The sequence below is a fragment of the Anaeroplasma sp. genome, from assembly GCF_034179385.1.
In the GTDB taxonomy this organism is placed as follows: domain Bacteria; phylum Bacillota_I; class Bacilli_A; order Acholeplasmatales; family Anaeroplasmataceae; genus Anaeroplasma.
Window position 1 is genome coordinate 1 of record NZ_JAXFPY010000075.1, and the last position, 47,896, is coordinate 47,896.

The following is a 47,896-nucleotide window of genomic DNA, read 5'->3' on the forward strand; positions in this document are numbered from 1 at the left end:
AAATACAACCCAAATAATAGAAAAATTACATCCAAAAAGAAAGCCTCGAAGAAGGGATTTATTTACTGTAATGCATGTTCCCTTTAGAATGGCATAATTTTGGCATTTTTTGACATGAATTAAAAAATGGGGAAACACAAATATTAAGTAATATGTGGTTGACAATATAATAAATGTTGTGTACAATATAATTGTAAACAATGAAAGAGGGGGTTCGCATGGCAAAATTATATGATCAAGAATACAAGGTAGTAAAAAGAGATGGAAGTGAAGTATCCTTAAATGATTTTCGTGGTAAGGTATTATTAATTGTGAATACAGCTACAGGCTGTGGATTTACACCACAGTATGAGGCTTTAGAGAATTTATATAAGGCATATCATGAAAAGGGATTAGAGATTTTCGATTTCCCATGTGACCAGTTTGGTCACCAAGCACCTGGGTCGGATGATGAGATTCATGAATTCTGTATAGCAAAATATAAAACAAGTTTCGATCAATTTAAGAAGATTGAGGTAAATGGAGAAAATGAGATCCCCTTATTTACCTTCCTAAAGAGCGAGGTAAAAGAGGATGAAATCCATGGCATGGGTAATAAAATGAAGATGGGTATGGTAAAGGGATTATCTAAGACCTATAAAAAGAAGGAAGATATCAAGTGGAACTTCACCAAATTCTTAGTAAATAAGGAAGGAGTAGTCATCGCAAGATTATCTCCAACTATAGATCCAATGAAGCTTGAAGATAGAATTAAAGAAGCGCTAGGTGAGTAATATGTTTGATGCGGTTATTATTGGGGCAGGCCCTGCAGGCATATCTGCAGGATTATATCTAAAGAGAGCGAATAAGAATGTACTTATCCTATATCATGGTGACTCCCAGCTCGAAAAAGCACATAAGATTGATAATTTCTATGGATTTCCTTTAGGAATTACAGGTAAGGATTTATATATAAATGGTATCCATCAGGCGATTAATTTAGGTATTCAGGTAAAAGATTTAGAGGTATTGTCCATTCAAATGAATGAAAAAATGGAGTATACTATAAGAACAAGTGAAGAGGAATTTCATAGTAAGGTTGTTATACTTGCAACAGGAAATAAGAAGCTAAGACCAAATATTAAGGGTATAGCTGAATTTGAGGGCTCTGGAGTTTCTTATTGTGCAATTTGTGATGGCTTCTTCTATAGAAAGAAGAATGTCGTTGTCATTGGTAGTGGCACATATGCAATAAGTGAAGCAACGGAGCTTAAAAATGTTACGCCAAATGTTACTATTTTAACCAATGGCAAAGAATTGAATGGTACAACAGATATTCCTATAATCACTAAGGAAATCAAAGAAATTGTTGGAGAAGGAAAAGTATCTGGCGTAAAATTTATGGATGATACAGCTTTAGATGTAAATGGAGTGTTCATTGCCTTAGGTGAGGCAGGTGGTGTAGACTTTGCAAAGAAGCTTGGTATCTATATGGAAAAGGATAATATTGTAGTCGATGAAAACATGAGGACAAATATTCCAGGAATATATGCTTGTGGAAATGTTGTTGGTGGACTATTACAAATTAATAAGGCAGCCTATGAAGGCGCAAAGGCTGGCCTTGATGCAGTAAAATATATTAATGAAAAGAGGTAAATGGTATGGTATATGTAATTCATAGCGCAAAGGAATTTGATGAATTAGTAGAAAGCGGAAAGAATGTATTAGTAGACTTCTATGCAGATTGGTGTGGCCCATGCAAGATGCAAGCTCCAATCGTTGATGCAATTGCAGAGGAAAATAGTGATGTAGTTGTTGCAAAATTAAATGTAGATGATGTGGATGATGTTGCAGAAAGATTCAATATAGTATCTATCCCAACCCTATTAATCTTTAAGGGCGGAAAGCTTGTAAAGAATTTTGTAGGAGTAACAATGAAGGCTAACATTTTAGCTGCATTAAAGTAAAATCATGGATAAATATGATTGCTTAAAGCTTAACAATCAGCTATGCTTTCCACTTTATGCTGCCGCAAAGGAGGTAGTAAGAAAGTATAAGCCATTTTTAGACAAGCTAGATTTAACCTATACCCAATATATTGCTATGATGGTAATTTGGGAGCGTAAAATTCTTCATGTAACTGAGCTTGGTAAAAAGCTATATCTAGATACAGGTACAATCTCTCCTTTAATTCGAAAATTAAAACAAAAAAATTACATTACTCTATCTAGAGATAGTGCTGATGAGAGAGTTCAGATTATTGAAATAACCAAAGAGGGCGAAGCCTTAAGGGAGGAAGCACTTTCTGTCCCTAAGGGAATGGCCCAAAGTAGATGTATTAATTTAACCCTAGAGGAAGCATGTACTTTAAAGAGTATATTAGAAAAAATTTTGGGGATTGAATAATACCTATTTAAAAGAAATAGATGAATAAGTCTATTTCTTTTCTTTTTGTGCAAAATAACACGAAATATCTTTTGTTACAGAAAAATTTTTGTTATACTATTTTTATACGAGGAGGACGATTTTATGGAACTATCATCAATTATTCATAGTGCGAATAAAAGATACGCCTATGCCTTAGATAAGGACACATTTTTAATAAGAATAAGAACAAAAAAGGATGATTTAACTAAGGTAATATTACATTACCAGGATAAATATCTTACTACATTAAAAATAGATACGAGAAAAGAAATTGAAATGGTAAAATATGCAAGCGATGGCATATCAGATTATTATGAAATTACATTGAATTTTCATTTGGTTTGCTTAAGATATTTCTTTGAGCTTGTTGCAAGCGATGAAACCTATTATTTTGGAAATGAACGATTCTTTAAGAATCCTATTGAAGATATAGATTATATGTTTGATTTACCACAAACCCTAAGAGAAGAGGAAATGTATATTGTACCATCCTGGGCAAAGAATAAAATTATATATCAAATCTTCCCATCAAGATTTTCATCGAGCGAGGATGTTTCTGAGGAAATATGGTATAAGGCTCCTATAGGACATATGGATAATATTGGTGGCAATTTAAGAGGTATTATCGATAGGCTAGATCATATGAAGGAATTAAATATTGATGTCATTTATATGACCCCTATATTTAAAAGCCCATCGAGCCATAAATACGATATCGTAGATTACTATACCATTGATCCCTCCTTTGGCTCAAAGGAGGATTTAATTGAGCTTGTGGATAAGGCTCATAAGCTTGGAATCAAGATTGTACTTGATGGTGTATTCAATCATACCTCAAGGGATTTCTTTGCGTTTAAGGATATAAGAGAAAACGAGGAAAAATCAAAGTATCTGGATTGGTATTATATTGATTCCTTCCCTTTAATTATGGAATGGGGTAAAAAACCAAATTTTAAATGCTTTTCTTATTTTTGTGGTATGCCAAAATTGAAAGAGGATAATCCAAGTGTAAGAAGATATTTCATTGATGTTGCAAAATATTGGATTAAGGAAGCTAAAATTGATGGATGGAGGCTTGATGTTGCAGATGAGATTGCACATTCCTTCTGGAGGGAATTTAGAAGTGAAATAAAAAAAGAATTCCCAGATACCTTAATCATTGGTGAGGTATGGCATTATGCGGATGATTTTTTAGATGGCGATGAATGGGATACAGTAATGAATTATGATTTCTTCTTTGCGGTAAGAGGACTATTAAAGGAAGAAAGAAGTACAGTTACAGAATTCTATCAGGAATTATCTAGGATAAAGGGTAAGGTACATTATAGGGTCTATCCTCTACTTTGGAATTTATTAGATTCCCATGATACGGAAAGATTCTATAATGGAATCAATTACGATAAGAGAAAGATGAAGCTTGCAGCTGCATTCCAATTGCTAAGTCCAGGTATGCCACTGATTTATTATGGTGATGAATATGGTATGCATGGAGGTAAAGACCCAGACTCAAGAAGAGGAATGTATTGGGATAAGAAATACCAGGATTTAGAATTATATGATTGGTATAGGAATTTAATTTCTGTAAGAAAGACGCATGAAGGTATTTTAGATTATACAGATCTAGATGTTCAAACAGATGATGTAACGGGCTTACTTCGAATTGAAAAGAAGGATTATGTAATTCTATATAATACAAAGGATAGTGAAATTTTTATCGATGAGCTAAAGCTTAAAATGGAATTAATTACAGGTGCTATTTCTGATGGATATATGGAAGGATATAGCGTATTTGTATATAAAAAATAAGCAAAAAAAAGACATGAAACTAAACGAATCATGTCTTTTTGCTTTTTAGAATGCTGCCTTAAAATTTGACCACATTTGATTTAGAGCTTGTGTTTGACTACCAAAATCCTTCATGATACAGCAACGAACTAATGTTTCCTCATCGGGATATTGGGCATCAAATTGTCTACCACGCTCTTCTTTATCTATATAGATTTGTGCCTCTGGGTTACCAAAGTAGAAGGATAAGTCCACTAAGTCACAATCCGATTCTTCTGGGAGAGCCTCATACCAATCTAATACCAAATCCCATATGGCATCACCAACAATTGGGGATGTATAGCCTGTATATTCCATGCATTCTTTGGCAATTTCAGGGTCACAAATGAAATTGACAAATTCCTGTGCTAAATGAACGTTCGCACCCTTTGGCATACACCATCCATCAAACCATACATTTGATCCTTCCATGGGAATGATATAGGCTAAGGTTTTACCTAGCTCATCGGCTTGATCCATTGCATATACAGCGTCTCCACTCCATGCGGTATTGATCCAATAGGTTCCCTTTACCATTTCATTTTTACCATCATCGGTTTCAAGTCCATAGATATTCTTCTTTAATCCAATTAGGGCATCCTCAGCCTTATATAAGGTTTCATTATCGCACCTATTAAAGATTTTGGATAATTGCTCATTATAATCCATATCCGATAATATTCCATTATCATAATCTTCCTTTAGCTTATTTACCTCATCTTGGTATACATGAAGAATTACAGTTGCGTAGGTATCTCGAATAGAATCCTTAAGGGCTATTTTTCCTTTATATTTTGGATTAAATTGAGCTTCCCAGGTAGTGACATCTAAAATATCTACCTCCTCAGGGTTATATAAATATCCCATTGTACCCCAAAAGTAAGGTACAGCATAGGTAGAGAATCCCTCTTCCTTAAATAATTTCTTAATATATGGAGATCCATAATCTCTAAAATTGGATAGCTTATCTCCATATTCACCTAATACCTCATCAAAATCAAAGGATTCAAGCATGCCCTCCCTTTGCATCTTTTGAATCATATAATCGGATGGACAAATTAAATCAGGGCTAATGGAGCCTGCCTTCATTTGGTTATACATATCCTCAGGTGTAGAGAAGGTTTCATAGGAAACATAAACCGTCTTACCATAGGTTTCAAAATAATAATCCTGAAATTTTTCTACTGTGGATTTCGCCTCGATATTTCCATATTCATCCGTACCCTCAAAGATATAATCCTCCCAGTTATAAACCACTAGGGTATAATCATAATGCATACAAGAGGAAAGGGTTAATCCTAAAAGTATAGAAGAGGTAGTAGCGCTAAATGCTTTAATTAATTTTCTTTTCATTAGCGTTCACTCCTTTTTTTTAGCTTCATAGATATAATAAACATGACTCCCATAACGATAATGAATAATACGGTAGTAAACGCTCTAAGCTGAATAGGTAGAGATTCTTTTTTCGTTACAGCCTCAACATAGGTTGAAATGGTATCAAAGCCCTGACCAGGCTTAGTAAACGCAGTAATAATATAATCATCTAGTGATAATGTTACAGAAAGTAAGAATCCAGATATAATACCAGGTAAAATATCGGGAATCATTACCTTAAATATAGCCTCAGACTCTGTTGCGCCTAAGTCTAGGGCTGCCTCAAATAAGGAATTATCCATTTGCTCAAGCTTAGGCTCAACACTTAATACAACAAATGGTAATGTCAATACCATATGACCAATAATAAGTGTAATAAAGGTTCTAGGCCAATGCATAGAAACAAATAAAATACATAAGGAAATTGCCATGACAATTTCAGCATTAACTACTGGAATTTGGTTTACAAAGCTAAATGTGCTCTTAATCCATTTTCTTTTCATATAGTGTGTACCAATTGCCCCAGCGGTACCTACTACAGTTGCAAGCGCACCAGCTACTAGGGCAACTAAAATGGTATTGCCACAGGCATTCCAAATCTTTTGTGCATATTTATTTCCAGCGTAGTTAAATAGTGTTTGATATGGAATCATAGAAAATCCATTCCATGTTCCTGTAATTCTTGCAGTAGTAAATGAATTTACAATTAAATAGAAGATAGGTAAATCCATTAGAATTAAAACAAAGAAGATGAATATTTTAACAAAAATCTTTTGAACCTTTTCATTCGTTCTTTTTCTTTTTAATAGCTCATCTGTTGATAGAGTACGTCTTATTTCCATTAGAATAATCCTCCTCTCTTAACAGGCTTTTTATCATTTGCAATCGTAGATATTAATGTTGTAATACCAATCATTAATAGCATAATAATGGCTAAAACGGAGCCCACATTATAGGAATTTTGAGCAGTAGAGGAGAATTGATTTGCAATTAGATTACCAATTAATGTAACCTTACCTCCACCTAGCTTATCCGCAATGACATAGCTTGACATCGTTGGCATAAATGTCATTAGGATTGCAGAAATGATACCAGGAACAGTCATAGGTAGTATAGTTTTAAAGAATACCTGAGGAGTATTTGCACCTAAATCCCTTGCTGCCTCAATTTGGCTTTGGTCTAGCTTTAGCATTTGGTTATATAAGGGTAAGATTGCAAAGGGTAGGTAATTATATACCATACCAATAACTGTGGATAATAGTGCATGATTTTCACTAGATATACCAATCCAGGATAGCATATCTCTTGTTGCGATTGTCCGGATTACAAAGTTAATCCACATTGGAATTAAGAATAAATAAACTAATATTTTATTTTTATTATATTTGCTTGATGCTAAGAAATAAGCAATTGGATAGCCTATAAGTAAGCATACTATAGTATTTAATATACCAACAATAATGGACATTCCAATAACCTTAAAATTTGAGGAATTCGAAAATATGGTTTGGAAATTTTCAAATGTGAATTGACCATTTTGATTGGTAAATGCGTAGAATAAGATAAGAAGAATAGGTGCTAAAATGAATAAAATCATAAATAATGCATAAGGAATACAAAGGCTAGCCTTAAAATTCATATGTCTTATTCCGTATCCGATTTTTTTCAAAAAGCCCATTATTTGCTTCCTCCCTTAAGAGATACCTTAATCAAAGACTTATCGATGATAACAGCAACCTGATCCTCTTCATTCCATAGCCATTCACTATTTAGCATGAAATCCTCTTCCTCATCGGTTCTAACGATAATTTCATAGTGATCTCCTAAATAAATCATAGAAATGATATTACCGATGATTTCACTTTTGTCTCTATCATCTGATATTTGAATGGCTTCAAATGGAACCTCAACATGAATAGGCATATTCTCATAATGAATGATTCTACCATTTTCATCTACTAGCTCATCATCATCATTGAAGGATGCATTAGGGAATAGGGATAATATATCAAAATCAAAGGTTGCGTTTGCAAACTCGATTTGATGATTCTTGGTAATGAATCCATCATAGAAATTCGATGTATAGGGCTTTTTCATAATTTGAATATTTACTGGGTCAACAGATAAGCCTATTGTAATACCCTCATCTAGATATTTTGTAGATTGTACCATAAGCTCATTTTTACCAATCATTACAATGTATTCATAATGCATCCCCTTAAAAATTCTAGATGCAATGACGCCATCAATGGTGCCCTTACCAGCAGAAGATACAATAACATCCTCAGGGCGGATGACAACATCTACCTTTTCATTCACTAAGAATTTACCAAAGTCTTGTGGGTCAGCATCAAAATAAGTACCTAAGAATCGAACCTTATTATCCTTTGCCATAGTACCTGTATAAATAGAGGATTCACCAATGAAGTCTGCAACAAAGGAATTGATAGGCTCATCATATATTCCTTTTGGATCACCAATTTGCTGGATATTACCATCGTTCATTACGACAATGGTATCGCTCATGGTTAAGGCTTCTTCCTGGTCGTGGGTTACATAGATGAAGGTAATGCCTAATTGCTTATGCATAGATTTTAGCTCAAGCTGCATTTCCTTTCTCATTTTTAAATCCAGAGCGCCAAGTGGCTCATCAAGAAGAAGAATTTCAGGCTCATTGACGATAGCACGCGCAATGGCAATTCTTTGTTGCTGTCCACCAGATAGGGTGGATATTCCTCTTTCCTCAAAGCCCTCAAGATCTACGATTTTAAGTGCATTCGACACCTTCTCATGAATCACCTTTTTATCTAGGCGCTTATATTTTATTTTTGGATTGCCTTTTTTATCTAGTACGGGATTACCATTTTTATCCTTGACCTCGTATGGAATTTTCTTTAATTTTAATCCAAATGCGATATTATCATACACATTTAAATGCTGGAATAATGCATATCTTTGAAATACGGTATTAATTGGTCTTTTATTTGGTGGAAGAAGAGAAATATCCTTTCCATTTAATAAAATTTCACCACTTGTAGGTAATTCAAATCCAGCAATCATTCTAAGTGTTGTGGTTTTACCACATCCTGAAGGTCCAAGAAAAGTAACAAATTCTCCCTTCTTGACCTTTAGGTTAAAATTTTCAACAGCGTAAAATTCGCTGTTGTCGTACATCTTAAAGACGTTATTTAGTTCAATTATGTAATCTGTTTCCTTTTCCATGCTTACCTCCTTGTAAAAAAGAAAATCTTAACCCTAAAGATTTTGCATCCCTCATGTTAAGACAATCCGTTTTGCCAGTTTATTAAATATAATTTAATACATAATTAAGTCTATTTTACCAAATTCGAATTTATTTTCAATCAAAAACATAAAATATTTCAAATTAATAATATTTTAAAAATTGGTGTTATTTTTACATTCTATTTGGTACCTTTTAGGTAAAATCCTTTATTAATGACATTCTATTTGATTGTTTTTGTACAATTCATGTGTTATTATATATATGGCGTATACCAAAATTAAAAATCAGGAGAAAAAATTATGAAGAAAAACTTATTAAAGGCTAGTGCCTTCTTAGGCTTAGCAATTTCTGCTTTCGTATTAGCTTCCTGTGGTGAGAGTGCTGAGGAATCAACAGAAGTAGTGAATCCTACAACTACAGAGACTTTACCTACAACAACTGAAGAGATGTCTGAAACTGTAGAAATTACGGATTTAGATGGTAAGGTATTTACTGTTTCTGAAACTAAGGATGCAAATGTTGTTACAAAGGCATTATTATTATCTGCACTTAATGGTGTAAAGTCTGAGAAGAACCCATACGCTATTGCGTTTGATGCTGCCTTACTTGGAAGCATTACTGCAAAGAGAAGTGCAATTACTGGAACACTTGATGCAAATGTAAAAGCAAGCGTTGCTGCATCTATTGGTGATAAGCCATATACTGGCTTTGATGTTACAAAGGAGTTAACTGAGGAAGAAATTAATAAAGCTATTCTAGAAGTAAATAATATTGCTGCAGTTGCATCTTTAAAGGGTGAAGTTCTATTCAGTGATTTTGTAATTGATGAAAAGGATCCGATCTTCACTGAGGATCCAACTCTTCTTGATCAGGTTAAGAAACAAGCTTTAGCTTTAGCTAAGGACAAGATTGATGCAGATATTCGTGTATTCATTAAGGAAAATACTGCATACGGTGAATTCTTTGCACATATTCCTGATGCAATAAGTTCAAAAGACGAAAGTGATATTCATTATACACCTAAGACTGAGGGTATATTTAATGATATTGCTCCAATGGTTACAACAGCACTTAGTGATTATCAGAATTCATCTTTAATTAATTTCTATAATAAGTATGTAGAAATGATGGAATTTGATGAGAATGCTAAGGTTAAATTAGAACCTATTGATTTATCTATGGTAAATGCTGAATTCTTTGAATCCGAAGAATACCAAAGGATTGTTTCCTTTGTTGAAACATTAGGAATTGAAATTAGTGAGATTAAGGATGGCGTTGCTACAGTGTCATTAGATATTACTGGTGCTAAGGTAAAGAACTTCTTAAAGCTAATTGGTCAGGATAGTATTGCTACAGTAGTTAATCCATTACTTCCTAAGGATGAATCCTTAGCAAAGATTGCATTAACTGTTGATTTAGCAAAGGCAAGATTAAATCATTTTGAAATCTCTATAGATGAAATTGAGACCATTGGTAGCGTTGCATTAGTAGTAGCTGCATTATATATGCCTGAGGATGCAGTATTACCTGTAGATAGCGTTAAGGGTTCAATTTCATTAACAATTGATGTAAAATATGACGCTGATATAAACGCAGTTGCAGAGCCTAAAGAAGGCATTGAATATGAGGTTAAAGAATATCTATAACAAAAGTATAATCCGTTATATTTAAAAAATTGGATGCTATGATAAAATATGTTCATAGCATCTTTTTTTCAGACATTTTTTGTTGTATACAAAAAGAAGCTATTCATATACTTTATTTTGTTTCAAAATGGTGTATAATAAACATGCAATATAGCAAAAATTAAAAAGGAGGACAAAAAAAGTATGAAAAAAATATTTTTTAGAACTGGAGCTCTTGCTGGCTTAGCAGTATCTGTATTAGCATTAGCATCCTGTGGTTCTAGTGAGGTTGATGTTAAAGATTTAGATGGTAATTCTTATAAGATTGCTGCAACTGAGGATTCTGAGGCTGTATCTAAGGCTATCGTATTAGCTGCAAACAGTAGCACTCAGGAAACTGAAGGTAAGCTTTATGCAGTTGGTGTTGATGCTAAGGTTAATGGAAATGTATCTGTTGAAGCTAATGGTGTTACTGGTACTATTGTTGCAAATGCGAATGCGAGTGCAGGTGCAAGTATTGGTACTGCAACTTACGCTGCTTATACTCCAAATGAGGATGGCTCTTATGCTTCTGCTGATGTTAAGGCTGCAACAGATTTATTAAAGCAGAACCTAGGCGCATTAGTAACTGCACATGGTGATGTTCAATTTAAGAATTTCGGTGTAGATACAACCAATAAGGCATTTGCTGACCTTACAGATGAGGAAATAAAAGCAATACAAGATAGTGTTAAGGCAGTTGATGGTAAGGCTGTTTCTGCTGATGTTAAGGCATTCTTATATAATGATGGATATGCTTATGGTGAGGTTAATGCAAAAATACCTGAAGAGATTGCACAATTAATAAGTTCAGATACACAAACAAATATAGAGAAATATATCAAGAGTGCAATTCCTTATGATGATATGGCTCCTGTTATTTCAACTGCATTAAATGCATATCAAACAAAGTCTTTAGCTGATTTCGTTACTTATGCTAAGGAAAATATTCCTGGCTTTGAGGATTTCAATTTACCTGAAATGCCAAAATTTGATGCATCATTCTATGAGTCTGATGAATATAAGACATTAGTTGATGTTGTTAAGGCATTAGGCGTTAAGGTTTCTAATGTTTCTAATAGTAATGTGACATTTGAGGTTGAGGTTACTGAACCTGAAGTTAAGGAGGTTGCTAAAAAGCTTGCTCCTGAATTCAGTGCTGCAATTGGATTAGTATTCTCTGGTGATAAGACATTATTTAAGGCATCTGTTACAGTAGATGTAGTTCATGGTAGATTCGTATCTGTTCATGTTTCAACGGATGCATTAGATAAGATTTATACTCTTGTTTCAGTCGTATCATCTGGTTTAGGTTCTGGTATTATCGGTGGCTATGCTACTGCCCCAGAAATTCCAACATTACCATTTGAAGAAGTAGAGGGTGCATTATCCTTTGAATTAAACTTCAAGTATGATGGCGATGTTAATGTTTCTGCAACTCCAGATTCTTCTAAGACTTACGTTGAACAGGGTGCTGTAATAGAATAATGAACATGCTTGAGAGGTTGTCATAGGCAACCTCTTTTCATTTTTCTTTTTATTACCTAAAAAAATTGGTATACTTTAATTAGAAAGTGAGGCTCGATTATGAAATCAAAGGTATATTTTACTAAGGATATAACTCCAAATGCTGTTTTAAAGCTTTATAAATATTTAGGATTTGAATTAAAGGGTAACGTAGCCATTAAGCTTCATTCAGGAGAAGTAGGTAACCAAAACTTTTTAAGACCATTATTTTGGAAGCCAATCATAGATTATATTCAAGGTACAGTAGTTGAATGTAATACGGCTTATGATGGAATGAGAAATACAACCCCTAAGCATTTAATTACGATTCATGAGCATGGATGGGATAAATATTTTAAATTTGATTTAATGGATCAAGAAGGACCAGATTTAGAAATAGATATTCCTAAGGGTAAGGTTATAAAGAAGAATTGGTTTGGAAAGAATTTTAAGAATTATGATTCTATGATCGTTCTTTCCCATTTTAAAGGACACCCTATGGGTGGATATGGTGGTGCATTAAAGCAATTATCTATTGGCTGTGCATCAAGCTATGGTAAGGCATATATCCATGGTGCAGGCAATGTGGATGAAATATGGACATCTGACCACAATTCCTTCTTAGAATCCATGGCAGACGCTGCAATGAGCGTTGTAGACTTTTTTAAAGGTAATATTGTATATATTAATGTAATGAAAAATATGAGTGTCGATTGTGATTGCTGTAGTGTTGCAGAGGACCCTTGCCTTAAGGATATGGGAATCATGATTTCCCTTGATCCTGTTGCAATCGATCAGGCTTGTATCGATATGGTGAAGAATTCATCCGATCCGGGAGTTGCCCATTTCTTAGAGAGAGTAAATTCTAGAAATGGTGAGCATACGATAGAGGCTTCTATGGCCTTAGGTATTGGCTCTAGAGATTACGAATTAATAGATGTTACAGATTTAATTTAAAGAATACGGCTAGGCCGTATTTTTCGGGAGGGCTTATATGGATTCTTTATTAGAATTAAAGGAAAAAATTAATAAATTTACAAAGGATAGAGATTGGGAGCAATTCCATACGCCATCGAATCTGGCTAAAAGTATTTCTATAGAGGCCTCTGAGCTTTTAGAATGCTTCCAATGGAGTGATACTGACTATGATTTAGATAAAGTAAAAGAAGAACTTGCCGATGTATTTAATTATGCAATACAGCTTGCCTCTGTATTAGATTTAGATATTAAGGATATTATCTTAAAGAAAATGGAGAAGAATGCATTGAAATACCCTATATCTAAGGCAAAGGGATCAAGCAAAAAATATAATGAGCTATGATTAAGGAAATCAATAAGAATAAAATATATTATCTATATAATTCTAAAAATAGTGATACGTTAATTGTTATGCTTCATGGACTTACGATGTCTTCTGAAATATATCCTATAAGTGATTTGGCAGAGTATTTATATAGCTTAAATTATGACATTTTAAGATTTGATTTTATAGGGCATGGAAAATCCTATGGGAAACCTTTAGATATGACCTTAGAAATTGAAATGAATGATGCTAAAGCTATGATAGACTCCTATAAGGATAAATATAAAAAATTAATATTCATAGGGCATTCCCAAGGTGGTGTTATTGCATCCTATCTTGCCGGGATATATAATCCATATAAGGTAATCTTATTAGCTCCTGCCTTTAATTTGATGGATTGCTTTAAAAATGGTGATTTCTTTGGCAAAAAAATCAAAGAGAATCAGCCTGTTCACATATGGGGTATGAGATTATCCTATGATTATTTAAAGGATACTAGAAGGGAAGATTATTATCTTCTTAAATATCATAATGAAGTAACTATAATTCATGGCGATAAAGATCGATTATGTCCTCTATCCTATAGTATTCAATTTAAAGAAAAATATAAAAATGTTCATCTTGATGTTATACATGATGCAGATCATGAATTTTATGACTTTTTTGATGAATTAAAAGTAAAGGTAGGTGAGTCATTAAATGAATAAGAAAATTTGTATTGCACCATTCCTTCTATTCTTCACTCTAAGTTCGTGTGGACCTTTGATGAAGGATATTACGGTTGAAAGTGGAAGTGAACCTTTAGTAGATACTATAACTGAGCCACAAGAAACTGAAACAGAAACAATAGCTCCAACAACCATTTTTCCAGAAAATAAGGAGTATACCTTTAGTGAATTTATAGATGTCGCATTTGGTAGTGGAGAAGTCATTTATAATGCAGGAGATTCTAACCCTTATGGAATTGATTTGACAAAATATGGAAATGATATTTCTGCAATTTTTTATGAACCTAAGGAGATAGATGATCCTTATATAGATGTAGATTATTCTGAATTTTATAGAAATTTTAATGTAGCTATTACCTATGAGGATGCCTATTATAGAGCACTTCATGGATTTATTGCAGGAGATATAACACCCGAGGATTATATGCCTAAGAATTTAGGCATTATGGAGGATGATAAATATGTGAGGTCATCTAGTGGCACTTATATATTAGATACAGAGGGAAATTATATAGGCTATATGCCAAACACAAGAGGCTCTGCAAGATGTATTTATTATGGATGTGGCTATGTTTCCTTAAATGATGTTTCTGCATACCTTTTAGCTTTTGGTTCATTACCAGCGAATAGTAATTATGGTACATCAAGTGTAAACCGGAGTGAAGCTCTTGCAAAGTGGGGAGAATATGCAAGAGTAAATAAGCAAAATTTTTCAGGGGATACAACAAAATATCCTTATGAACCACTACTTCCTAATATTATGGGAAGAGGAAGTATTCAATATACAGAAACAGATTTTGGAACAAAGGGAAATTACAAATATCAATTCTATAATAGAAGTGAACAAACCCTAGACAAATACAACGATGGAGAATATATTAATAGAGGAATTTGTAGGTTTGTCTTTGTAAGTGATCCTAAGGTAACTAAAATGGATAATAGATATGTATTCTATACCTACAATCACTACAATGATTTTCAAGAGTATTTAAACTATGATGATGGGTTTGGAATCCGTTTTGGCTGTGAGTCTGCAGGTAACCTTCCATGCTCTTCTAGGAATGATTATGATGAAAGTTTTAAGGAGTCAACACAGTATCAAGCTCCCGTCGTTAGACAATTTTCATCTTTTGCCTAAAAGTAATCGTTTTCGAAAAAAATGATTGTTTAAATTCGTTATTTTGTTATATACTATAAGTGCTTATGAAATTGGTTGTCATATATACTCCCTAGAATATGATGACTGTCATAAGCAAACTATAACTCTCCCAATTTAAGGAATAAGGAACGGCTCCCACTGTTCCTTATTTCTTTTTTTAAAGAATTTTAGTATAATACGGATTGAGGCGATAGTATGCATTTAAGAGAAGATATACATGATTTTTTAAATACAATACCAGAATATGTTACCGTTGTTGCCGCAACAAAGTATGTTGGGGCAGTTCTAATGAGAGAATTATATCAAAATGGTGTTACAAATTTTGGTGAAAATAGAGTAGAGGCCTTCTTGGAAAAATATGAGAATCTTAAGGATATAAATCCAACCTGGCATTTCATTGGGCATCTACAAAGAAATAAAGCGAAAAAAGTAATCGATAAAATCGATTATTTACATTCGCTAGATTCCATTGAGCTTGCGAAAATTATCGAAAAAGAAAGAAATACACCTCTAAATTGCTTTATTGAAGTATCAATTAACCTTGAGGAGTCTAAGAATGGAGTTCCTTATATGGATATTGATTCCTTCATAGAGGAGGTATTCTTATACCCAAAGGTAAAAATTGTTGGTCTTATGATGATGGCGATTAAAGGAGATACATCTCTTGATATCAAAAATCAATTTGAAAGATTAAGAGATTTAAGAAATCGATTAGAGGATAAATATAAAATTGAAATTCCATATTTATCCATGGGTATGAGTGATGATTATAAAGAAGCATTAGAGGCTTCTGCAACTCATATAAGATTAGGTAGAATTCTATGGAAGGATTAGATAGCTTTAAAAGAAGAATTGATTCTTCTATAAGTAGAGTATATGAGGGTGGAGTTGTTTTACTTCCCTTTTTAGACGATAGTGAAATAGGTGTAATCGAGGCTAAAGTAAAATATTTAAGTGATATACAGGTCTCCTTTTATGGTGGTATTATAGATGCAGATAGAAAAAGATGCATCTTATCCTTATATGATATAAAAAAAGAGGATTTCAAAATTCGCATTTTTGAAATCCAATATAATAAAAAATATTATGAATTATATCATAGAAGTATTCTAGGTGCTTTAATGGGCTTAGGGATTAAAAGAGAGGCTATAGGAGATATTGTAATAGATGAGGATAAGAATGCATATTTTGCTGCAACAGATGAAATATCTAAATTTTTACTTAGAGAATTTACCTCTGTAGGTAAGGCACCTATTACATTAAAGGAAGTTCATAATGAAATTCATAATAGAATTAAATATGAGGATAAATTACATTTTCTATCTAGCTTAAGATTAGATGTAATTATCTCATCCGCATATAATTTATCTAGAAGTGAAGCTTTAGAATATTTAGAGCGCAAAGAAGTATTTATTAACCATATCATGAATCAAAATCCTTCTCATATATGTAAAGAAAAGGATTTAATTAGCGTAAGACATAAGGGTAGAGTATACGTAAATAAAATAGGTGGAAATTCCAAAAGTGGAAGAATTTGTGTAACTCTATCGAAAAGAATTTAGGAGTAATTTATGGATGCAGTAAGCCAAGAGGTAATGAAGAAAATAGATACATATACATGTGAACATTTAATAAAATCCATTGATTTAATGGAAGCAGCAGGAACTTCTATGGCAAAGGAGGTATTAACCCAATACTGTCCAAAAAGAGTATTACTTTTGGTGGGCTCTAGTGGTAATGGTGGAGATGCGTTAGTTTTAGGTAGAAAGCTTATTGAGGAAGGTATTATGGTTGATGCTTATCTCATTAGTGATAGATTAAGCATGGACACGAACACCAATAAGGAAAGATTTAAGGGCAACATTTATTATGAATTACCAAAGTTAGATTATGATTTAATTATTGATGGCTTAATTGGCTTTGGCTTAAAATCTGAATTAAGAGAGAATTATATCAAAGTAATTGATAGCGTTAATCAATCGAATATTAAAATTGTATCCTTAGATATTCCAACAGGAATTGATGCAACAAGTGGAGTATCCTATGGTGCATTTATAAAAAGTGATTTATGTATAACAATAGAATATCCTAAGACGGGATTATTCTTAAATGATGGATTAGATTCCTATAAGAAATTATCTATTATATCTATTGGTATTATAAAGACTAGTGATGTTATCCATATTCACGAAAAAGAAGAATTTAGAGGGTTGCTTCCCCATCGATTAAGAAATAGTAATAAGGGAGATTACGGCAGAGTTGCAATTATTGCTGGGTCCTATAAATACCCTGGTGCCTCCTATATTGCATATCAAGCATGTGCTTCGTTTAAAATGGGAGTAGGATATTCTTACCTTTATGTACCTTATGAGGTATATGAAGTATATGCCTTAAGGCATCCTGAGGTTATCACAGCAAGCTTGCCTAGTGTAGATGGCCATATCCAATATGATCGTGAAAGTTTAGGCTCACTTCTTAAGATGGATTCCATTTCTATCGGTATGGGTATGGATATTTCGTATGATTTGTATCAGGTAATTGAGTATCTATTACAGAATTATGATAAGACATTGATTATTGATGCGGATGGTTTAAATACAATAGCTAAATATGGTGTTGATATATTAAAAAACAAAAAATGTAGGGTTATATTAACCCCACATTTAAAGGAAATGGAACGATTATCCAAAATTAGTGTTTCAGATATTATGAAAAATCCACTTGTAACAGCCAAAGAATTTGCGCATGAATATGATGTTACCTTAATACTTAAGAGCGCATCGAGTATTATTACAAATGGACATAATATATCGATATCCGCCTTTGGTAATTCAAGCCTTGCAAAGGGTGGAAGTGGAGATATGCTTTCGGGAATACTTACAGGCATTAGTGCATATTTAGATTTAGAGCCCTATAAAATAGCATCCTTAGGCTCTTATATTTTAGGTAGGGCAGCAGAATATGCAGTAGTGGATATAGAAGAAGAATGTATGAGTCCTTTAGATATCATACAAAACATAAATAAAGTTTTTAAGGAGATTAAGAATGGTTAAAATTGGTATTATTTGTGCAATGAAGCCTGAAATGGATATTTTATTAAATGCCACTAAGGAGACAAAAAAGGTTAAACTATTAGGTGTAACCTTCTATGAGGGTGAAATTATGAACCAAAGGGTTGTATTATCCTTATGTGGTGTAGGTAAGGTGAATGCCGCAATTGCGACTACTCTACTCATTTCAAGCTTTAGCTGTACTTTAATTCTGAATTCTGGCATTGCAGGTGGAATATCTCCACTTAAGAAAAGGGATTCCGTTATTGCCTCAAGCCTAATGTATCATGATTTTGATGCGACCATCTTTGGATATGAATATGGTCAGGTGCCATCTATGCCAAAGGAATTTATGGTAAATCCGGATTTACTCGTTTTAGTAAAATCTATTTTTAATCGATTAAAGCTTCCTTATGTATGTAAGAAGGTATATTCTGGAGATCAATTTGTATCCTCTATAGATAAGCTTGATAAAGTAAATTTAGAAGGCGGAGTAGCAATTGAAATGGAAGGCGCAGCCATTGCACATACTGCAATAAGAGCTGGTGTTGATTTCCTTGTTTTAAGATATATCTCTGATATCATAGGAGAGGAAAACCAAGAAGAGGATTATTTGAAATTTGAAAGAGAAATGTCCGAAAGAAGTGCTTGGGTTACATTAAAGCTATTAGAAAATATGGAATAATTCCGAGCGTCCGAAAGTTTCTTCGGACTTTTTCTATCATTTAAGTATATTTTTCAAAGTTTTAAAGATTTTAATAAAAAATATTCAAAAAAAACATTGAAATTATAAACAATAGCAATATAATAGTATCAATAAAAAGAAATCGGAGGGCATATTTATGAAAAAGAAATTTCTAGTCTTAGGTATTACTCTTCTTGCAGGATTAACCTTAGCATCCTGCGGAGTGGATATAGAGACTTCAACAACTAAAGAAACGGAAACTGTTGTACCTACAGAAACTAAAACAGATAAGCCAGTAGAAACTTATACGTATCATGAGGCAGTTGATTCAACATATTCTACTAAGGGTAATTTAGCTTATTACACTAAGGATAAAGAGGATGGTACTTATTATGATGAAGATAAGAATCCTGTTGAATTATCCTCTTTACTTTTGGATTATCTTGTAATGGAAGGAGAAATCATTTCTATTGATGAAAATGGTAATGCTATAACAAGCATTCAAGCGAAAGACTTCCATCAAGCTTATGGTTATGAATATTTATTAACCACGCAATTTAATGGTGGTGAGGCTATAGACATTCCATTTGTTAAATGGGTTGAGGAAGTAGAATCTGGTAAGACTTGTATCACTGCTGATAAAAAAGTAGTATTTACTGGTTTAGATGTTAATTTTGCAGAGCTAGAAGGACTTTCTGCTGGCGCAAAATTCACTTTAAAGTACAATGATTCTAAGCTTAATGTTTCAAAGATTGAAGCATTAAATCACCTTTATGAAATTGGACCTGTCGATGTTGATGGTAAAGAGCTTACGGTTCTATATGAGTCAGGTACAGAGAATCAACAGTTAAAGTATGGTCAGGATGTATTAGATGCAATTCTGGCTGAAGAAGCTACAAATGAAGAAATTGTTGAATTATATAACACATTCTGTGATCAGTACTATTATTTAGTGGATCAATATCGTATCGCAAAGATTTTATCGGATAGAAATAACACATCTGAATCTTATGATCTTGCAGATGAGCTTGAAGCATTAATCAATGATTTTGGACTACTTGATGAGAAGATTGATCTTGCTGCATATAAGTCTATTTATAAGGAATACTATTATTTACAATATGATGAGTATAAGAATGCTGATGGAACATTAAATGAAGAAGCAGTAGATGCATATGTTCAAAGCTTAAATCCAGAGACAACAGAACAGCTAAATGAGTATGATAAGAATATGAGCCAAGCATTAAGCTCTTATTATTCTGGTGAATCTACAGCTGCAGAAGCATTATATTCCTTCTTCAAAAGTGCAAAGGCTTATGCTAATGTTTTAGGCTATGAGGATTATTTAACTTATGCATATGAGAATCAGTATGGTAGAGAATATAGTGTCCAAGATACGGATGCATTAGCGGATTATATTGCTACATATTTAATTCCAGCACAAATGGATGCCCTTAGTGATTTCTTAACATATAAGGCAGAGGCAAAGGCTGATTTAGAACAAAATCCTGAATCTGAATTATATGAAGAATATTATTATGGCTTATGGGGATTAATTGAAGATGACTTCTATGGAAAATACTTTGAGTATATCGCGGATTATGCTGAAAATGTAATCGGTGATGAAATGGGTCAAAACTTCAAATATTATTTCACGAGTGGTAATTATTGGTATTCTGCAACAGAAAACGATAATGTAACTGGTTATGTTTGGAGCTTTGCCGATGACACTCCACTTATGTTCTTAGGTCCTTCTTGCCAAGAAATTGGTACATTCATTCATGAATTTGGTCACTACAATGAGCATATTACTGCTTCAGATAGTGAATTCTATTCTATGGATTTAAATGAGGTTCATTCTCAGGCTAATGAGATGCTATTCTATAAGTATTTAACTACAACGGATGTATATTCTGAAGGAGCTACAAAGGCATTCTTAGCTTATAAGACATATATGATGATTAGTGCTGTAATTGAAGGCTACTTAATCAATGAGCTTGAAAAGTGGACGTATACAGAGGATATGAGCACATACGCTGATGCAAATACATTCTATACTGCATTAGTTGCAAAGTGGGCAGAAATTTGTTGTGCTGTTGGTCTTGATGATTATGCAGAAGCTACAGATTGGGTGAATATTGTATTATTAAATTATCAGGGCTATTATATTAGCTATGCTACATCTGCAATTGCATCACTTGAAGTATATGCATATGCATGCGAGGATTGGGATAAAGCAGTAACTGCATACAAGTTCTTATATTCTCCACATGAGGCAACGGATACATTCACATCTGTACTTGAAAAGGCTGGCTTAAAGAGCATCTTTGATGAAGATGCATTTAAGATGATTGCTGATGCAATTGGTTATGATTACCAAGCTTCTTCTTTAAAATAAGATTTTTATTAGGGGGTTGCGATTTGCAACCTCTTTTCTTATGACAAAAAAAGAGGCCAAAGCCTCTATAGATTTCTTTTTAGAATTTGCTCATATTTAGGTGCATATTCATGATATGGATCATCTAATGTAATATCAATAGAATTCATAATGAAATCCGTTGCAAAATTTAAGTTATCCTTTATATCCTTACCATTTAATATTCCTGCAACAACTAAAGAAGAGAAGATATCTCCTGTGCCATGATAATTCTTTTCAATTTTTTCCTTCATGATGGTTGTTTTCGTTAAGCCATCATAAGAGATTACACCTATGGAATCGAAATCGTCCTGGGCGCTTGTTAAAATAATATTCTTAGCGCCTAGCTGATATAAGTCTTGAAGTAATTTATTGATATAATCATCATCCTGAATCTCTTCATAATGATTTCCTGTTAGGAAGCAGGCTTCTGTAATATTTGGCAAAATATAATCTGCAACACTGATTAAATCCCTCATCCCAATGATAGTAAATTCATCGAATCCAGGATATAGCTTACCATGGTCAGCCATAGCAGGATCTACTATGAATAAGCCATCCTCCTTTAATAATTTATCCTTAGCATCGAATATGATTTTAAATTGCTTTGGGTTCCCAATGTATCCTGTATAGATTGCATCAAATTGAATTCCCTCATGCCACCAATGGTCAATAATCTTTGGCATTTCATCCGTTAAATCTAGGAATGTCCAATCCTTGAATCCTTGGGTATGTGTGGAAAGTAGTGCTGATGGTAGAATTGCAGTTTCAATACCAAAGCGAGCAAGTATTGGTAATGCAACTGTAGTAGAGCAATTTCCATAGCAGGAAATATCTTGAATCGTTAAAATAGTTTTACTCATATAATCACCTTCCTTAATTTTTATTATACATAATTCTGATTCTTTAAAAACAACCAATATTTATTGTTTTATGGTGCAAGCTATTCCTTAGCAATCTCAATTAGGATATGAACTGCGTTTTCCATTTCCTCTAAGCATGCACATTCATATGGGCCATGGCAATTATATCCGCCTGTACCTAAATTTGGCGTATTTAATCCTCTTTTGGTTAGATTTGCTCCATCTGTACCTCCTCGAATAGGAGTAGAGGTAGGAAGAAAACCAGCCTTTTTAATTGCTTGGTATGCCCTATCTAAGCATCTTGGATCTTCCATAATTTTTTCTGCCATATTGGAGTAGGAATCCTTGATTTCAACAGTACAGGTATTCTCTCCATATTTTTTATTAATGAATTCCATCGCATTATAAAAATCATTCTTTTGTCTGTTTAAAATAGCTTTATTATGATTTCTTAATATATAGAATAATTCTGCCTGTCCAACCTCACCTCTCATACCACATAAATGGTTAAAGCCATCATATCCATCTGTAAATTCAGGACGTTCCTCAATAGGAAGAAGATTGTTAAATTCCATGGCTATGAGGCTCGCATTTTTCATTTGGCCTTTGGCAGAGCCTGGGTGAATATCAAGACCCTTTACGGTAACTTGAGCAGATGCTGCATTAAAGCATTCATATTCAACATCCTTATAATCTCCACCATCTACAGTGTAGGCAAAATCACATCCAAAGCCTTCAATATCAAATGCATCTATGCCACCGCCAATTTCCTCATCTGGGGTGAAGGCAACATGAATATTTACATGTGGTACATCCTTATGGTTTTTAAAATAATAAAGCATCGTCATAATGTTTGCTATACCCGCTTTATCGTCTGCTCCTAAAACGGTTGTACCATCCGTTGTAATTAAGGTTTTGCCAATGAGATTCTTTAAGAATGGGAATTGCTTAGGGTTAAGCTCAATACCTTTTAGCTTAACTATATTTCCATCGTAATTTTCAATTACATTTGGACATACATTTGTACCCGAAAATCCTGGGATGGTATCCATATGGGCAATAAAGCCTATATGGCATTTGGAATTACAATTGGATTTTAGAGTTGCAGTGACAAAGCAGTTTTCTGTTAGCTTTATATCCTCTAAGCCTAATTCCTCTAAATCCTTAACTAAGACCTTCGCAAGATCAAATTGCTTCATAGTAGATGGAATTTGATTCTGGCCTTCCATAGACATGGTATCTATTTTGACATATTTAATAAAATATTCTAATAATTTCTTTTTCATTTTTATGCACTCCTTAGTGATAATTATATTTCAAATGAAATATATCTTCAATTCTCTTAAAATGAATTTAATCATCTTCGAAAATTTAATTACAAAAATTTAAATAATTTAATCACTTTTTTGAAAAGTGTCTTTAAATGAGAACAATAATCTTGTTATATTATAGAAAGTGGTTTATAATTGTAGTTAGAATTCATTACGAATTCGATGGTTTGGTTTGAAAGGAGTATCCACAATGAAAGGGAAAGTAAAATGGTTCAATGCTGAAAAAGGCTATGGATTCATTCTATCTGAAGAAGGTAAGGATGTATTTGTTCACTTTAGTGCAATTGAAGGCGAAGGCTACAAGACACTAGATGAGGGACAGGAAGTAGAATTTGACGTTGAAGTTGGCGATAAGGGCCAATTAGCAAAGCACGTTGTAAAGGTTCAAGCATAAAACCCTAGGCTGGAGGATTCCAGCCTTTCTTTTTGTGAAATCGAGGTGATTCAAATGGTAGAGATATATACAGATGGTAGTTCATTTACAAATATTATTGAGGAGGCTTCCTTAATTAAAAGATTTACAAGAGAGTCCTATGCTATAAGATATAGAGATAAGGATAAGAGTCTATATGTTCTTGCACCCTATGCTGGAATGATGAATTTTGATGGGGATTTAGAATTAATGGAGGATTGCCTTAAGGCTTTATGGGATTTTAATTTAAAGCTTGGTGGGGTTCATGGAAGCCCTGAGGTAGCAAAATTATGCTCGGATACCTTTGTTAAGCTTTTTGGAGGTTTTTCCAAATTTAAAACAAAGGATGAAACAGGAGAAACTTATTTATTTTTTGAGGGTAAGATAAAAAGATGTCTTTTCGCTGGAGGCTGCTTTTGGTGTATTGCACAGCCATTTTATGACCAAGATGGTGTTTTAAGGGTATTAAGTGGATATGCAGGTGGGTCTGAATTAAATCCAAGCTATAAGGAGGTAAAGGCTCAGCTTACACATCATAAGGAATGCATTTTGGTAGAATACGATTCTTTAAAGACAGATTATACAAGAATGGTAGACATTTATTTTGAAAATATTGATCCTTTTGACTGTGGTGGACAGTATATAGACCGAGGAGATTCCTATGCTCCTGCGGTATTTAATTCCGATACGGAGGAGAAGAAGGTAGTTATAGAATATAAGTACCAATTATCTATAGAATGCGAAAGGGAATGTAATTTACCAATTTTAGAAAATGTTCCATTCTTTATGGCTGAGGAGGAGCATCAAAATTATGCAATTAAGAATAAAGAGGAGTTCGAAAAGGAATTGATTGCATCAGGAAGAAAGAAAGTATAAATCTTAGTTAAAACCGACATAATTGTCGGCTTTTTCTTTCTACAAAAACTCCATTATTATACTAAAGTATAAAAAGGAGTATTTTTTCCTTTTGTGCTATTGAATAAAACCTGAAAACGATTTATAATACACTATGGAAATTTATTACTCATCAGGAGGAAAAAAATGAGCAAACAAGTAAAAAGAATGGCTATTGATGGTAATTATGCTGCCGCATATTCATCTTATGCCTTCACTGAAGTAGCTGGTATTTATCCTATTACTCCGTCATCTCCAATGGCTGAGTATACAGATGAATGGGCTTCTCAGGGAAAGAAAAATTTATTCGGAATGCCTGTAAAAATTGTAGAAATGCAGTCTGAAGGTGGAGCTGCAGGAACCGTTCATGGTTCTCTACAGGCAGGTGCATTAACGACAACCTATACTGCATCTCAGGGTCTATTATTAAAGATTCCTAATATGTATAAGATTGCTGGTGAATGCTTACCAGGCGTTATCCATGTTTCTGCACGTACATTAGCTGCACAGTCTCTATCCATTTTCGGAGACCATATGGACGTTATGGCATGTCGTCAGACAGGATTCGCATTATTATGTTCAAATTCCGTTCAGGAGGTTATGGATTTAGCTGGTGTTGCACACCTATCTGCAATTTCATCTTCCATTCCATTCCTACATTTCTTTGATGGTTTTAGAACATCTCATGAGGTTAACACTATCGAGCCTGTTGATTACAAGGTATTCGACAAGCTATTAGACAGAGAGGCTGTAGCTAAGTTTAGACAAGAGGCACTAAACCCAGGTCATCCAAAGACTCGTGGTACAGCACAAAATGATGACGTATACTTCCAGACAAGAGAGCTTCAGGCTCAGAGGTATGAGGGTGTATACCCAGTTGTTGAAAAATATATGAAGGCTATTTCTAAGGCTACAGGACGTAACTATAGACCTTACCAGTACTATGGTGATCCTAAGGCAACACGTGTAATTGTTGCTATGGGTTCTGTATGTCAGTGTGCTGAGGAAGTAATTGACCTATTAACAAAGCAGGGTGAGAAGGTTGGTATCCTAGAGGTACATCTATATCGTCCATTCGTTGTTGATAAGTTCTTAAAGGCTATTCCTGCAACTGCAAAGAAGATTGCAGTATTAGACCGTACAATCGAGCAGGGTGCTTTATATGAGCCATTAGCTCTAGATGTACAGGCTGCATTCTATGGAAAGGCTAATGCTCCAAAGATTGTTGCTGGTCGTTATGGCCTATCTTCTAAGGATACAACTCCAGAGCAGATCGTTGCTGTATTCGAGAACTTAAAGGCTAGAACTCCAAAGGATCATTTCACTATTGGTATTAATGATGATATTAAGTATACAAGCTTACCTTTAGGCAAGCCAGTTGACGTTGCAGATCCTTCAACTACAGAATTATTATTCTTCGGTTTAGGTTCTGATGGTACTGTAGGTGCATGTAAGAATATCGCTAAGATTGTTGGTGATTATACAGACTTATATTCACAGTCTTATGCTGCATACGACTCTAAGAAGAGTGGTGGTTCTACAAGATTACACTTACGTTTCTCTAAGAAGCCAATTCGTTCAACTTACTTAGTTAATCAGCCACACTTCGTATCTTGCTCACTAGATGCATACTTAGATAAGTTTGATATGATTGATGGTTTACGTGACGGTGGTACATTCTTATTAAATACCGTTGTTGATAAGGATCATATCGCTGACCGTTTACCTAATAAATATAAGAGATTATTAGCAGAGAAGCATGCTAAGTTCTATATCATTGCTGCTAACGCTGCTGCAAGAGAGTGCGGTTTCCGTGCTGGATTGGGTGTTAACACAATTATGCAGTCTGCATTCTTCAAGCTAAATGAACAGATTATGGACTATGAAGAAGCTAAGGTTCATATGAAGGAATTTGCTACAAAGACTTACCTAAAGAAGGGTCAGGATGTAGTAGATCAGAACCATAAGGCTATCGACATGGGTGGTTCTAGATTAGTTGAGGTAGCTGTAGATCCAGCTTGGGCTAATCTTTCTGATGATGTAAAGGTAGTTGATAATACTCGTCCTGAATTCGTAAGAGAAATCGCTGATGTTATCAATTCTATTAAGGGTGATTCCCTACCTCTTTCTGCATTCGCTAAGTATGGTAAGGATTGCCATATGCCACAGGGTACAGCTGCATACGAGAAGCGTGGTGTAGCTACAGATGTTCCATACTGGACTGCTGAAAACTGTATTCAGTGTAACCAGTGTGCATTCGTATGTCCACATGCATGTATCCGTCCATTCCTATGTACTGAAGAGGAAGTTGCTAATGCTCCAAAAGAAGCACAGTTCCTAGAAGCTACAGGATTTAAGGGATATAAGTATTCCTTAGCTATTTCTACACTTGACTGTACAGGCTGCGGTGTCTGCTTAACGGTTTGTCCAGGTAAGCCAGTTAAGGGCGCTGATGGCAAGCCTGCTGTTGATGAGAATGGCAAGCCAGTTAAGGCTATGGCATTAAAGTCTAATACAATGGCTCAGTCTCGTGAAAAGAAGGAAGAAGTTGTATTTGAATATTTCGCTAAACATGTAACATACAAGAGCGATGTTGCAGGTAATGCTAACGCTAAGAACGTTCAGTTCGCTCAGCCATTATTCGAGTTCTCTGGAGCTTGTGGTGGATGTGGTGAAACTCCATACGTTAAGGCTGTTGCACAGCTATTCGGTGATCGTATGATGGTTGCTAACGCAACAGGTTGTACATCGATTTATTCTGGTTCTTATCCATCAAGCCCATATACAACAAATGCTGAGGGCCGTGGTCCAGCTTGGGCTAACTCATTATTCGAGGACAATGCTGAATTCGGTTTCGGTATGGGAATCGGTGTTGAAACATTAAGAGATAGAATCCAAACTGTTATGGCATTAAATGAAGATGCAATGCCTGAAGAAGCAAAAGCTTTATGTGCTGAATGGAGAGAAAATAGAACTTCTGGCGCTAAGACTAAGGAATTAGCTCCAAAGATTGTTGCTGCAATGGAAGCTATTGATGCTCCATACGCTAAGGAAATCTTAAGCTTAAAGGATTACCTAGTTAAGGTTTCTCAGTGGATCATCGGTGGTGATGGTTGGGCATATGATATTGGTTATGGTGGACTTGACCATGTTATCGCAAACAATGAGGATGTAAACATCTTAGTTGTTGATACAGAGGTTTACTCTAACACTGGTGGACAGGCTTCTAAGTCAAGCCGTACTGGTGCTATTGCTAAGTTCGCTGCAGCTGGTAAGCCAACATTCAAGAAGGATTTAGCATCTATCGCTATGTCTTATGGACATGTATATGTTGCTACAATTTCTCATGGTGCTAACCCTAACCAGGTAATTAAGGCATTAAAGGAAGCAGAAGCTTACCATGGACCATCTATCGTAATTGCTTATGCTCCATGTATCGCTCATAACATTAAGAAGGGTCTATTCATGTCTCAAATGGAGGCTAAGAAGGCTACAGAATGTGGTTATTGGCCAACATTCCGTTTCAACCCTGATCTAGCTAAGGAAGGCAAGAACCCAATGCAATTAGATAACTGCAAGGAGCCAAATAAAGAGCTTTACATGCAGTTCTTAATGAACGAAGGTCGTTATGCTCAGTTAACTAAGGTTAACCCAGTTAAGGCTCAGGAATTATTTGACCTTAACTTCGCTGATGCTTGCAAGCGTTACAGCAATTATGTATATCTTGCAGCTAAGGATTATTCAAAAAAGGCTGAATAATATAAATCTAAAGTGGTGATCATTCACCACTTTTCCTTTTCGGAAATTTAAGTCGATATTGATATAATCATCTTGAAAAAAATAATCTTTAATGCTAAATTTATAATACAAAGAAAGATTGGAGTGATCTTTATGTATGAAAATTCAGTAGAAAATAGAAAAAATATAATAGAAATGATTAAAGATCTATCGAGTTATTTTACAAACATCCGTGATGCCTTATGCGAACCTTACGGTCTATCTAGCATACAGGCTGTCATTATACTAGATGTATATCATCATCCAGAGGAAAGAAGAGTTACAGATATTTGTAAAAGATTACATAAATCCACAAATACGATTTCTCCATTAATTAATCGTCTAATTCAAAAGGGCTATTTAATGAAAAAGGTATCTAAGGAGGATGCTAGAAGCATGAAGGTGTATTTGACAGATAAAACTAAGGAAATGGTCGATAGCATTTTAGTAGATATCTCAGATTATACCTGGCCATTCTTTGAATCTATTTCGGATACCCAATTTGATCACATCTATACTGCGCTAAAGCTTTTACTCGAGGTTACAAACGAATGAAATATTTAATCGTATCGGATATTCATGGGGCAAGTGACTCTACAAGATTTATTTTAGAGGAATTTGAAAAAGAAAAATGTGATAAAATTCTTTTGCTTGGAGATGTTCTATATCATGGACCAAGAAATGACCTCCCACCATTTTATAACCCCAAAGAGGTCATAAAATTATTAAATCCTTACAAGGATAAAATCCTATGCATTAAAGGAAACTGCGAAGCAGAGGTAGACCAAATGGTCTTAGATTTTAAAATATTAGATTCTTTTGATGGAATATTAAATGATATAGAGGTTCACCTTGAGCATGGACATCATTTGGATTTATATCATGGCGCGTCTTTATTAGTTTTATTTGGACATACCCATATCCCAGAATGTAATTGGGATGAAAGAGGGTTCTATAAAATAAACCCTGGCTCCATTACCATACCTAAAAATAATTCTAAAAGAGGCTATGGTATATGGGAAAATCATACAATAACGCTATATACTATGGATCATGAGGAAATAGCGAAATATACCTATTAAATGCTACTTTTTGTAGCATTTTTTTCTTTTCTTGTAATTTTTTTTGAAATTTTGTCTATTTATTATTATGAGGAGATAAGAATATGTATAAGAAAAAAGAAATCATAATCATAATCATTATTTTAGCTATTACTCTATTACTATCCTTCCTACCTACCCTTATTTCGAGATTCAGTAATAATGTTAGTGATGTAGTAATACCGAATACCTTAAAGAATACAATACAAATTAAAATAGAGGGTGAGGTCAAGGAGGAGGTAACCTTAGAAGTACCTATAGGTGCATCCTATGGCTATATCATTACGAAAATAGAAAAATATTTAAATGAATACAGCATACTTGAGGATAATTTAAAGGAAAGATATTATAGTGATACAATAATTCAAATTGAATCCTCTGATACCTCCTGCTTCATAGAAGAGGTAACAGAGGAAGGTAAGATAAAAATATCTACTGCAGAAAAATATGAGCTTATACGCTTATATGGGATTGGGGAAGCACGAGCGAATAAAATTATTGAATATAGAAAGAATAAGAAAATCGAATCCTGGGATGAGCTTAAAAAAATTATAGGTGTATCGAATGAAATTATGGCATCAATTAAGGAAAAAGCCGTTTTGTAACGACTTTCATCTAATTCTTATTCCTATATTACTTTTTTTATTATCCTTAAAATATTGGTCGTTTTTTATTGTTTTAGGACTATTTTTGATACTTTTGTACAAAAAAAGTCGCCTATTAATTCCTATTTCGATTTTCTTGCTTATTTTTTCATTAGAAATTGGAATGATTTCTCTATTAAGAGAAATCCCTATACCAAAGGAAATAGATAGCTATGTTTTAGATGTAAAAAATGAGAATTCCTATATCCTTCTATATAAAGGAAATAAAATAGAAGTATCGGAATGGATGCATGAAAATAAACCTGGCGATTACATTCATTTGAAAATTGAACTAAAGGAAATGAATGAAAAAAGCTATGACTCTGATTTTGATTCTAAAGAATATCTATATGGAAAAGGAATATCCTATTTAGCAAAAGGGAAGACTATAAATAAAATCTATTCCTATTTTTCTATTTATTCCATTAAATATTATTACATAAGCTATTTAGAGAAACATTTAAGCAAAGAATCTCTAAGCTATAGCCTAGCCATGGTATTTGGTATGAATACCTTAGAAGAAGACCTCAAGGATTCCTATAGTATTTTAGGTATATCTCATATATTAGCGATTAGTGGATTACATATTATTCTTTTATTTAAAATAATATCCTTTATTTTACTTAAAGCATTTAAATATTATAAAAAGACGATTCCAATAGTATTTCTTATTACCTATGGAATTCTTATTGGGGCACCACCAAGTGCGCAAAGAGCTATTTTATTTGTTTTATTAGGTGCTATCAATAAAAAAGGAGAAGTTCCCTATACAAGATTAGATATCTTATCGATATCCTGTATAGGAATGCTTCTATTAAATCCATATCAAATCTATTCTAGTGGCTTTATATTATCCTATTTGGTTTCCTTTGTGCTCATATTTAATAGAAAAGATAGCAGCTTAAAAAGTGCATATAAAACCTATATATTGATTTATTTTTCTACATTTCCAATTACAATCAACATGACCAATAGAATATCCTTATTATCCTTTTTATTAAGCCCAATATTCAGTTTAATTTTATCCTTTATCCTAATACCTATATCCTATTTCGTTACTCTATTTCCTATCTTAGATTATGGGCTTAAATATATATTTATATTTACAAATTTCTATCTTGAAGGAATAACGGTATATAATTTATGTATAACTGTTCCATCCTTTACGATATGGAAATCCTTATTTTATTATGTATTCTTTATCTTTTTCATTTTTTCTATAGGAATGAAGAAGAAAATAATACCACCACTCCTTATTTTTTTATCTTATCTTTTATGTGCTATAAATATAAATATTTTAAATCCATTTTATGAGATTACCTATATCGATTGTGGACAAGGAGATGCCTGCTTGATACGATTGCCGAACAATAGAGGAAATATGCTAATTGATGCATATAATTCCTATGATTACATAAAATCCTTAGGGATCCATAAGATTGATATTCTATTATTTTCCCATTCAGATTCCGATCATATAGGAGATTTTGAAAAAATTATTAAAAATTTAAGTGTAGATAAAATCTATGCACCATATTCGGATATAAACTTTAAAGAGATAATGCCAAATTTCTCTATTACCTATTTAAAAAGTGGGGATAGAATCAAATTTGGGGATATAGAAATGGAAATACTTGGGCCTATAAATTCATATATAGATCCTAATTCCAATTCTATTGTTTTAAAATTTAAAATTCATGAAACAAAATATTTATTTACAGGAGATATGACAAAGGAAGAAGAACATGATTTGGCTATGAAATATGGAAGCCTACTCGATAGTGATATATTAAAGGTTGCCCATCATGGATCTGATACATCCTCAACAAAGGAATTCTTAGATTATGTAACACCAAAGATTTCTATTGTATCTGTTGCAAAGAACAATAGCCATAATTTACCAATACCCTATATCATAAAAAGATTAGAGGAATATTCTATAGTCTATAAAACTTATGAGTGTGGTAATATTACAATATTAGAGAGCTTTGGAAAAGTTCATATTTCAACTTACAGGTAGATTATGGTAAAATAATATCGAGGTGGTATTATGTTCAAACTTCACTTTGATAATCAAATCTTAGAGGGCGTATTTGTCTATGATAGTGATTTTGGTTCCTTCTTTATTACAAAATGGAGTACTGTTGATTTACCATTTTTAAGCATAAATCATTTTAATGTTTCGGATAATGATTTATATATGGTAATAAATGAAGAAGCAAATTATAAGATTTATTCCCTAAAAGATGAAGATAAGTTTATGTATTTATTTGTAAATCAGCATGATGAAAGAATAAAGGATATAGAATATTTATCCTTTGATGATTTTTCAAACAAGGTATCCGATATTAGTAATGTTTGCTTCAAGGCCTTGCTGGCGAGTGTTACCCACTTACCGAATGGAAATTATGTCATTGGTAATGTTGGGGACTATATAAAAGCAATAGAGGAATTAAAAAGAAAATATCCTTTGTGTGAGGCATTTTATAGAGGACATTATTCTTATAAATATACCCTTGTTCCATCTCTTTATAGAAAAAAGAAATATTACGATAATGAATCCTATATGTACATGGATTTTAAAACACAATTTTATAATGAATTATCGAATAAGAAATATATTGAAATATTAACGACTATGCAGCATTATAAAATGCCAACAAGGCTATTAGATACCACATCGAATCCACTAGTTGCCTTATTTATGGCTTGTGATAAGCCACAAAATTATAAGAATAAGGGCTTAGGTGTTGGTGAGGTTGTCGTTATGAATGAGGCAATAAGAAATGTAAAATATTCCGATTCTAATGCGACAACTCTATTATCTAGCTTAGCTGTACTTGAAACCAATTATAAGCAGGAGCTATATGAAAAGATTTTAGAATCTAAGGAAAAGAATGATCCATCGATTTATAAGAATTCTATTGCTTATAAAAGATTTGTTGCTGAGATACAAAATGAGCTTCCTTATTTTGATGAGACCTTCTTTACACCAGATGTATTACTTAGACCAAGACATGTAAAGGTTGGTATGATCAATGAAAGAATAATTGCACAAAGTGGATCCTTTATTCTATTTGGATTATGTAATTATGTGACAGGTGAATACCAGCATTTAAATACAGTTTCCAAAGAAAGAATATTCATTGTTCATAAGGAATATATAGAAGAGCAATTAAATATGCTTAATATTAATTCTGGTACAATGTATCCAGATAAAGACCATATTTCTGTATCTATTATGAAAAGCTACGAATAATGAATTCGTAGTTTTTAATCCTAAAGTTAATAGAAGCATTTAATTACACTATCATCCGCTAAAATACTTTACATTTTTGGGAATTTTGCTATATTATAGGTGAAGATAGATATATTCTCAAACGATTTATAATACAAAAGGAGCCTCGCTACCATAAGTGCGAAGTCTGAATACGGAAGGTGCCTCGCTACCATAAGTGCGAAGTCTGAATACGGAAGGTGCCTCGCTACCATAAGTGCGAATAAAGGCTGGGAATAATCCTGGCCTTTAATACTTATAAAGGAGAATTGTAGCTTTTTCTTTATTATGAAATAATAATATGTTAAAATTTAACATGTTGGAGATGATTATTATGAAGCCTATTATTGGTGTTTTACCCTTATACGATGAAGAATTAAATTCTATTTGGATGTTACCGGGATATTTAGATGGAATTAAGGAGGCAGGAGGGATTCCTGTCATTTTGCCTTATGGTGCAACAAGGGCTGAGCTTGAAGAATTAAATGGTATCGTCGATGGCTATTTATTTACTGGGGGTAATGATATTAATCCAAGCCTTTACAAGGCTAAGATTAAGGATACCTGCGGTAGAATTAATTCGATCAGGGACGATATGGAAAAGAATGTATATGAAATTGCAAAAAGTAGCGATAAGGCTATTTTAGGTATTTGTAGAGGTATTCAATTAATTAATGTGCTTGAGGGTGGGTCCTTATATCAGGATTTAGATAGTGATCATCCATCTAAGGTTTCTCACTTAATGAAGGGTGACTATAATTTGGGATTTCATTCGGTATATGTTTTTCATGATAGCCCATTAAGAGATTTAGTAAAGAGTGATTCCTTGATGGTAAATAGTATTCACCATCAGGCAGTAAGAAGAATCGCATCTAGCCTAAAGAGTATGGCTGTGTCTGAGGATGGTTTAGTTGAGGCAATTTACCATCCTAAGATGAAGTTTTGTTGGGCTTTTCAGTGGCACCCAGAATATATGCTAAAGGATTTGGCATCACAATTAATTTTCAAAGCATTCGTGGATGCAGCTAAAATAAAATAAGGTGGTTTTTTTATGGAAATATTAGTAGTAAATGATGATGGTGTTTTTGAGATTGGTATTAAAATACTTGCAGAAGCACTAAAGAAATATGGTAATGTAACGGTAGTTGCACCAAATACAGGAAGAAGTGCAGCCTCCCATAGCCTACAAATTCGTCAGCAAATTCACTTTGTAGAGGTAGAGGCTATTGATGGAATATTATGCTATGCATGCAGTGGAACTCCTGCGGATTGTGTAAGGCTATCTACAAGTGTACTTAAGAAAAAGTTTGATGTTGTTTTTTCTGGAATTAATGATGGCCTAAACTGTGGTACAGATATCCTATATTCTGGTACAGTTGCGGCAGCTAAGGAGGGTATAATTGAAGGTATTCCTGGAGTTTCTATATCTACAGATAGAGGATGTATGGAGCTTGCAAAAAGAGAGATTGATAGCGTATTGGAATACATTTTTAAGAATAAGCTATATTCCTTAGAATATGTTTTAAATGTAAATTTCCCTACAAAGAAATTTGATCATTCCTTAGGCTATAGATTCTGTAGACAGGGCATTAAAAGCTTTAAAACGGAATTTATTATCAATAATAAGGGCTCCTATGATGAATGTGATGAAAAAATAACCTATGATGATAACAAGGAAACCGATGTCTATTTAGGTATGCATGGATATACGACCTTTGTACCTGTAGGAATAGATCAAACGAATCATTTTTATTTGAAAAAATTAAAGGATTTAGGGATATGAAAATCTATTTGGTTGAATATGTTGATGAATCCTTCGTTTCAAATTTAAAATTAAATCATGAAATTGTAGATAGGATAGATACTGCAGATATTGTAATTACAAGAAATCTAAGAGTGGATAAAAGATTCATAGATCAAGCAAAGAATTTAAAATGTATTGCCATCCATGGTACAGGTATATCGGAAGTAGATATAGAATATGCTAAAAAGAAGGGCATCGCTTTATTCAATGCACCATACCAAAATTATGAAAGTGTAGCTGAATTTAGTATCTTTCTTGCACTAGAGGCAGCAAGAAAATATGGGAAAATGGAGCTATATAAAAAGCGTGCATGTATTTTAGGCTATGGTCATATTGGTAAAAGATTAGAAGAAATGCTTATAAATGCTTTTTCTATGGATGTTACGATTTACAAAAGAAAGGATTCCTTTAAAGAAAAGGTAAAAGATTGTGATTTTATCTTTATTTGTATGAGCTTAAATAAGGATAATTATCACTTCTTTAACGAAGAAAGATTAAAAGCTTTAAAGAAAAATGCTATTTTGATTAATACAGCAAGAGGTGCAATCGTAGATAGTCGATGCATTATAAAAGCATTAAGAGAAAATCATTTATTATGCTACGCAACAGATGTATTTGAGGATGAACCCTTAAAGATGGATAATCCCTTATTAAAGGAGAGAGTTATTGCGTATCCTCATATTGCATCGAACACGAAGGAAGCATTAAAAAATATAGGGGATTTGTTATATTTACAAATCAATCAATTTTTAAATAATGAACCCCCAAAGCATAGCTTGTAGGAGGATGTATGGAATATTTTGATTTTAAGGATGGCATTAAATTATCGCGCTTAGGTATGGGAAATATGAGACTTCCTATGAAGCCGAATAGTGAAGAAATTGACTATGAAAAAAGTCAAGAAATCATTGATTATGCCATGGCAAATGGCATAAATTATTACGATACTGCCTATGTATATTCTAAGGGTGATTCTGAAAGATTCTTAGGTTTTGCCATGAAGAAATATAAAAGAGATTCCTTTTATCTTGCAACGAAATGGCATTATGATGCGAACCCAAATTACAAGGAAGTATTTCAAGAGCAATTAAAAAGATTACAAACGGATTATATAGATTTCTATTTAATCCACTGTCTTACAGATTCGAACATAGATAAATATATTGCAAGTGGTGGAATTGAATTCTTCATGGAAATGAAGAGAATAGGTAAAATTAAATACCTAGGATTTTCCTCTCATGCAGGAGTAGAAACCCTAAAAAGATTTAGAGATTACACAAACTGGGATTTTGCTCAGCTTCAAATTAATTATTTCGATTGGATGTATTCCTCTACTAAGGAAGAATATGAAATACTAAGGGAAAAAGGCATTAAGACCTTTGTAATGGAGCCTGTAAGAGGGGGTAGGCTTGCAAGCTTAAATGAGGATGCAAGTAGGCTATTAAAGGCTTCTAAGCCAAACTTTAGCATTGCCTCTTGGGCCTTAAGATTTGTAAGAGGCTTAGATAATGTTGGAGTGATATTATCTGGTATGTCAAGCCTTGAGCAAATTATAGATAATGTAAATACATTTAATGATGATTACTGTCTAAAGGATAGTGATAAGAAGCTTTTATTTAAAGCCTGTGATATTTTTCATAAATCCTTATCTATTCCTTGTACAGGCTGTAGATATTGTTTGGATGATTGTCCAATTGAAATCAATATTCCAGCCTATTTAAAGCTATTTAACGAATATAAAATATCAGGCTATGATGCCTTAGAGGATAAGGATGAAATAAAAACAGTAGGTCATCCTAAGGATTGTATTTCCTGTGGTGCCTGTATGGGACTATGTCCTCAAAAAATTAAAATACCTGACATTCTAGAAGAATTAAAGAATCTATTAAAGGAATAATTTAAAATTTGGGGTTGTAAAAAACTAGGAATTGATATTTTTAAAACCTGGTTTTTTTACGGCCCCTTTGTTCTTTCTCAAAAGCTTTAACTTTATTTTTTTAAAGATATATAGTAAAATATTAGTTGATGAAGCGATACATTATAAAAAAAGAACGAGCATTTATAGAGTTAGAAGGAGGAAAAAATATGGCAAATCGTTTTATGTTAAATGAGACCTCATATCATGGTCATGGTGCAATCTTAAATATTGTACCTGAGGCAAAGGCAAGAGGATTTAAGAAGGCTTTAGTTTGTAGTGACCCAGATTTAGTTAAATTTGGTGTAACAAAGAAGGTATTAGATTTATTAGTTGAGGGTGGTGTTGCTTATGAGCTATATTCAAACATTAAGCCAAACCCAACAATTGAAAATGTAACAAGTGGTGTTGCTGCATGTAAGGCAGCAAAGGCAGATTTCATTATCGCTATTGGTGGTGGATCGAGTATGGATACATCAAAGGCTATTGGTATTATTATGACAAACCCTGAATTTGCCGATGTAAGAAGTCTTGAGGGTGTTGCACCTACAAAGAATCCTTGCTTACCTATTATTGCTGTTGCAACTACAGCAGGTACTGCAGCTGAGGTAACCATCAATTATGTTATTACAGATGTTGAAAAGAAAAGAAAATTTGTATGTGTAGATCCACACGATATGCCAGTGGTTGCTATCGTTGACCCAGATATGATGTCAACAATGCCAAAGGGCTTAACTGCTGCAACAGGTATGGATGCACTTACTCATGCCATTGAGGGTTACATTACTCGTGGTGCATGGGAAATGAGTGATATGTTCCATATTAAGGCAATTGAGCTAATTGGAAAGAATTTAAGAAAGGCTGTTGCAAATGATAGAGATGGTAGAGAGGGAATGGCATTAGGACAGTATATTGCTGGTATGGGATTTTCGAATGTTGGTCTTGGAATTGATCATGCAATGGCACATACATTATCTGCATATTATGATATTCCACATGGAGTTGCATGTGCTATGCTACTTCCGATTTCAATGGAATTTAATCAAGAGGTAACAGGAGAAAAATTTAGAGATATTGCCAAGGCATTAGGCGTAGCAAATACAGAATCTATGAGCCAAGAGGAGTATAGACTTAAAGCCATTGATGCGGTTAAAAAGCTATCTTTTGATGTTGGTATTCCAACAAAATGTGAGAAAATTAGAAAAGAGGATTTAGATAATTTAGCAACAGATGCACTTCATGATGCATGCTACCCAGGTAATCCAAAGGAAGCTACCCATGAGGAAGTTAAAGCATTATTTATGAAATTAATGTAAGTATATACTATACTAAGGAGGAATCACTATGAAAATTGCAGTACCTTACGATAGAGGGAGAATAGATCCACATTTTGGACATTGTCAGGCTATGGTTATCTTTGATACAGATGATGAGAAAATACTTGGGAAAATGACGATTCCATGCCAAGGCTCAGGTCATGTATATATGACGGGCTTAGTAAGAAAGCTTAAGGCTGAGGTTGTACTTGCAGGACACATGGGAAAGCCTGCACTCACAACCCTAAGAGAGGCAAATGTTAGGGTCTATATGGGATTATCTGGTAGCCCAGAAAATGCCGTAATTGCTCTTTTAGAGGGTAGCTTAGAAAGCTTCAATACCGCAAGATTAGATTTATCCCAAATGGATGACCACTGTGACTGCGGAAAATAGGAGGTCTTTATGAATAAATATGATTTGTTTCATTTAACAGATAAAGGAATATCCTCTGCAGTAATCAATAATATCATTCTTTCTGGAATAGATTTATCTAATGTTACAGGAATGGGATTTCTTGAATTTGTAAATGAAACAGGAATAAAAAATGAGGATTGCTATAATGCATTATGTGAATTATCTAAAGAAACACATAATGTATATAATATATTTGCTCTAACCTCCTGTGGAGTATCCGATAAGGTGTGTCAATCCTTAAAGAAAAAGGGTATTACCTCCTTATTTATGATAAGACTATATCCAGATATTTTGCTGAAGCAAAAATATAATTTAACTGAAGGCAACATAAGAAAAATTATGGATGCTATTTTAGCAATCAATGAGCCTTTTGATAAACAGAAGGAAGAGGTAAAGAATTATTTAGAATCCTTATACCAGGATATGGAATATATGAATCTATTAAAGAAGAGTATATTAAAGAATTTAGGTGAGGATTATATTATGGAAGATGAGCTATCTATTAAGCTTGAGGAATGCTATAGATATGGCTCATTAATGGATAGAGCACTAGAGGATTTATCCAACCAAGAATTCATTGAAAATTCTTTATTTGGTATAAAGAAGCTACAGGCAAATTTAAAGGAATTTATCTTTAGCTTATCTGAGGATAAAACCTCAGGCTTATTAAAGGATTATTTAGAGGGTGTACCTTTAGATAAGCTTGCCTTAGATTATGGTATTCAAAAGGAAAAGATTAAAGCTACATTATCCAAATATCCATTCCCTATATTAAGTGAGGATGAATATTTAGATTTATATTATTCCTATCATTTAAATATCGATGAATTTTCTAAAATCTTCCAGCTAGATAAATCGGTATTCCGCTATTTAGAAATAAAGGCGAAAAAGCCAAGGGGTACAAGAAATATTTTAGAGATGCTAGAGGATGAAAGAGTTAGTCCTGATGTAAGAGTAAATATTCAAAATACATTAGGAAAATACGCAAAAATCCATGGCATTAGCGTCTTAAAAACACCATCCGATATATTAGATATTTATGCAAGATTTGATTTGAAGGATACTCTATCAGAAAAGGATATTTTTCTAGATTTTAAGAAATATTGGTTCAATTTATTCCATGAGGAATTAAGCATTAATGAAAAGCAATTCGTGCAAATATTAGATAATTCTAAACAAATTTTAGAGGGTAAAAATGGCTTTAGATATTATAATTCCTTAGTTATTGATTCAGGATTCTACCATTCCTTATCCTTAGGTCAATATATTGATATTGAGGCTTCAGCAAAGATTATTTTTGATGCACATTTCGATTTGATGCGTGCTTATGACATCAAGGATGAATATGAGCTTTATTTCTTGCTAAAGAAGACTGCTAGAAGCAATTCAATAGAATTCATTAGAAAGCCAATTATCGTCTTTGGTGCAGGAAATAGAAACAATCAAATTAAATCTATTTTATTTGAGCTATCTCCTGTTTCTATGGCCGATTTTACAAAGGCCTATTCCAAGGTATTTGGTGTAAATGAAAAATCCTTCTCGAATTATGCAGCTAAGCAATTTAGTCCATATTATCAAAACGCAACATTTACTGTACAAACACCAAAGCTTAGAGAAGAAATATTAAATATGTATAAGGAATTATTGACAGATGATTTCTATTTCATATCGGATATTGGCCCTCTAGCAAATAAAAATGGAATTCCATTCCAAGAATATTATATTAATAAAACAACGTTAAAGAGCTTAGGCTATGAGGATGGTATAAGATGTATCTATAAGGATAAATATATATCCTTAAGTGATTACGTGGAAACTCTATTTAAGGATGAATTATATCTAAAGAGAATGGATCCAAAGCTTATATCCTTACCTGAATTCCAAGAAGCTTTAAGAAAGAGAATATATTCTTATGAATATATTGAGGTTGAGCCTTATCACTATGTTTCTTTAAGCATGCTTCAAAATGATGGTATTACCTTAGAATTGATTCATGATTTTGTTGAGCTAGTTAAGAATTCTGTTTACGAGGATGAAATATTTACGATTACATCCTTAAGAAATAAGGGCTTTAGCCATCCAATATTAGAAAAGAAGTATTCCGACTATTTCTATTCTAGCTTATTTATTCCATCTAAGGATATCATCTACCAAAGATGCTATAGCACAGATTCTGTAATATTAAAGATTCGTGTTCAAAAGGAGGAAATGGGTATTTCATCCTTAATTGAACAGATTGTTGAATCGAAATATTATATGTATTTGCCAGACATTGTAAGAGATTTACAAATGATTTATGGAATTAGCTTGAGTGAAACACAAACAAAGTTATATATCTCCTTAACAGATATTTATTGTAATCCAGATACAATGCTATATTATTTGAATTACGAAACCTATAAGCGTATGAGATAAACCAGCGATTGCTGGTTTATTTTCTTAAAATTTCACATTTATTTTGTTCTATTTTAAGTGTATACTTAAAATAAAAGGAGAAGATGTATGAAGGTATTAAAGGATAAGGATACATTATTTGTTTTTGTATCACATATAGTATCAGCTATATTAATGATTGTAGGAAGTATCCTACTTGTTTCAAAGGGGCAAACCCTAGAGGTAATGATTATTGTACTAGGCTTTTGTGTTTTCGTATTAGCATTACTCATTTTATTAAAAAAGGTAGAAATCCTAAAATTTTATATGCCAATTCTATATTTCTTAATTGGTGTAGTATATTTCATAGGATTTATATTAGACATCATAAATGGATATCTTAATATTGGTAGTGCAGCAGAGATCATTACAGGCATATTATTTATATTCTATGGATTTGCTTCTATAGATAAATTATCCTTGAAGAAGAGGATTCCTTATTTAAGAGCTATAGAGGTACTTGGCTGTTTTATCATGGCATCCTGTATATTTTTCGTTTTATTTTCAGATGCAAGCTTTGGATATTTATTTTCGAAAATAAATGGTAAAGTGTCCTTGCAAAAGGTAGATTTGATTTTGATTTTTGTAGGCTATACAATACTTTCTATATCGAATTCTACCTATGGAAATGAGGAATAATTTTACGAAAACAAAATAAAATCCACCCTAAAGGGTGGTTTTTCTTTTGCCTTCTTGATATAATAACATATATAGGTATGGGGTGTAAGTATGACGAGAAAAGAATTGGAAGATCGCTTAGCTGCGGTTACAAACCAGCTATTAGATTTAGGAAAAAGAAATAGATTACTAAATTATATAGATAAGGGCTTAAAAACATTAGCCATTTTAAATAGAAATGTGGAAGAGGTATTCCGTGGAGTAAAGCAGTATAGAGACTTTACCTTCTTCCCAACGGATGAGGCATTACTTGAGGTGCAAAATAATCCTGAGCAGGAGATAATTGGACCAAAGGATAACTTACTTGACCTTGAGAATGATACCGTCTATGAGGCTGTAAGAAGAATGCAGGAGAAGAAGGATGAGCTTATTTGCTATAAGAAGCAGCATGGGCTTTTGAAGGCTTTAAAGGCATTGAAGAAGGAATTTACATTCTCTATTGTGGAAAAGGGAATGAATTCACTATACCTTTCTGTATGCTTCTTGCATTATAAGGAAGAGGAAATTGAATATAAGGCTCCTCTACTTTTAATACCTGTTGAAATTAATAATGATTCAGGATCCTTCGTAATTCGTCAATATGAGGATGAAATTATTTTAAATCCAACCCTAAGATATTATTTTACATCTGTATTTAACACAGATTTAGTCCCATACAATAATGAAGCATTAAGTACATATCTTGAGAAGGCAAGAGCGGCTTTGCCTTTAGGTGTAGAACTTGAGGAGGGTTTATCCTTAGGTATTTATTCCTTCTATAAAATGAATATGTATAATGACTTAATATACAATAGAGATTTCGTTTTAGAGAATGCGAATATTCGTGCATTATTGGGTGAGGAGCATGGATCTTGGGATGCGAATTTTAATGAGCCACTATATCCCGTTGTAAACTGTGATTCCTCACAGCTTAAGGCAATACAGTATGCCGCAAATGGTAAATCCTTTTGTTTACAGGGCCCTCCTGGGTCTGGTAAGAGCCAAACCATTACGAATATGATTTCTTCTATGCTTGGCGTAGGAAAAAAGATCTTATTCGTATCGGAAAAGATTGCCGCTTTAAATGTAGTTTATGAAAACCTAAGAAGAGTAAGACTATCGGAATTCGCACTAGAATTGCATTCGAATAAGGCAAACAAAAAGGAATTCATTGAGAATATGTATCGTACGGCAACCTTGCCTAGATATGATATTGAGCTTAAGACAAGATTCTTAGGTACAAAATATGAATATTTTAGGAATAATTTACATAATTATGAAAGCAGTCTTCATGAGGTTATTCCTTCCTTAGGTGTTTCCTTGTTTGATTTATATTCCATCTATTTAGATACAAAAAGTGAGCCTGTGCCTTATGAATTAAAATTTATGGATACCTATAATTTAATGGATATGGATCGTATTTCTAAATCCTTAAGGGATTATGCAGGATATGCAAAAATCATTGGATTTAGGGATTATAGAGAATCCCCATTATATGGCTTAAATCAAATTTCTGAGGAATATATTAAAATGGGGCTTAGGGCAGATATTGAGGCCTCCTTAGATTTACTTAAGAAAATTGAAAGCATACGATTACCATTAAAGGGTATTGGCCTTGATGCATCCAATATTATTGATGCCATGAAGGCAATTGAAATTGCAAATAAGATTGTGCAAATTAAGCAATATAGACCTTTATATATGTTTAAGAAGAATCGTGTCATTATTAACGATATGATTAAGAAATATATGTCCTATTCTAAAGAGATTAAGACCGACATTTTAAATATATATAAGGAAGATATTTTATCTTTAGAATTACCTAAGATTCGTGCAGATTATGCAAGGATGATGAAGGAAACTAAGGGTATCTTTAAATCGCAAACGAAGGAATTTAAGGAGCTAGATTTAAAGGTTCAATCCTATCGAGTAGCAAAGGCTAAGCCTGAGGTAGTTGTTGAGGAATTAAACGATTTAGTTAAGCTAAAAGCCTATAAGGCTCAAGCAGATAATGCTGCAGCAAGCATTGCTAAGTCCTTAGGTAGTGATGCACTTCAAAACCTAAGACAAATTCTATTAGATGTTAAGGCGGTAGATTCCTTACCCGATATGTCCATTTCTACACAAGCATTCAATATGCTTAAAAATGCTTGGGAAGCAAATGATCTAGATTTAGAAGAGCAGCAAGCAGAATATAAGAATTTATTAAATCTATCTCGTATTTTTAAGATTAAGCAATTCAATATTACAAGCTGCACAATAAAGGAAGCCTACGATAGAATTGATGAGGTTAATAAGGAAAGAAATCATATTTCAAATTATAGAAGAACCCTAGAGATTATTGATGAGCTAAAGGATAAGAATGCTGAGGAATTCTTGTATTATTATTTGGATAATCAATTTAATCTAGATGAAATCTCCCCAAGATTTAAGAAGACCTTCCTAAAGAATAAGATTGATTCTGTTCATCATAGTGGAGATTTCTTACAATATTTTGAAAATCAATCGATTGATGATATCATCGATGGATTTAGAGATTTAGATGAAAAGACATTGACGATTAATAGAGATATCATCATAGCGAAAAATAGTCAAAAAAGACAAAATGGTATGGCGGTTGAAGGCTCTATGTTTAAGGTTTTGGAGCGAGAGCATGAAAAGAAGACAAGGCAAAAACCAATCCGACAATTGCTTGAGCAAATTTTTGAGCTTGCCCTTGAAATTAAGCCCGTATTCCTAATGTCTCCACTTTCTGTATCTACCTATTTAGCGAATATGCCAAATATGTTTGATTGCGTCATCTTTGATGAAGCATCTCAAATCTTTGCTTGTGATGCCTTAGGCTCGATTTATAGAGGTAAGCAATGTATTATCATAGGGGATGATAAGCAAATGCCACCATCGAATTTCTTTATGGCACAGCTAGATGATAATTCTGGTACAGATGAGGAATTAGAATATGACCTAGAATCCATTTTGGATAAGGCTATGGCAACCTTTGAAACCATTGCCCTAAAGTGGCATTATAGAAGTAGAAGCGAAGAATTAATTACCTTCTCAAATAATGCATTCTATTCAGATAAGCTAATTACTGTTCCGACCCCAAGAATTCACTCTACCGGTTTTGGTGTTGATTTTTACTACGATCCTACGGGTAGGTATAATACGCAAACTAGAACGAATATCTTTGAGGCCTCAAAGGTTGCAAAGATGGTTATTGACCATTATAAGAATAGTGATAAATCCTTAGGCGTTGTAGCCTTCTCATCAAGCCAGGCAGATGAGATTCAGCGTGAGCTTGATAAGCTAATTAAGGAGGATCCATCCTTAAAGAAGTATTTCCAAGAGGATATTGATGAGCCATTCTTTATTAAGAATCTAGAAACTGTACAGGGTGATGAAAGAGATCGAATTATCTTCTCTATTTGCTATGCATATAACGAGGATGGTAAATTCATGCAAAGATTCGGCCCGTTAAATGTTAAGGGCGGAGAAAGAAGATTAAATGTTGCGGTAACTAGAGCGAAGTATAATGTATCGATTGTATCCTCTATTCGATATACAGATATTAAAACAAATACAAGTTCAAAGGGTGCCCTACTATTAAGAGATTATCTAGAATTTGCTGAAAATGTTGTTGCAGCTAAGAATTACACGGAAGAATCTAATGGTATTATAAGATCCGTTCAGGAATACTTAGAATCCTTAGGCTATACGGTCCTACCTCAGTATGGATCTAGTGCGTTTAAGGTTGACCTTGCAGTTAAAAAGGATGATGATTTCATTATGGCCATTATGATTGATGGTAAGAGTGAATATTCTTCAAATGTTACAGATACCTATAGACTTGAAAAGCTTTTGCTTGAGCGCCAGGGTTGGAAATATTTTAAGCTTTTCGCAACCACTTGGGTAGAAAACCAAGAGGCAGAAAAGGAAAGATTATTCGATGCGTTAACGCACGATGAGGATGAAGCGACTGACGCAATTTCTGTTAAGATGCATGATCGTGATGAAGAGGTAGATACCTATTTAAGAGAGGATAATACAGTAGATGTAGATGATTTCAACTTCGAAAGCTATAGAAGATTAGATTTATTTACATCAAGAAAATCTCTTCAAAAGGGTATAGGATCTTTAGTTGAGGCATTAATTGGTGCGGAAGGACCAATTCATAGAGAATATCTATATAAGAGAGTTGCAAATATTATGGAAAAGGAAAAGCCAAATAAGGAAATCAAAACACAGGTGGATGATAATATCCCAACGAAGGTTTTAAGAATGGGCGATTTCTTTATGAATTACGATCAAATGAGTAAAATTAAGCTAAGACTGAATTCCGATCGTGAGGCAAACCAGATTTATGTAGATGAATATATGGATGGTATTATTGGTGTTGTAACAAAACAAAATGGTATCACGGTCCAAGGCTGCTATAAAACTTTAGTTCAGATTTTAGGCTTTGATAAGGTTTTGGCATCGACAAGAAAAATACTTGACGAAGCACTAGAATCCTTAATTCACAATAAGAAAATAGAAAGAAGAGTAGATAATTTATATCTAATCGTTTAAGAGGAGGATTATATCCTCCTTTTTCTTGTGGATTCGTGGTAAATTCAGTATAATAGTAAGAAAATGAGGGCTATTATGGAAAATTATTTTACTTATTATAAAGGTTATAAAGAAAATAAGAATATAAGAAATGCAAATCCAATTTTGGTATTAGCTATTACTATAGTATTCCTTTTAACCTTGGCCTTTGGACTCTTAGGTATTATCCTTAGCTTAGCTAAGGGGAAAAGCTTTAGTGAAATATTTAGCTTAGCCCCAATTTTGGTTCTTATGACATTTTTATCCATGATTCTTGTAATACCAAATTTTTTATGTTATTTCTATTTAATAAGAAGTAAAAAAGATGATGCTTTATGGAAAAACATTAAGATATATTTAGAGGATAATGAAGAAATTAGCATACAGGCTAAGGTAGATGAGGATATTCTATATTTAAAAACATGGAAGATAATTTCTATTCGTAAAGAGGATATAGAAGAAATTATAAGAGAAGATAAAATCAAAATGATTTTTCATTTGGACAAGGAATATTATATTTTATTTAACTCAATCGATTTTGATGCATTAAATTTTGGGAGGTGATTTTCTTGAATTTAGAGAAGGAAAAGAAAAAAGAACTAAAAAGACAGGCTAAAGAAGAAAGAAAATCTTTAAAATTACAAAAAAAGCAGGATAAAAAGACCTATAAGGCTCACGAAAAGGTTTATATTGAAGAAGAAAAGGAAGAAAGAAGAAACGCTCTACTAACGGAAAGAGAGCTTGAAATTAGAAGAAAAAATGAAGCTCCCAAAAGAAGTGTACTAGAGGAAATCGGTAATTCCATTTCCCATGGCTTAGGTGCAATATTTGGTATTGTTGCCTTAGTATTAATGCTTCTTAAAAGTGATACACCCATGAAGATTACTGGATCTATTGTATATGGTACATCCATGATCATTATGATGCTTATGAGCTGCCTATATCATGCATGGAAGCATGGACTTAGGGTAAAAAGAATCTGGAGAAGATTTGATTATTCTTCCATCTATTTACTGATTGGTGGTACATTTGCACCACTACAGTTAGTTGAGCTTGGACAAAACCAAAATCAGCCACTTTGGGCTTGGATTTGGTTTGGTGTAATGTGGGGG

The 47,896-nt window shown here is 33.3% G+C and carries 41 protein-coding genes; 35 read left to right on the forward strand and 6 right to left on the reverse strand.

The features are described 5' to 3' along the window. Positions 1-218 precede the first annotated feature (218 nt). From SPJ17_RS04745 to SPJ17_RS04765, 5 genes are all read left to right on the forward strand, one after another. Entirely contained in the window at positions 219-773 is a 555-nt protein-coding gene (locus SPJ17_RS04745) for a glutathione peroxidase (RefSeq protein WP_321093160.1), read from the forward strand. Position 774: 1 nt separating this feature from the next. Further along, positions 775-1,635, forward strand: coding sequence for an NAD(P)/FAD-dependent oxidoreductase (locus SPJ17_RS04750; RefSeq protein ID WP_321093161.1), 861 nt, complete (start codon positions 775-777; stop codon positions 1,633-1,635). A 5-nt stretch (positions 1,636-1,640) separates the two neighbouring features. Beyond that, the gene (gene trxA / locus SPJ17_RS04755; protein ID WP_321093163.1) at positions 1,641-1,946 is read left to right on the forward strand and encodes a thioredoxin; all 306 of its coding nucleotides are present in this window, start codon (positions 1,641-1,643) and stop codon (positions 1,944-1,946) included. A gap of 4 nt (positions 1,947-1,950) precedes the next feature. Beyond that, positions 1,951-2,385 (forward strand): MarR family transcriptional regulator, encoded by a 435-nt coding sequence (locus SPJ17_RS04760; RefSeq protein ID WP_321093164.1) that lies wholly within the window; start codon positions 1,951-1,953, stop codon positions 2,383-2,385. A 123-nt stretch (positions 2,386-2,508) separates the two neighbouring features. After that, on the forward strand, positions 2,509-4,212 hold the full coding sequence (locus SPJ17_RS04765) for a glycoside hydrolase family 13 protein (protein WP_321093166.1): 1,704 nt from the start codon (positions 2,509-2,511) through the stop codon (positions 4,210-4,212). A 45-nt stretch (positions 4,213-4,257) separates the two neighbouring features. On the opposite strand, the gene SPJ17_RS04770 is transcribed toward SPJ17_RS04765, so the two are convergent. From SPJ17_RS04770 to SPJ17_RS04785, 4 genes are read right to left on the reverse strand one after another with little or no spacing between them, the layout of a single operon-like run. Next, positions 4,258-5,583: an ABC transporter substrate-binding protein gene (locus tag SPJ17_RS04770; RefSeq protein WP_321093167.1), complete on the reverse strand. Its 1,326-nt coding sequence runs from the start codon at positions 5,581-5,583 to the stop codon at positions 4,258-4,260. Next, positions 5,583-6,446 carry an ABC transporter permease gene (locus SPJ17_RS04775; protein WP_321093169.1) on the reverse strand — a complete coding sequence of 288 codons (864 nt, stop codon included), beginning with the start codon at positions 6,444-6,446 and terminating at the stop codon, positions 5,583-5,585. Before SPJ17_RS04775 ends, SPJ17_RS04770 begins: the two co-directional genes overlap by 1 nt. Then, on the reverse strand, positions 6,446-7,282 hold the full coding sequence (locus tag SPJ17_RS04780) for an ABC transporter permease (RefSeq protein ID WP_321093170.1): 837 nt from the start codon (positions 7,280-7,282) through the stop codon (positions 6,446-6,448). The genes SPJ17_RS04775 and SPJ17_RS04780 overlap by 1 nt, the downstream gene beginning before the upstream one ends. Beyond that, entirely contained in the window at positions 7,282-8,826 is a 1,545-nt protein-coding gene (locus tag SPJ17_RS04785; RefSeq protein ID WP_321093172.1) for an ABC transporter ATP-binding protein, read from the reverse strand. The genes SPJ17_RS04780 and SPJ17_RS04785 overlap by 1 nt, the downstream gene beginning before the upstream one ends. A gap of 321 nt (positions 8,827-9,147) precedes the next feature. On the opposite strand from SPJ17_RS04785, the gene SPJ17_RS04790 reads away from it, so the two are divergent. From SPJ17_RS04790 to SPJ17_RS04840, 11 genes are all read left to right on the forward strand, one after another. Continuing rightward, positions 9,148-10,494, forward strand: a complete 1,347-nt coding sequence (locus SPJ17_RS04790) for a hypothetical protein (protein ID WP_321093173.1) — start codon at positions 9,148-9,150, stop codon at positions 10,492-10,494. Between the two features lie 183 nt (positions 10,495-10,677). Continuing rightward, positions 10,678-12,000, forward strand: a complete 1,323-nt coding sequence (locus SPJ17_RS04795) for a hypothetical protein (RefSeq protein WP_321093174.1) — start codon at positions 10,678-10,680, stop codon at positions 11,998-12,000. 99 nt (positions 12,001-12,099) lie between these two features. Beyond that, a complete protein-coding gene (locus tag SPJ17_RS04800) occupies positions 12,100-12,975 on the forward strand; it encodes a DUF362 domain-containing protein (RefSeq protein ID WP_321093175.1) in 876 nt (291 codons plus the stop codon). Positions 12,976-13,012: 37 nt separating this feature from the next. Next, a complete protein-coding gene (locus SPJ17_RS04805; RefSeq protein WP_321093177.1) occupies positions 13,013-13,339 on the forward strand; it encodes a nucleotide pyrophosphohydrolase in 327 nt (108 codons plus the stop codon). After that, positions 13,336-14,028, forward strand: a complete 693-nt coding sequence (locus SPJ17_RS04810) for an alpha/beta fold hydrolase (protein WP_321093179.1) — start codon at positions 13,336-13,338, stop codon at positions 14,026-14,028. Before SPJ17_RS04805 ends, SPJ17_RS04810 begins: the two co-directional genes overlap by 4 nt. Then, on the forward strand, positions 14,021-15,187 hold the full coding sequence (locus SPJ17_RS04815) for a hypothetical protein (protein ID WP_321093181.1): 1,167 nt from the start codon (positions 14,021-14,023) through the stop codon (positions 15,185-15,187). The genes SPJ17_RS04810 and SPJ17_RS04815 overlap by 8 nt, the downstream gene beginning before the upstream one ends. Before the next feature lie 216 nt (positions 15,188-15,403). Next, positions 15,404-16,042 (forward strand): YggS family pyridoxal phosphate-dependent enzyme, encoded by a 639-nt coding sequence (locus SPJ17_RS04820; RefSeq protein ID WP_321093182.1) that lies wholly within the window; start codon positions 15,404-15,406, stop codon positions 16,040-16,042. Continuing rightward, positions 16,030-16,770 carry a YlmH/Sll1252 family protein gene (locus SPJ17_RS04825; RefSeq protein WP_321093184.1) on the forward strand — a complete coding sequence of 247 codons (741 nt, stop codon included), beginning with the start codon at positions 16,030-16,032 and terminating at the stop codon, positions 16,768-16,770. Before SPJ17_RS04820 ends, SPJ17_RS04825 begins: the two co-directional genes overlap by 13 nt. 9 nt (positions 16,771-16,779) lie before the next feature. Continuing rightward, positions 16,780-18,261, forward strand: a complete 1,482-nt coding sequence (locus SPJ17_RS04830) for an NAD(P)H-hydrate dehydratase (protein WP_321093185.1) — start codon at positions 16,780-16,782, stop codon at positions 18,259-18,261. Further along, positions 18,254-18,943 carry a 5'-methylthioadenosine/adenosylhomocysteine nucleosidase gene (locus tag SPJ17_RS04835; protein ID WP_321093186.1) on the forward strand — a complete coding sequence of 230 codons (690 nt, stop codon included), beginning with the start codon at positions 18,254-18,256 and terminating at the stop codon, positions 18,941-18,943. Before SPJ17_RS04830 ends, SPJ17_RS04835 begins: the two co-directional genes overlap by 8 nt. 157 nt (positions 18,944-19,100) lie before the next feature. After that, the gene (locus SPJ17_RS04840) at positions 19,101-21,341 is read left to right on the forward strand and encodes a hypothetical protein (protein ID WP_321093187.1); all 2,241 of its coding nucleotides are present in this window, start codon (positions 19,101-19,103) and stop codon (positions 21,339-21,341) included. 65 nt (positions 21,342-21,406) lie between these two features. On the opposite strand, the gene SPJ17_RS04845 is transcribed toward SPJ17_RS04840, so the two are convergent. After that, positions 21,407-22,222: a pyridoxamine kinase gene (locus SPJ17_RS04845; protein WP_321093188.1), complete on the reverse strand. Its 816-nt coding sequence runs from the start codon at positions 22,220-22,222 to the stop codon at positions 21,407-21,409. Between the two features lie 80 nt (positions 22,223-22,302). Beyond that, positions 22,303-23,508: a peptidase T gene (pepT, locus tag SPJ17_RS04850; RefSeq protein ID WP_321093190.1), complete on the reverse strand. Its 1,206-nt coding sequence runs from the start codon at positions 23,506-23,508 to the stop codon at positions 22,303-22,305. Between the two features lie 235 nt (positions 23,509-23,743). Between pepT and SPJ17_RS04855 the strand changes: the two genes are divergently transcribed. The 19 genes from SPJ17_RS04855 to SPJ17_RS04945 all read left to right on the forward strand — a co-directional run. Beyond that, complete coding sequence (locus tag SPJ17_RS04855) at positions 23,744-23,947, forward strand: cold-shock protein (protein ID WP_321093192.1); 204 nt, start codon at positions 23,744-23,746, stop codon at positions 23,945-23,947. Between the two features lie 54 nt (positions 23,948-24,001). Continuing rightward, entirely contained in the window at positions 24,002-24,841 is an 840-nt protein-coding gene (msrA, locus tag SPJ17_RS04860; protein WP_321093194.1) for a peptide-methionine (S)-S-oxide reductase MsrA, read from the forward strand. A 165-nt stretch (positions 24,842-25,006) separates the two neighbouring features. Continuing rightward, entirely contained in the window at positions 25,007-28,618 is a 3,612-nt protein-coding gene (nifJ, locus tag SPJ17_RS04865) for a pyruvate:ferredoxin (flavodoxin) oxidoreductase (protein ID WP_321093196.1), read from the forward strand. A gap of 132 nt (positions 28,619-28,750) precedes the next feature. Beyond that, positions 28,751-29,191 carry a winged helix DNA-binding protein gene (locus SPJ17_RS04870; protein WP_321093198.1) on the forward strand — a complete coding sequence of 147 codons (441 nt, stop codon included), beginning with the start codon at positions 28,751-28,753 and terminating at the stop codon, positions 29,189-29,191. After that, positions 29,188-29,718 carry a phosphodiesterase gene (gene yfcE / locus SPJ17_RS04875; RefSeq protein ID WP_321093199.1) on the forward strand — a complete coding sequence of 177 codons (531 nt, stop codon included), beginning with the start codon at positions 29,188-29,190 and terminating at the stop codon, positions 29,716-29,718. Before SPJ17_RS04870 ends, yfcE begins: the two co-directional genes overlap by 4 nt. Positions 29,719-29,801: 83 nt before the next feature. After that, positions 29,802-30,341: a helix-hairpin-helix domain-containing protein gene (locus tag SPJ17_RS04880; protein ID WP_321093201.1), complete on the forward strand. Its 540-nt coding sequence runs from the start codon at positions 29,802-29,804 to the stop codon at positions 30,339-30,341. 163 nt (positions 30,342-30,504) lie between these two features. Further along, complete coding sequence (locus SPJ17_RS04885) at positions 30,505-32,400, forward strand: DNA internalization-related competence protein ComEC/Rec2 (RefSeq protein WP_321093203.1); 1,896 nt, start codon at positions 30,505-30,507, stop codon at positions 32,398-32,400. Between the two features lie 30 nt (positions 32,401-32,430). After that, positions 32,431-33,639: an FRG domain-containing protein gene (locus SPJ17_RS04890; RefSeq protein WP_321093205.1), complete on the forward strand. Its 1,209-nt coding sequence runs from the start codon at positions 32,431-32,433 to the stop codon at positions 33,637-33,639. A gap of 352 nt (positions 33,640-33,991) precedes the next feature. Further along, on the forward strand, positions 33,992-34,696 hold the full coding sequence (locus SPJ17_RS04895; protein WP_321093207.1) for a gamma-glutamyl-gamma-aminobutyrate hydrolase family protein: 705 nt from the start codon (positions 33,992-33,994) through the stop codon (positions 34,694-34,696). A 12-nt stretch (positions 34,697-34,708) separates the two neighbouring features. Beyond that, positions 34,709-35,440, forward strand: a complete 732-nt coding sequence (surE, locus tag SPJ17_RS04900) for a 5'/3'-nucleotidase SurE (RefSeq protein ID WP_321093208.1) — start codon at positions 34,709-34,711, stop codon at positions 35,438-35,440. After that, positions 35,437-36,243: a 2-hydroxyacid dehydrogenase gene (locus SPJ17_RS04905; protein WP_321093210.1), complete on the forward strand. Its 807-nt coding sequence runs from the start codon at positions 35,437-35,439 to the stop codon at positions 36,241-36,243. Before surE ends, SPJ17_RS04905 begins: the two co-directional genes overlap by 4 nt. 8 nt (positions 36,244-36,251) lie before the next feature. Beyond that, on the forward strand, positions 36,252-37,358 hold the full coding sequence (locus tag SPJ17_RS04910) for an aldo/keto reductase (RefSeq protein ID WP_321093212.1): 1,107 nt from the start codon (positions 36,252-36,254) through the stop codon (positions 37,356-37,358). Between the two features lie 188 nt (positions 37,359-37,546). Next, entirely contained in the window at positions 37,547-38,692 is a 1,146-nt protein-coding gene (gene fucO / locus SPJ17_RS04915; RefSeq protein ID WP_321093213.1) for a lactaldehyde reductase, read from the forward strand. Between the two features lie 28 nt (positions 38,693-38,720). Beyond that, positions 38,721-39,086 carry a NifB/NifX family molybdenum-iron cluster-binding protein gene (locus tag SPJ17_RS04920; RefSeq protein ID WP_321093214.1) on the forward strand — a complete coding sequence of 122 codons (366 nt, stop codon included), beginning with the start codon at positions 38,721-38,723 and terminating at the stop codon, positions 39,084-39,086. Positions 39,087-39,095: 9 nt separating this feature from the next. Next, positions 39,096-41,522 (forward strand): hypothetical protein, encoded by a 2,427-nt coding sequence (locus tag SPJ17_RS04925; RefSeq protein ID WP_321093215.1) that lies wholly within the window; start codon positions 39,096-39,098, stop codon positions 41,520-41,522. Between the two features lie 87 nt (positions 41,523-41,609). After that, positions 41,610-42,179, forward strand: a complete 570-nt coding sequence (locus SPJ17_RS04930) for a hypothetical protein (protein ID WP_321093216.1) — start codon at positions 41,610-41,612, stop codon at positions 42,177-42,179. 90 nt (positions 42,180-42,269) lie between these two features. Beyond that, positions 42,270-46,766, forward strand: a complete 4,497-nt coding sequence (locus SPJ17_RS04935; RefSeq protein WP_321093217.1) for a DUF4011 domain-containing protein — start codon at positions 42,270-42,272, stop codon at positions 46,764-46,766. Positions 46,767-46,841: 75 nt separating this feature from the next. Further along, positions 46,842-47,348 carry a hypothetical protein gene (locus SPJ17_RS04940; protein ID WP_321093218.1) on the forward strand — a complete coding sequence of 169 codons (507 nt, stop codon included), beginning with the start codon at positions 46,842-46,844 and terminating at the stop codon, positions 47,346-47,348. A 5-nt stretch (positions 47,349-47,353) separates the two neighbouring features. Continuing rightward, positions 47,354-47,896 (forward strand): hemolysin III family protein (locus SPJ17_RS04945; protein ID WP_321093219.1); only part of this gene is annotated, 543 nt, incomplete at its 3' end.

Coding starts and splice junctions, on each gene's coding strand:
- SPJ17_RS04885 (WP_321093203.1), top strand. CDS start 30,505: ATGATTTCTCTATTAAGAGAAATCCCTATACCAAAGGAAATAGATAGC.
- SPJ17_RS04890 (WP_321093205.1), top strand. CDS start 32,431: ATGTTCAAACTTCACTTTGATAATCAAATCTTAGAGGGCGTATTTGTC.
- fucO (WP_321093213.1), top strand. CDS start 37,547: ATGGCAAATCGTTTTATGTTAAATGAGACCTCATATCATGGTCATGGT.
- SPJ17_RS04845 (WP_321093188.1), bottom strand. CDS start 22,222: ATGAGTAAAACTATTTTAACGATTCAAGATATTTCCTGCTATGGAAAT.
- SPJ17_RS04775 (WP_321093169.1), bottom strand. CDS start 6,446: ATGGAAATAAGACGTACTCTATCAACAGATGAGCTATTAAAAAGAAAA.
- msrA (WP_321093194.1), top strand. CDS start 24,002: ATGGTAGAGATATATACAGATGGTAGTTCATTTACAAATATTATTGAG.
- SPJ17_RS04745 (WP_321093160.1), top strand. CDS start 219: ATGGCAAAATTATATGATCAAGAATACAAGGTAGTAAAAAGAGATGGA.
- SPJ17_RS04820 (WP_321093182.1), top strand. CDS start 15,404: ATGCATTTAAGAGAAGATATACATGATTTTTTAAATACAATACCAGAA.
- SPJ17_RS04770 (WP_321093167.1), bottom strand. CDS start 5,583: ATGAAAAGAAAATTAATTAAAGCATTTAGCGCTACTACCTCTTCTATA.
- SPJ17_RS04800 (WP_321093175.1), top strand. CDS start 12,100: ATGAAATCAAAGGTATATTTTACTAAGGATATAACTCCAAATGCTGTT.
- SPJ17_RS04780 (WP_321093170.1), bottom strand. CDS start 7,282: ATGGGCTTTTTGAAAAAAATCGGATACGGAATAAGACATATGAATTTT.
- SPJ17_RS04825 (WP_321093184.1), top strand. CDS start 16,030: ATGGAAGGATTAGATAGCTTTAAAAGAAGAATTGATTCTTCTATAAGT.
- SPJ17_RS04810 (WP_321093179.1), top strand. CDS start 13,336: ATGATTAAGGAAATCAATAAGAATAAAATATATTATCTATATAATTCT.
- SPJ17_RS04910 (WP_321093212.1), top strand. CDS start 36,252: ATGGAATATTTTGATTTTAAGGATGGCATTAAATTATCGCGCTTAGGT.
- SPJ17_RS04765 (WP_321093166.1), top strand. CDS start 2,509: ATGGAACTATCATCAATTATTCATAGTGCGAATAAAAGATACGCCTAT.
- SPJ17_RS04795 (WP_321093174.1), top strand. CDS start 10,678: ATGAAAAAAATATTTTTTAGAACTGGAGCTCTTGCTGGCTTAGCAGTA.
- SPJ17_RS04880 (WP_321093201.1), top strand. CDS start 29,802: ATGTATAAGAAAAAAGAAATCATAATCATAATCATTATTTTAGCTATT.
- SPJ17_RS04805 (WP_321093177.1), top strand. CDS start 13,013: ATGGATTCTTTATTAGAATTAAAGGAAAAAATTAATAAATTTACAAAG.
- SPJ17_RS04835 (WP_321093186.1), top strand. CDS start 18,254: ATGGTTAAAATTGGTATTATTTGTGCAATGAAGCCTGAAATGGATATT.
- SPJ17_RS04895 (WP_321093207.1), top strand. CDS start 33,992: ATGAAGCCTATTATTGGTGTTTTACCCTTATACGATGAAGAATTAAAT.
- SPJ17_RS04790 (WP_321093173.1), top strand. CDS start 9,148: ATGAAGAAAAACTTATTAAAGGCTAGTGCCTTCTTAGGCTTAGCAATT.
- SPJ17_RS04760 (WP_321093164.1), top strand. CDS start 1,951: ATGGATAAATATGATTGCTTAAAGCTTAACAATCAGCTATGCTTTCCA.
- SPJ17_RS04920 (WP_321093214.1), top strand. CDS start 38,721: ATGAAAATTGCAGTACCTTACGATAGAGGGAGAATAGATCCACATTTT.
- SPJ17_RS04830 (WP_321093185.1), top strand. CDS start 16,780: ATGGATGCAGTAAGCCAAGAGGTAATGAAGAAAATAGATACATATACA.
- SPJ17_RS04870 (WP_321093198.1), top strand. CDS start 28,751: ATGTATGAAAATTCAGTAGAAAATAGAAAAAATATAATAGAAATGATT.
- SPJ17_RS04930 (WP_321093216.1), top strand. CDS start 41,610: ATGAAGGTATTAAAGGATAAGGATACATTATTTGTTTTTGTATCACAT.
- surE (WP_321093208.1), top strand. CDS start 34,709: ATGGAAATATTAGTAGTAAATGATGATGGTGTTTTTGAGATTGGTATT.
- SPJ17_RS04750 (WP_321093161.1), top strand. CDS start 775: ATGTTTGATGCGGTTATTATTGGGGCAGGCCCTGCAGGCATATCTGCA.
- SPJ17_RS04935 (WP_321093217.1), top strand. CDS start 42,270: ATGACGAGAAAAGAATTGGAAGATCGCTTAGCTGCGGTTACAAACCAG.
- SPJ17_RS04840 (WP_321093187.1), top strand. CDS start 19,101: ATGAAAAAGAAATTTCTAGTCTTAGGTATTACTCTTCTTGCAGGATTA.
- trxA (WP_321093163.1), top strand. CDS start 1,641: ATGGTATATGTAATTCATAGCGCAAAGGAATTTGATGAATTAGTAGAA.
- yfcE (WP_321093199.1), top strand. CDS start 29,188: ATGAAATATTTAATCGTATCGGATATTCATGGGGCAAGTGACTCTACA.
- SPJ17_RS04815 (WP_321093181.1), top strand. CDS start 14,021: ATGAATAAGAAAATTTGTATTGCACCATTCCTTCTATTCTTCACTCTA.
- nifJ (WP_321093196.1), top strand. CDS start 25,007: ATGAGCAAACAAGTAAAAAGAATGGCTATTGATGGTAATTATGCTGCC.
- pepT (WP_321093190.1), bottom strand. CDS start 23,508: ATGAAAAAGAAATTATTAGAATATTTTATTAAATATGTCAAAATAGAT.
- SPJ17_RS04940 (WP_321093218.1), top strand. CDS start 46,842: ATGGAAAATTATTTTACTTATTATAAAGGTTATAAAGAAAATAAGAAT.
- SPJ17_RS04925 (WP_321093215.1), top strand. CDS start 39,096: ATGAATAAATATGATTTGTTTCATTTAACAGATAAAGGAATATCCTCT.
- SPJ17_RS04785 (WP_321093172.1), bottom strand. CDS start 8,826: ATGGAAAAGGAAACAGATTACATAATTGAACTAAATAACGTCTTTAAG.
- SPJ17_RS04905 (WP_321093210.1), top strand. CDS start 35,437: ATGAAAATCTATTTGGTTGAATATGTTGATGAATCCTTCGTTTCAAAT.
- SPJ17_RS04855 (WP_321093192.1), top strand. CDS start 23,744: ATGAAAGGGAAAGTAAAATGGTTCAATGCTGAAAAAGGCTATGGATTC.